Raw genomic sequence first — 57671 nt, 5'->3', positions numbered from 1 at the left:
AATTAATCGGGCGATTAGTCGGCTGGAGACACTGCGAGCCAGGTGAGGTTTAGGTGACCCGTCGCAACCTGTCGTCTGAAATTATTCACACAAAAAACTGGCCCCGTAAAATCACGCAGATTTTACGAAGCCAGTTTTTTAGGTGAACAAGCTGCGAAACTACAACACCCGCAGATTAGGTTGATTACTGCCCAGCATTAATGAAGTCGCCTGTTCATTAGTTTGATAATTAGGTTCAGCCATTAACATTTCTTTCGTGGCAACGCCTTGGCTTTCACAGACGTCGCAGAGGGCATCATAAGTCACGTCGTTTAAGAGTAACCCACAGTCGGAAACATCACAGTTAAAAATCACAGCGGATGAGGATTGTTCGATCTTCATTTCAGCCGCTAACTTTTGATCCGTCTTGAAGGCTTGTTTCGCCAGATCGGATTGACAGTCTTCCGTGAACATGTCGAGGTCCAGGTGGCACTTCTTGGCCATTTCTAAAGTCAGTTCTTCCGTAAAACTTTGGTGCTGACTGACAACGGCATCCTGCATGTTGAGCAGGAACTTGCGCCCCTTACGCTTACCTTGAAAAAGGGCGGCCTTATAAGCCAAAATTGCTTGGTAGGTGACGTTGAAGCGCGCATTTCTCTCAGCGAGCGTTGGCCGCGAAGAGAGGGATTGCGCGATGATCTGTTGGTTAAGCAACGGAACAAACTGGAACGACACCTTGCTATTAAGATGATCGGCCAACCGCATGATATTTCGTTCAGAACGCATACAACGCGCACCGAGCGGGTTGACGAACAAATAGACTTCTAACACATTGCTTCCTCCTATACCTGTCCTAGTTGGCAATCAGCAAGGGTCGCCAAACAAAAAGTAACAATACCACTACATTACCAAAATTTCAAAAAATAGCAATTGGAACGTTTGTTTGAGGTGGAGACCGTTCGTTTAAAACGCAACCCTATCATGCAACATTTTTAAGCGGACGTAAAGCTAAACGCCTCGTAAAAGGGAGTCAGTCCATTCATCGAACGATAAGTGAAATGCTTAACAAATTAAAGAGGTAATTACTCTCAGTTGCTGAGAAAATATGGTAAAATCGAGAGATGAGTCATGTTTTACGTCGGAATTACTTCCGGGGTAAACGTGGAATTAAGGTTGGGGGATAGTCATTATGGTAACGAACTGGGATCAATTTTTATTGCCCTATCAACAGGCCGTGAGCGAGCTCAAGGTGAAGCTCCGCGGTATCCGCAAGCAATTTGAAAATAAAAATGAGCGGCCGCCGATCGAGTTCGTGACGGGTCGGGTCAAGCCAGTCCCCAGCATCAAGGAAAAGATGTCCCGGCGTCACGTGGCCGAGGAACGACTGGAACAGGATATGCAAGACATTGCGGGCTTGCGGATCATGTGTCAGTTTGTGGAAGACATTTATCAAGTCGTCGACCTGTTACGGCGGCGGACCGACCTGACGATTCTGGAGGAACGGGATTACATCCATAACGAGAAGCCGAGTGGTTATCGGTCTTACCATATTGTGGTGGAATATCCGGTTCAGCTGGTTTCCGGCGAGAAGAAAATTCTGGCCGAGATTCAGGTGCGGACGCTGGCCATGAACTTTTGGGCCACCATCGAGCATTCATTAAATTACAAATACCAGGGCGCCTTTCCTGAGGAACTCAGCGACCGCTTACAACGGGCAGCCGAGGCCGCCTTTAAGTTGGACACGGAAATGTCCGAGATTCGTGAAGAAATTCAAGAGGCCCAGCAATATACGCCGAAGCATGAGAGCGATGTGGATGGAACGCCTCATCAGAATAAGGAAGATTAGTTATGAAGGTTTCCATTTTTAGTAATAACGGCCCGTCCTCACAGAAGGTGGCGACGGCGCTGCACCGCGGCTTAGAGGCTGCGGGGGTGACCATCGATAGTCTGAATCCAGACATCGTGGTCACGGTCGGCGGGGATGGCACGCTGCTATCCGCGTTTCACCATTACAATGACCGGCTCGACAAGGTCCGCTTTGTCGGGATCCATACCGGTCACCTGGGTTTCTACACCGACTGGCGGGACTATGAGGTCCAGGAGCTGGTCGATAGTTTAGCCGACGACAACGGCCAAAGTGTGAGCTATCCACTGCTGTCGATTCAGGTCGACTACGCGGATGGTACGCACTCGGACCAGGCCCTGGCGTTAAATGAATCCACCATTAAGAAGGTGTCTGGGACCATGGTCGCGGACGTGTACATCAAGGACGAACTCTTCGAAAGCTTTCGGGGGGATGGCCTGTGTATCTCGACGCCGACGGGTTCCACGGCCTACAACAAGTCAGTGGGTGGGGCGGTCATCAACCCGCGGTTCAACGCGATTCAAATGGCAGAGATTGCGTCCATTAACAATTTAGTCTTCCGGACATTGGGTTCGCCCCTGATTATCCCGGCGGACGAATGGATTCGTATCGAGCCGACGGACCCGACCGATAACGTCTTGATGTGTGACCAACTCGGCATCGAGGGCCGGCCCATCAAGGCCATTTCGTACCGCATCGCACGGCAACGGATCGCCTTCGCTGAGTACCGCCATACTCATTTCTGGCAACGGGTCGAGGCTTCCTTCATCGGAAGGGAGAATGCATGATCGATTTTAAATGGACAGTGACCGGTGAGAGTCCGGTCCACGTACGCACGGTGCTGATGGCCCACGGGGTCACCCGCACCTTTTTGAAGCGCGTGAAATTTCACGGCGGCATCATCACCTTGGATGGGGAAGAGGTCCGCGTGATTGCAATGGCCCAGCCAGGGCAAACGGTGGGATTACAGCTGCCACCGGAACAGGCCAACGACCACGTGGCAACGTCATTTAAGCCGCTGGACATCCTGTATGAGGACCCGCACTTCTTAGTCGTCAATAAACCGGCTGAGATGGCCTCTGTGCCGTCACACCTGTATCCAGTTGATACGTTAGCTAATCGGGTCAAAGGGCATCTGACAGCCATCCACGCGCCTAGCACGGTGACCCACATTGTGACGCGCTTGGACCGGGAGACCAGTGGGGCGGTGCTGTTTGCCAAACATCACTTTGCCCATTCCATTCTGGATAAGCAGCTGAAGGATCACGCGCTGGACAAGCGCTACATTGCGCTGGCGACTGGCCGAATTCCTGTGGATCACCAGCTGATCGACCAGCCGATTGGGCGATCAGCGGATTCCTTTATCAAACGAACCGTTCGGCCAGATGGGCGCGCGGCCCAGACAGAGTTCTGGGTCCGGGGTCGTTCTCGTTCGGCCACCTTACTAGCCCTCAAGCTCCATACCGGCCGGACCCATCAAATTCGGGTCCATTGTCAGTCGATTGGGCATCCGCTAGTGGGAGATTGGTTGTACGGCAAACAAACCAACCCCTGGATTCACCGCCAAGCCCTGCACTGCGCGCGTTTGCGCTTCTATCAGCCCTTCCTGGGAAAATGGATCACCTGCTACGCACCACTGCCGGATGACATGGCAGCGGTTATCACTAACGAGCTTATAAACTGAACAATCTAGGTAAAAGGTCCCGTCAACGCAGTCTGTTGGCGGGATTTTTGTGTCGATAAATATCCAATTATTGTTGGTTTATACGGGGGTGACTGGTCGTAATTCGACAAGTTAGCAATGAAAACGGTTTCTGAAAGCTGATGACCTGAGGTGATGTCGGCCGAGTTGAAATATAAATGGATTAATAGACCGGTGAATAAAATAGTTAAAATCACGAAGAATATTAATGTTACACATTTACAAATATGTGTGGATGGTAAAATGATTTACGTTAAAAGTTAAGGATTTCTAAACTAAATGCTTGATTTTTGATCGTAAAAATGGCCAATAATCATTTGCGCATAAATCGTCATATGGACAATATTTTCATCAAAATATAATTTTTCAAAACCATGAATATGTTTTGACGGCTTTAGAACAGTTAATGGTATAACCCCTGTATTTATCGCACGATAGAATGATAACAATTAGTTAACACACATAAAATGCCTATTTATCGCGATTTGTAAACTGAACTAATCAGGAAAAAGTCTGATTAATCGGATAAAAACTCGATATTTACAGGCAAAATGTTGATGAAAAGTTTGATGTGATTGTTTTAACACTTTACTTAGATTTAGCAAAATCTTAGAAATATTGTCAATAAATTTACTTTTAAAACAGTGCGTAGAGTAAATCTATGCTAGAATAGCAATTGTTAGGGGATGGTTTATAGGGGAGACCCTTTATTAGGGAAATGTGTATAGACCATTCAATGTAAGTTCACTAATTTTTGGGAAACTCAATCACTAGGAGTAGCGATTGTCACTCATCTATTGCAAGTCAACTTTTAAGGAGGACATTAAAAGTGAAATTCATGCGGAATAAGGCTTTTAACGGCGACCCTAAATTACGGTACAAGATGTACAAGGTAGGGAAGACCTGGGTCTTCGCTGCATTGGCATCCTTTTCGTTATTAGGTGCAGGAACGCTGTCAGCCAGTGCGGATGCAACGAGCACGGATGACGCAACCAACAGTACTAAAGTCGCCACATCAGCTGCCAGTTCAACGAGTTCGGCGGCGGATCAGCAGGAACAGAAGAGCGAATCAACAGTCAACAGTGCGGGTGCGAACAGCGAGACTAGCGCTGCCAGTTCATCAGCCTCAAGTGCTTCATCTAAGGTGGTAGTTGAATCTGCACCGGTTTCCGACGCCAGCAGTTCAGCCGCTTCATCTTCAAGCAACAATAGTAGTACGACGGCAACCGCCATTAGTGCTGACGCGACTAGCACAGCGACGTCAACATCAGACGCTGCGAGCATCGCGTCCAGTGCCGCTGCCAACGTTAAGACAGATGTGACGCTGAGTGCCAACGTGACCAAGACGGTTGCGAAGGTCGCAACGACTAAGAAGGCCGTTGTCACGCCCGTAGCTGAAAGCGATACTGTGACGGTGGGAACATCTGACGAGACGAAGGTCGCCACGGATGCTGACAACGATGCTAGTGCCGCTGCCAGTGCCGCCGCTGCTGCCAAGGCCAGTGCCACGACCGCTAGTAGTTATGCAGCGCTGGTACCAACGAGTGACGTGAATAACGCCTACACAGCAACCAGTAGCTACGCAGCCAAGACGGATACCGCTTCTGAGTTAACGCATTACTACAGCAGTTTAGCTTCTGGTTACAAACAAGCGGTTGCTGACGGCATGGGTGATTCAGACAGCTTAATGAACAATTATGTGTCAGCTCTGACGGCAGCTAAATCAGCCGCAAGTAACGCAACGTCATACGCCAACCTGGCTTCCAGTACCGCAGCGATTGCCAAATCAGCCGCCGCTGTTGGTCTGAAAGACATGGTAAGCAGCGCTAATTTGCCAACGTTCTCAGCCGCTGCCGCAGCTAGTGAAGCAGCCATTGCCGCTGCTACGGCAGCAAGTAGTGCTTACAACGCCACGCAATACGATACCAGTAACGCGGCGGCGGTTGCTGCCTACGCAACGGCTAACAGCGCCGCTTCCGACGCAGCCAACGCTTCATCGTTAGCAACGTCCTTGGCTGGTGACGCCCAAGCCCAATACAGTGTGGCCACTAGTGCCGCCCTGAGTGGGGACTACGAAGCAGCTAGCGACGCGTTGATCTCAGCCAACGGGATTTCTAGCCAAGCTCTGGATGCGTACAATGCAACCAGCACGGCCAACTCAACTGCCCAATCCGCTGCACTGACGGCAACGTCTCTGGCAGTTAGTGATTCAGCAGTGAAGGCGTCTTCAAGCGCAGTCTTAGCCGCTGGTTACGCCAGTTCAGCCAACTCGTTTGCGTCAGAAGCTGGGGGTTACAAAGGGGACCAATCCGCACAATACGCGGAAAGCGCTGCGTCATTCGCCGCTGCCGTCACCTCTTCCGCTAACCTGGCCAATTCAGCTGCTTCAACGGCTGCTGCCGCAACCAGTGCCGCCGATGCTGCCTCATTAGCTCGGGTGGCTAGTTCGGCTGCGTCCGATGCGGCTTTGAACCTAGAAGGCGCTTCTAGTGCCGCTTCCTTGGCCGCAGCTTATGAAACGGATGCGCAAGGCATTGATGAAAATGAAGAAGACGATACGAGTGCCATTGGTGGAACGACCAACACGCTGACGAGTTCATCGACAGCGGTGGGCGTTGGCCAGAGCGTTACGTTGACTAACGCCATGACTTTAGGCTCATATGAGTTCCCACTTCAAATTGGGTCATCTTCATATAAAATCACTTCAGCCACTTATACTTGGTATGAATCGACCGATGGCAAGAACTGGACAGTCGCTTCGACTAGTTCATCCACGTCGACCTCGCAGAAATTTACGCCAACTTATACTTCAGCAGGGACGTACTACTACTACTTGAAGGTTAGTGGGACAAAAAAGGCAACTTACCTCGCTATGAATAATCATTCAGCCAACTTCTCAACGTCTTCCAACGTTATCACGGTTGTCGTTTCTGACGTCAACGGTAATTACACAGATCAAGCTGCGAGTGCTGCCGCTGCTGCAGATGCAACCGCTGCGTTAGCTTCCTCAATGGCTAGCTCAGCCAATGCGGCTTATGACCTGTTGGCTAGCACGACGGATCTTGTGACCGACGTTACGGTCCAAGATCACGCTAGAAGTGCTGCCGCTTATACAAAGGACACGGCTAGTTATGCAGCGTTAGCCGTGAAGGCCGCTACTGCCGCAAGTAGTGCAAGTAATTTGGCAACCTCATATGAAGCAGAAAATAATTACTCCGCTGCCCAATCCGCCGCACTCGATGCGATTGCTGCGCAGGCAGATGCCGATTCATACGGTGTCTTGACGACTTCAGCCGCTGCTGATGCGACACTGGCAGTTGCTGATACCTACACGGCCGCTCAAAAGCAAGAAGCAGCTGGTAATTACTTGGCTTCCAGTTATGCTGCCGCTGCCGCTGGTGCAGCCAGTCAGGCACTTGATCAGGCCAACATTGCAAACTCCAATGCCGCCGATGCAGCCAACGCATTTGCTTCAGCACCACTGTATCAAGAAGCAGCTTCTGCAGCGAATGCCGCTGCTATCGCTGCCAATACGGATGCTGCAAGCAACGCGTCAATGGCTGCTGTCAGGGCAAGTGACGCAGCCTCCTATGCGGCATCCGGGAGCTTGGCCGAAGCCTCAACCGCCGCAGCTAACGCCAAAACGTATCTCAAATGGGCGACCGAAGCCGCTAGTTCCGGTGCGTCTGCCGCAGCTGAAGCAACCAAGATCATTGTGGATGGCCAATCCTCAGCAGTTAGTGTCACTGCAGCTTCAACGGCCGCAATTGATGCCGCCGCTGCGACCAGTGCTCAAGCAGCGGGCTCAATTGCCGCTTCGTTAGCTGCTTTGATGACACAGAATACGAGTTTGGGAGCTTCCTACACGGCCGCCGCCGCTGCATATGCACAAGATGCGCAGTACGCTGCTGCCACTGCTGATGCCGCTAACAACGACGCCAACAGTTACATGGCAGCAGCCTCATCAGCAGTTGCCGCAGGGAGTTTCGCCGCAGCCAGTGAATACTCTACTGCTGCTGATGCAGAATTGGTTTCTGCCAGTCGGTTAGCCTCTGAAGCCACGGTAGCCGCCGCTGCTGCGACTGAAGCAGCGAGTTACGCGGTGCTTTACTCCAATAACCTGGGTAAGTATAAGGGTAAGCCATCAGGGGATGCCTTTGTCCTGTTAGGAATGGTTGTCTCTGGCGGGTTTACGCAACAGCCAACCGCCACTACCTCAACAACTTCTGGCAAGACGATTAGCTTAACTTCGACTGCTAAAACAGGTCTGGGTGCCATTAACGTCAGCCACTCGACGACTTGGTACACGCAGATCAACGGTAAATGGGTAACGCTGAAGGGTACATCAGGTAGTATCAACGATGCCAGCGGAAAAGAAATTGCCACTTATACGACTAAAGACAACACACCGTGGTACGCTGGGCTAGCAACCGCTTCCAGTACGCTGACGGTAACAACAAGTGAAGACTTTACCGGTTCGTTGCTGTTCCAGTCAGGCGCTGGCTTCCTTGGAACCAACACGGCAACGGGGGACTTTTACAGTAACTTGGCCCAGGTCGACGTTTATGACAGTGAAATTGCTGCCACGGGTATCACGATTGCCGGGGATGATTACATCCTGAACGGATCAGATACGCAAACTGAAGGGGTCTTCACGGCGACAACCAATCCTGGGAACGCTACTGGAGATATCACTTGGACTAGTAGTGACGAATCAATTGCGACAATTAGTAGTGATGGGACGGTAACACCAACGTCTTCAACCTCTGCTGGGAAGATTACGATTACAGCAACAATTACCAATGCTGATGGGACTTCATTCTCATCTAGCAAAGATGTGACTATCGGTAATGGTTTAGCTGATCATGCGGTTAACGCCGGCGACGATTTGACTTGGTCACCGGAAATGGATACGACAAGTGATGGCACAAAAGTTTCATACCAGTGGTACTACTCCGCAACGGCTGGTAGCCAAGGTCAAAAGCTGGATGGACAAACTAGCGAAACCTTGAACTTAACGGGTGCGACGGCTGGTAACCAAGGGTACTACACGCTGGTCGTAACTAGTGGTAGCACGTCCATGTCTCTGGGTCAGGCTTACCTGACAGTTAACACGACGCAAACTGATGCGGCTTCATCATCAGCTAGCTTAGCCGCTGATGCTGCAAACGAAGCTGGTCAATACGCAAGTGTGGCTAACTCCTACGCAGATCTGTCCACGGATTACGCAGTGAAGGGTTCAACGGCTTCTAGTTACGCTGCTGAAGCTGCAACGGCCGCTTCAACGGCCGCGTCTGCTGCAACCGAGGCTTCATCGGCCGCCGCCGCTGCTTCAACGGCTCACGCAAATGCTTCATCAGCCGAAGCAGCTAGCGATAACGCCGCAGCATCAAGTTATGCCGCAGAAGCTTCATCAGCCGCCGCTGCAGCTCAGACTGCCAAGGATCACGCTTCTAGCGCCGCTTCTGACGCACAGTCATACGCAAACATGGCTATTGCAGTGGATACGGATTCAGATAGTGATTCAGATAGTGAAAGTGACTCGGACTCCGATTCCGACAGCGACTCTGATTCCGATAGCGATTCCGACTCCGACAGTGACTCAGACTCTGACAGTGATTCGGACAGCGACAGTGACTCCGATTCCGACAGTGATTCCGATTCTGACAGTGATTCGGACAGCGACAGTGACTCAGATTCCGATAGCGATTCAGACTCGGATAGCGATTCTGATTCCGACAGTGACTCCGACAGCGACTCGGACTCCGATAGCGATTCGGACTCTGACAGCGACAGCGATTCTGATTCCGACAGTGACTCAGATAGCGACAGCGACTCCGACTCTGACAGTGACTCAGACTCCGATAGTGACTCAGACTCCGATAGTGACTCAGACTCCGACAGTGACTCAGACTCCGACAGTGACTCAGATAGCGACAGTGACTCAGACTCCGATAGTGACTCTGATTCCGACAGTGATTCAGACTCTGACAGCGATTCGGACAGCGACAGCGATTCCGATAGTGATTCGGACTCCGACAGTGACTCAGATTCCGACAGTGATTCAGACTCCGACAGTGACTCCGATTCCGATAGCGACAGTGATTCCGATTCTGACAGCGATTCGGACTCCGATAGTGACTCTGACAGCGACAGCGACTCCGATTCTGATAGCGATTCAGACTCCGATAGCGATTCCGATTCTGACAGCGACTCAGACTCCGACAGTGATTCTGATTCCGATAGCGACAGCGACTCAGACTCTGACAGTGACTCCGATTCCGATAGCGATTCCGACTCCGACAGTGACTCAGATAGCGACAGCGACTCAGACTCTGACAGTGACTCAGATTCCGATAGCGATTCCGACTCTGACAGCGACTCAGATTCCGATAGTGACTCAGACAGCGACAGCGATTCCGATTCCGACAGTGACTCGGACTCAGATTCCGATTCCGACAGTGATTCGGACTCTGACAGTGATTCCGACTCCGACAGCGATTCTGACAGCGACAGTGATTCCGACTCCGACAGCGATTCAGATTCCGATAGCGACTCAGACTCCGACAGTGATTCCGACTCTGACAGTGATTCCGACTCCGATAGTGACTCAGACAGCGACAGCGATTCAGACTCTGACAGTGACTCAGACTCCGATAGCGATTCTGATTCTGACAGCGACAGTGATTCCGACAGTGACTCAGATAGCGACAGTGACTCGGACTCCGACAGTGATTCAGACTCCGACAGCGACTCTGATTCAGACAGTGATTCAGACTCCGACAGCGATTCTGATTCCGACAGCGACTCAGACTCTGACAGCGATTCTGATTCCGATAGCGATTCAGACTCCGACAGTGACTCAGATTCTGACGGCGACTCAGATTCCGACAGTGACTCAGACTCTGACAGCGACTCAGACTCTGACAGTGACTCCGATTCCGACAGTGACTCCGATTCCGACAGCGATTCAGACTCCGACAGTGATTCTGACAGCGACAGTGATTCCGATTCCGACAGTGACTCAGACTCTGACAGTGATTCTGACTCCGATAGTGACTCCGACTCCGACAGTGACTCGGACTCCGATAGCGATTCTGATTCTGACAGCGACAGTGACTCGGATTCCGACAGTGACTCCGACTCCGACAGTGACTCAGATAGCGACAGTGACTCGGACTCCGACAGTGATTCAGACTCCGACAGTGATTCGGACAGCGACAGCGACTCTGATTCAGACAGTGATTCAGACTCCGACAGCGATTCTGATTCCGACAGCGACTCAGACTCTGACAGCGATTCTGATTCCGATAGCGATTCAGACTCTGACAGCGATTCTGATTCCGATAGCGATTCAGACTCCGACAGTGACTCAGATTCTGACAGCGACTCAGACTCTGACAGTGACTCAGATTCTGACAGCGACTCAGACTCTGACAGTGATTCAGACTCTGACAGTGACTCCGATAGCGATTCTGATTCCGATAGCGATAGCGATTCTGATTCCGACAGTGACTCAGACTCCGATAGTGACTCTGATTCCGACAGCGACTCAGATTCGGACAGTGATTCAGACTCCGACAGCGACTCAGACTCTGACAGCGATTCGGATTCCGATTCTGACAGTGACTCAGACTCCGACAGTGATTCTGATAGCGACAGTGACTCTGACTCCGATAGTGACTCAGATTCCGACAGTGACTCAGACTCCGATAGCGATTCAGACTCCGACAGCGACTCCGACTCAGACAGCGACAGCGATTCGGACTCCGACAGTGACTCAGACAGCGACAGTGATTCCGATTCTGACAGTGACTCGGATTCCGACAGCGACTCAGACAGCGACAGTGATTCCGATTCTGACAGCGACAGTGATTCAGACTCCGACAGTGATTCTGATAGCGACAGTGATTCCGATTCCGACAGTGACTCAGATAGCGACAGTGACTCAGACTCCGATAGCGATTCTGATTCCGACAGCGACTCAGACTCTGACAGTGACTCCGATTCCGATAGCGATTCAGACTCTGACAGTGATTCGGACTCCGACAGTGATTCCGACAGCGACAGCGATTCAGACTCCGACAGTGACTCGGACAGCGATTCCGATTCCGATAGCGATTCTGATTCCGACAGCGACTCCGATTCCGATAGTGACTCAGACAGCGACAGCGATTCAGACTCCGACAGTGACTCAGATAGCGACAGTGACTCTGACTCCGATAGCGATTCTGATTCCGACAGCGACTCAGACTCTGACAGTGATTCAGACTCTGACAGCGACTCAGATAGCGATTCTGACAGCGACAGCGACTCAGGTTCTGCTGGAGGTGATGGATCCGGTAACGGTGGCGACTCCGATTCCGATAACGGTTCAGACTCCGACAGTGACTCCGACTCCGATAGCGATTCTGATTCAGAAGCTGGTAACGAGGGCGATGCTGGAAATGGTTCAGGTTCCGGTAACGGCTCAGGCTCTGGCAATGGATCGGGTTCAGGTTCCGGAAGTGGTTCTGGCTCAGGTTCCGGTAGCAATACTGGCACTGGTTCAGGTTCTGGTTCAGGTTCTGGTTCTGGCAATGGTGCAACTGGCTCAACGACCAACGCTGGTTCAGGCACGACACCGGCTGCAGCGACTACCTTAAATTATGGTGGGGCTGCGAACACGGCTGCTGGCACTGCGCCAATGGCTGATCTGACTGCCAGCTCACCAGCTACGGTAGCTGATACGGCAGCAAGTCCAGCGGACAGTAGCGACAAGTCCGCCAGTGACAAGTCTGCTACTGACAAATCAGCTAGCGACAAGACGGGTGATAAGTCCGGCACCGCAAGTGGTAGCGCCGCAGACTCAGCGACTGATGGGGACTCCGCAGTTAAATCAGCGGATAGCAACCACACCACGCTCTGGGGAGCAATTGTCGCCGCCATCGCCGCAGTAACAGGTGGTTCATGGTGGTACTTCGGCAAACGTGGTAAGCACGACAATTAACAAAAAGTAGGGTGACTGATTTAAAAATGAATCTGCCACACTACTGATCAGCAAAGAGCACGCCTAGAAAATTGGGCGCGCTCTTTTGCTGTCTAAAAATGTTTGAATCTGCCAATAAAATAGTTCTCACACAAATTAAAATGTGGACAGTTAAGCACAAATTAAGCTTCACAATAAATGTTGCGGTATAATAAAACTTATCATCGCAGTTTGTTCGTAAAGTGAGCAATAAATGCCACTGAAAATGTTGCTATGAATCCAGAGAAATGCTGATATATCGGCGCTTTCCTTGCCGGGCTATCAGTTGATTAATAAATGATGATAAGATAATGTAATTTGAATGAAAAATGTAAAAAAACAATAGTCCGTATGGTGAAATTGTGTTAACATGAACTTGTACAGAGAATAAACCAAACAAGCTATAATCCAATGATAATTATCTAACTAGGTAATGGTTATCGCCTTGATCGATTAACCCATTTATACCCAAAGTAAGTGTTGAAGAAGGGGGCTTCCTTGCCAATGAAAAAAGCATTGATCAAAGACTTCAAAGAGGCCGTGCAGGATCTAGGGAATTTGCAGGACCACGGGACAGGGTTGACGACGTTAGCCGTGTCAATTTCAGATCGACGGCATCGTGCCGACGTTCAATTCATTCGGGCATCCAGCTTTAATCGTGCTTGGGCCGACGCGGAGAAACTACTAGCGGGGGCACCGCAAGATGGTTGGATTCGGATTGAAGTGGTGCATGCCATCCAGCAGTTAACATTAGTGACCGTTCAACAGGAGCTGGCCGAGATGTCACGCATGAACTACTGGCGCCGGGGCATTAGCTTCGATGAGAATTTCCAGACGGCACTCTTGGAGATGGAAATCAACGGCCATGAATTCTTTAAGCCCGGGAAGGATCACAAGATTGGGAAGAACCCTTCAGCCACTTGGATCGACTACCCCCACATCAGTAAGTATTTGAAACGGCGAAATGGTTCGCTGGAGATAGACATCGCGCAGGCCCAGCAAGTCTGGGTATTTACCACGTCTGGTATTTTCAGCGATGGCCAACGTATCTGGCAATTGAATGACAGCGAAACTGGTGAAAAAGGACTTCGCCAATTAGTTAATCCGCGACAAGAGTTACGTGATTATTTGGTTCAAGGAGAAACCTTCCTGGCTCGGCAAATCAAAGATAGTGGTCAGTTCATTTACGGTTACTACCCGGGGCTCCAGCGAATCCTAAGTAGTTACAACAGCGTGCGGCATTTCTCATCGATCTACGCACTATTGGAAGCGGTTGAGTTTACCGGCAACGTTGCCGATTTGGCCAAAGTGAAGGATGCTTTACAGTGGGGACTGCAAGAATTAACGTTAACGAAGGACGATGCCTTGTTCGCGGTGGAACACCGGAAGCAGGGATCAGCCGAAATCAAGCTGGGAGCGCAAGCCATGCTGATTCTGGCCCTTTGCAAGTACCAAGAGGTAGCGCATGACGAAACCTTCTTCCGCCAAGCTCAGCAAGCATTCAACGGGGTCGTGGCCTTTCGGCAAGCATCCGGCCGGTTCAATCACGTTTTAAATACGGATTTAACCGTTAAAGAGGCCTTTCGTATCATCTATTATGAAGGGGAGATCACCTTCGCCCTGGCACGATTATACGAGCTGACCGATGATGAGCAGGTGCTGGACGCCGTAAAACAATCTTTAGACTTCATGGTGGCCAACGACTATGGTAGGTACCATGATCACTGGATCTCATACGCGGTGAACGAAGCGCTACAGATTTTGCCTGACAATCGGGATTACATGCAGCTGGGATTGAAGAACGTGTACAGCCACTTGGCCTTTATTGAGGCCCGAGACACTGCTTACCCAACGTTGTTAGAGCTACTGAATGCCGCCGTTAAAATGACTGACATGATCAGGAAGACGGGAAATGCCGACTTGCTAGAGCCCTATGATCTGATTCGGTTACGGCGAGCCCGGAAAATGCGTGCGGAACACGAATTAGCAACGGGGGCGTTTCAACCCGAGCTGGCGATGTACTTCTACGCACCGGCTAAATTTGTGGGGGGCTTCTTCGCCCGACACGACCATTTTCGTACCCGAATCGATGACTGCGAGCATTTCTTATCGGGACTAATTAACTACTATAATGACACTTACTGAGAGGAGCTGACACGATGGCAGTATTAACCACGGTCTTTGCGTATAAGAAAGTCCAATTTGCAATCCGGATGATGATCTACGTGGTGGTGGGCGTACTCGTGCTGGTGTTCCGGTGGCGGAACCGCAAGAAGACGCGCAAACGCATGGATGAGCGAACTGAGCATATGATGAAGCACACCAAGAAAAACGCTGATGGCAAGTACCCCTGGGAAGAGTAAGCAAAAACAGATTGGAGTGGAATGATGTTCTATTTTATTAATGAATACATCTTACAAAAGAATTCAAGTGTGGAGCACACGGCAATGAACCGCGTGAAGCTGTTTAACCATTACAAACGGCCCGCTAAGATTGTGACCAAGACCTACGACCGGTTGATCCATCAAACCATCAAGACGTTTGATGTGGCTGATAATGAAATCGTTAACATGTTTGATTTCTTCCAGGAAGCCACGGATTTAACTGCCGAAAAGGTCCTACACACCGATGATTTGAACCTGCCACTGGCGTCCGAGGTGATTGTTGGGGCGAACTTCAGTCAGGTGTTGGAAGGCGACACGCCCACCAGCAACGTCGGCTTTATTCCCGGCACCGTGGGTCGCGTCTTCTACCAAGAGTTCTTCGATGGCCAGGGAAACGTGATTGAAACCAACCTCTGGGACTGGCGGGGCTTCAAGTCGGCGACGCAATACTTCGGGCAGAATGGCAAATTGATTCTCCAACGCTACTACACGCCCACTGGCAAGACGACGTTGGAACAATTCTTTGTGCCCGACACCAACGGGAACCCGTTGACCTCTCGGATGATTCTGAAAGATTACCGTGGCCGTGGCGACCTGTTCTTCCAGAACATCGATGACCTCTTTGTCTTCTTCCTGGCCGAACTCAGCAACCAAGACAGTGAGACGACCACCTTTATCAGCGACCGTCCCGGGACCGGGGTGCAACCCTTACTGGCACTCAACGACAGCTCCCATAAGTACGTCTACATTCCCATCAACCACGCCGTTGACCCGAATGATCCGATTCATGGCAAGCTGGATGGCTTCCTGGAACCAGCCTTTGAGCATTTCAGCCATTTCGATGGGTTCATTACCCCAACGGAGCAACAGGCAGAACACCTGCGGCAGCGGTATGCCCAGGCTCAGGTCACAGCGATTCCAGCCGTGACGACGGTGCCCCTTTCCAAGGAACGCGAGGCAGCCGTGGCCCAGATTCAACGGCGGCCACACAGCCTGCTCTACGTCGGGCGGATTGCACCGGACAAGCAGATCGAACAACTTTTACGGATGTTTGCGCTGGTGAAGAACCAAATCAAGGATGCGACCTTTGATCTGTACGGCTACGGCGCCCCAGAGTTCATGCAACAGATGGCCGGGGTCGTCGCTGAGCTGAAACTCAACGACAGCGTGTCCTTTAAGGATTACGACCCCCGGATGGCAGACCACTACGACCAGTACCAACTGTTGGTCAACATGTCCTATGCCGATGGGGCCCCAATGGCGATGCAAGAAGCCATGGATCACGCGATTCCCGTGATCAGTTACCCATTCAACTATGGGCCAAGCGCGTTCATCAAGGATGGCGTTAACGGCTGTCTGATTGACCGAGGAAACTCATTGGCCATGGCCGACAAGATTCGAGAACTCTTCACGGACGACACCAAGCTAGCGGACTTGAGCCAAGCAGCCTATGACAGTGCCCATCAGAACTGGACGCAACGGAAAGTTTGGAACCGCTGGCAACGCTTATTACAGGCGTAGGAGGGAGCAGCTATGTATTACTTTTTAAACGACAATATGCAGTACTCAAAATCAGGGATCGAACACGCTGAGATCAACCGGCTTCACCTCTTTGAGAAGAATGGGGTACCCGCCAAAATCGTGACGCGGGTCTTCTCTATGGAACTCTCCAAGATCATCGACCAAGCCGGGATTGATCCGGCTGGATTTGTGAACCTCTTCCAATACTTCTGTGGCAGTTCAGACGTACCAACGCAGCGGTTTTCCTTGAATGAATTTTCACTACCAAGCAACACGACCCAGACGCGTAAGGACAACCAGATTCAGGTGTTTGCCCAAGGAAAAATGTTAATGATCATTTACCTGCGGCAAGGGTCCGATGACATCAGTAACATCCAGTACTTTGACGTGAATGGGCGGACGCTCAAGATGGTCTGGTGGGATGTCCGGGGCTTCAAGTGTCTCGAACAGCTCTTTGACTGGGACGGCAAAATTGTTCAGGAACAGTACTATGGACCGGATGGTCTGGTACACATCGAAAAGTGTCACCTGTTGAACCGGGCTGGCAAGGAACACCTCAGCTGGCGGGTCCTGAACTACCGGAACCGCGACTGGGTCTTCAACGGGATGAACGCCTTGACGCGTTTCTTCTACGACGAGTTGAACGCTAACGGCGAGCAGAACGTGTACATCTGTGACCGGACCGTGGAATGTGACTGGGCGCTCTTCAATATGCAGACGCCGGCGTTCCGGGTCCTGCACCTGCACAACGACCACGTGGCGGATCCTAGCGACATGCTACATTCACCACTGAATAACAACTATCAGAATGCCCTGATGAACTGGGACAAGTGGGATGCCGTGATTTCCTCGACACCGGAACAGTCACAGGACATCGAGGATCGGTTCGGCAAGGCAATTCCCGCCTTTACAATTCCCGTAGGCTTCGTGACCGACGAGCAGTTGGCAGAGACCCATCAAGCCTTTGACCAACGTCAAAAGCATTTAGTCGTTCACGTGGCGCGGTTGGCCCCCGAAAAGCAGCAAAACCATTCGATTCAGGCGTTTGCTCAGGTCCACCAGAAGTTCTCAGATGCTCGGTTGGAACTCTGGGGGTACGCCAACGGTGACATTGGCAAGACCTTCAAGCAGGAGGCAGCGGACCTCGGCTTGACCAACGTGGTGAGCTTCAAGGGCTACACCCACGACATTGCGGCCGTTTATGATCGAGCGCAGTTAGGGTTATTGCCAAGTCGGGCAGAAGGGTTCTCCCTGATGCTGCTGGAAGCCCAGTCACACGGGTTACCAATGGTGGCCAACGACGTGAAGTACGGACCCAGCGACATCATCGACAATAACGTCAGTGGCCGCTTAACGACCGATGGCAACGTGCAGGGCCTGGCAGACGCCATGCTGGATCTGTTGGGCAATCAGGATGAATTGGCGGCTTACAGTGAGGCCGCCTATGAAAATGCCAAGCGTTACTCTGAGGAGGCGGTGTTTAAGCAGTGGCAAGCGTTGTTGACTTACTTTAAGGAGAAGACTCAGGCGCAAGTAACCGTTTAACTTTTTTAGGGGGAGATTGTGATGGATAAAACAACGAGTTTAGTCGTTGATATCGATGGCACCTTGTGTGATTTGAAGACGGCGGAACAGACCTATTTAGACGTGACACCCAAGGCTAGCATGATTGAGAAAATGCGGGAGTATCAAGCAGCTGGCTATCACATCATCTTGTTCACCTCGCGACAAATGCGGACGTACGCGGGGAACCTCGGTAAGATCAACAAGTACACGGCGCCCATGACCCAAGAGTGGCTCGCCAAGTACGACGTGCCTTACGACGAAATTATTTTCGGTAAGCCGTGGGCGGGCCGTGGCGGCTACTACATTGATGACCGGGCCTTTCGTCCCAGCGAATTGTTAAAGCATTCACCAGAAGAGCTGGCAGATTTGGTTGAAAAGGAGCGTGACATCCATTGACTAAAACTTTGTTAATGCTTTCCGCAGCTGAAATCGCGGATGATATGCAGACGACGTTCGGGACGATTTATCCAGCCATGATTCCGGTGACGGATGGTCAACGGATCATTGACCGGACCGTGGCCCAGTATCAGGCAGACTATGACTTGTACGTGGCGGTCAGTGCCAGTGATGACTCGGTCGCAGCTTACATCGCGCAGAAAAATTTGCCAGTTACACCCATCAAGGTGGCCAGTGGACTGAACCTGAGTGAAGCCGTGGCCCAGGCCTTCCACAGCCTGCAAGCTCAAACAACGGTGGACGAGCTGACCATCATCTTCGGTGACACGGTAGTCAAGACCCAGAACCGTTCGCGGCCAGATACGATCTTCACGCATCCGGTCAGTGATGCCGGACGGTGGACGACGGTGACTTACGATGACCAGCAGCACGTGGTCTTCGCGGACAAGGTGGTTCAGGATTCAACTCAGGCGAACTTTGACGCGGCCGTTGGGGTGTTCAACTTTAGTGCCGGTCAGGAACTGGTTGACCAGTGGCAGGGCGCCAAGTCCTTCTACGAAAACTTACGAATTTATGACGAGCAGTATCCGTTAACGGTGGCTGAGACCGACCAGTGGCTGGACTTCGGCCACAGTGATAAGTATGTCGAGGCCAAACAGGTCGAGGCACGGTTCTTTAACAAGACCAACATTGACTTCAAACGGGGAATCATTCGTAAGGAAAGTACCGACGTGGATAAGTTCTTGGGCGAGGTCAAATGGTACCTGAAGCTGCCCAAGCGGCTCTCCTACATTGCGCCGCGAATCTTCGACTACTCGTTGAACTACAACGCACCGTTCGTGGAGATGGAATACTTCTCCTACGAAAGCCTACACAACCTCTTCCTCTACGGGAATTTTGAACTAGGCTTCTGGCGGGAAATTATCGACGAGCTCTTCTTCCTGCGGTCAGAAATGAACGACTATCAGGTCGAGGTCAACCAGGATGAATATCAGGCGACGGTCAGCGACATGTACCTGGACAAGACGGTCAACCGCCTTCACCGCCTGATCGATGAGGACGACTTCTATGCCACGATTGCGGATAAGCCGCTGGTCATCAATGGCGAGGCCTATCCCAGCATCAATGAGATCATTGCGGCATTACCAACAGTTCTCGACCAGAGTGGCGTGCTGCAGGGCAACACGTTTGCCGTGATTCACGGCGACTTCTGCATGACCAATATTTTGTACGACAACACCAAGCACGTGATGCGGTTGATTGATCCGCGGGGCAAGTTTGGCAAGTTCGACATCTACGGGGATGCTAAGTACGACTACGCCAAGCTGATGCACAGCTTCTCCGGCAAGTACGACTGCATCATTTCGGATATGTTTAACGTGGATGCCGATGAGAGCGGGCGACTGGACTACGGTTTGAACGTTACCGGAAATGAAGAGGCCATTGGTCACTTATTTGAGGAAAAACTACAGGAGCACCTGGGGGATACCCGCGCTTACCAACAGATTCAATTGATTGAATCCCTGCTATTCCTGAGCATGATTCCGTTGCACAAGGATAAGCCGGAACGGCAGAAGGCCATGTTGGCGGTGGGAGTCACCAAGTTTGCCCCATTTATGGCAAAAGTAATGGAGGGATGAAGTTGCAGGTTGTAATTACGATGGCGGGACAGGGCTCACGCTTTAGAAAGGTGGGGTACACCGTTCCCAAGCATGAAATCGAGGTCCGGGGCAAGAGCCTCTTCGAATGGGCCATGCTCTCCTTAAAGGATTTCGTGAATGAAAAATTTGTTTTCGTTGTGCGGGAAGGCCAGTATCAGCCGGATACTCTTCGTAAGCTGATACAAAAGGCCGGCATTCACCGTTACAAAATCGTGACGGTCGCCGAAGTGACTCGTGGGCAGGCTGCGACCGTGATGGCCGCAGCGTCTGTCTTGAATCCCAAGGATAGCCTGGCGGTCTACAACATCGACACTTACGTTTTGCCCGGCCACATTTTGCGGGAAGACTTACGGGACTGTGACGGCAACCTAACGACCTTCACGGCCCCCGGTGACCACTGGTCCTTTGTGAAACTGGACGATGCGGGTAAGGTCACGGACGTGGTGGAAAAGCGGCGCGTCTCAGAGCACGCGTCGGTGGGCTTCTACTACTTCAATACCTTTGGCGACTTCGTAGAGGTTTATCGACACTACGGGGATGCCATTCAGGCGGAGTACGGCGAGGTCTACGTGGCACCGATGTATCACTACCTGCTCAAGCAACAGGCGAAGATCACCTACACGGACATTCCGTTTAACACGGTGCATGTCCTGGGGACGCCAGAGGAACTGGCGGTGTTTAAGGAGGCAGCAACAGAATGAAACCAGCTGTGTGGGCTGCCGTTTGTGGAGCAGTCAGAGATGAGTTAGATGTGCGGTTGATTTTGGATTACTTGCTTCGTTGTCGGCAATTGGGAACAATTCAGGGTATCGTCTTCTCTACCTGGGAGGGTGAACTTGAGAAGGAGCCCGGCGTTGCACAGCTGTTAGCCGATAATGGCGTGACCGTGGTCAAGACCCGGCCAATCGACCGCGTGGTGGGGGACATTAAGACGAATGCCGTGAATTATTGGCGACAGGCCACCCAGCTACAGCGTGCTTTGGATGTGATTCCGGCTGACGCCATTGTTTTGAAGACGCGAACAGATCGGGCCATGCCCGTTACGCGGAAGCTGATTGAGATGCTGGCGGACGAGGATCCGTTGCCGCGGGTAGAAGAAACCAAACAACGGCTGAATTTACCAGCTTTTCCGGCGGTGTTCACGCATCAAGTTGCTGCGTTTCGCCCACGGACTAACCGGGCGTTTCAGTTCACTGATTTTGCCTTTATGGGGTACAGTCAGGATCTACGGAAAATGTTGCACTTTGAGGTCCCAGAATTTTATTTCTCGCGGTATTTAAACGCAAATATGTTGTTCTTTATCGTCACGTTTGTCCGAGACTATCCCATCGTTAAGGACTACGAGCGGCGAATCAAATACGAAGCACTGATTCCTGAATTGGACCGGTATACGGCTGCGGGTGGTGACCAGTTTCCTGAGTTTCTAAAGCGGTTTTATGCCGTTTATCTGGGCATCTTGGCGACACATTTCCGGTTAGGAAGTTTGTGGCCGGAGGGGTTGGGCCCTGTTGACCTACCGGTTGAGTTTACGGACTTTTTCCATGGCACACACAATCGACACTTAAAGCATTCTAACTTAGGCACTTTGATTAATAGCGCTGAGATTGTCAACGAGTTTATCGCACAGTCGAGTTTGAACGTGTCAGCGACAACACGGGATGTCTTGCAAGTAATGCATGGAGCAAGTGCCGTAACGTTTGAACGGGCAACACCAACCGAGATTGCGGAGCTGAAGACTTATGCACAGAATACGGAATTTTCTAAGCAAGCTTGGCTCTTGAATACAAAGTCTGTTCAGGAACAGCAGGTCAGCCAATATGCGACTTCGATGGCCTACCATTTTCCAGGGATTTCTGATCAAGATCAAGCTGAATTATGGACGGCATGTGCAAGCGTTGGTACGACTGATCGAATACTTTTGAAATTTTGGCTAGCCCACAATATTGCCCCAGAGGATTCAGCAGCTTTTCTTTCCAGCGGTGCCAAGAATGGTGCGGTATTAAGTATTTTGATGATGATGAGATTGCTTCGGGCTAATTATCTGGATGAGAATGATGTGGCTGAAACTTTACGCGTCAATAATACACAAGGGAAGCTTAATCGACAGCACCGTGGCGGGAATATTCAAATTACTTGCTACGTGCTAAATCGGGTATTGTATCAGCAGCAGATTAAGGAACCGATTTCACGAGAATTGGATTTACAAGTTGATTATTATCTCCGGCGTTACATGACAGGTGAAACTGCAGATGAGGTTAAACTGGCGTTATATCAGCACCCTGACCAATTGCCGCAAATATTTGACACCCAAATTGCACGATCAATTGAGCTGAACAAGCCGATTGTTCACCGACGGCTGATTGAACTGGCTTTAGAGTTAACGGGAAAGCAAAAGTATTGGGACTTGCTGAAACCGTTATTTACTGATAAAGAGGATGACGTAAAAGGGGTTTATGAATACGCAGTTGCGCACGGGTTATTGATTCAAGAGCCATAAAATTATTTTGGGGAGTGAAGAACATGCGGTCTGTATGGGCAATGGTTTGCGGAACGATTCGCGATCAAGTTGACTTTAGTTTGATGATGGATTATCTACTACATTGTCGAGAGCAAGGAATTATTCAAGGAATTGTTGTGAGCACATGGGAAAATGAGTTTGAGCAGTTAGGTGATTTGCAGCTGAAGCTGGCCTTGAATAATGTCGCAATTGTGATGTCACCAACTAATGATGCGATGGTCGCTGATATGCATGCCAATTCGGTAAATTATTGGCGTCAAGCAAAGCAGATGCAAGCGGCGTTGGATTTAATTCCAACGGATGCCATTGTCATTAAGACGAGGACAGACCGAGCCTTACCCTCAACGAAAAGACTCATTGCCATGTTGGATGAAGCTGACCCATTGCCATTAGTTGCTGAGCAGGCTGAGGCCAAGCACCTCACTAAGATTCCACGGGTGTTTGATCATCAAATTGCTATTTTTAGAGCAAGGACGGGAAGAATCCTACAATTCTCCGATTTTGCCTTTATGGGTTATAGCAAAGATATTCGTAAACTCACCAATTTTGATATTGCTGACTTTACTTTCACACGGGGACTTGTGGCCAACATCCAATTCTTTATTTACCCATTCATTCGTGAATATCCCATTATTCGGGATTACTATCGGGTTATTAATTTCTATCCGTTGTTGAAAGACTTAGCTATTTACACAGAACAAGGTGGGACCCAATTTCCTAAGTTTTTGGAACGCTTTTATGCTGTGTACTTTGGTTTGTTAGCCATTCATTTCCGGATTGGAAGTTTTAAAAGTATTGAAGAACTTGGCGAAATCAAATTGCCAATTGAATTTTCTGATTTGTTTCATTCAGGACAGGGAAAGCACCTCTATCATGACAGTCTAGGTGTAACCTTCAATTCACAAGCAGTTTTGGATGACTTCATGGGGCAGTCAATGGCGGTTAAGCCGGAGAGAACAGTCAGTCAACATTGGTGGCAAAAAAAGAAGTCAGCACCAAATAAACAACCGTTAGTACAACAGACAGCTACGAAACAAGTTTTGACTAATATCCGGCAATTATCATCCGCGATGCTTGACCGTGTGACCAATGAAGAATTACTAGACCTTAAAGGATTTGCGGATAATAAGGAATTCTCACCTCACCGTTGGCTACGAATTCAGCGGCCAATACTTGTTGAACAACCAACGGCATACAAGTCCTCGATTCGGTATAATCTACCGGGCATTAGTGAAGCGGAGCAGGATAGCCTGTGGCGTGAGTGCGAGGAAAGCACGAGTGCGAACCAGGTGCTTTACCGGTACTGGTTACATCACGACATTCAACCAAAGGATTCACCAGCCTACTTGATGAGTACGGCTCGAACTGATAATCGGTTTAGCATTTTGACCGTAACACGATTGTTGCGTCAGGGATTAGTAAATGCAGATATACGTGCAGAAATATTACGAATCAATAATTTCTTTGGGAGCTTTCACGTGAGACATGGGCAGATGAATGCCGAAATTGCTTGTTACGTATTAGCACGGTATATGTACTTGGTCGAAAGTAATCTTCGAATTCCGGATATGGCAAACGAACAGGTTCAGTACGTATTTAAACGGTTCCTGCCAGATAAATTTGAAGAATTTAAGGGAATTGTCAAACAGCCTGATAAATTAGTAGCCTTCTTCGATCAGGCAATTGCAGAACACCATGGGGCCGGTCGTCAGCGAGTTACCGAGATGGCTTTAGAGGTGACACATCAAAAAAAATATTGGGCATTATTGGAAAAGCAATTTAATGGTCGGTATGAGGGGTATGAGTACGCCTATCGTTATGGCATTGAATGGCAGTTGATTTAGGAAGATAAGGACCCTTTCAGGGTAAGGTGTGAATTAGTTGGAGGGATTTTTGTGAAAGCGCTTAGTATGCAAAGAATTAGTGAGATTGTAGGTGGTAAGTGGATTGTTGCCCCCAAAGATACGTCTGAGACTATTCAGCATTATGGACTTTACGCCTCTGAAATTCGTCGCGATATCGGTAAGAAAAATTTATTTTTTGCTGTCTCACTTGAGAATTGGCAGAAGGGGACCATTAATACCGGGATTTATGCGCATACTTTTCAGGACAATCACTTTAGAGTGAAAAAGTTGGCAGATTATTTAGCCATGGCAATTGTCGAACGTCCGGTTACTGACAGTGATGTGCCTCAGCTTCAGGTTGAAGATTCTTATCAGGCGATGGAGAAGCTTTTACATGTAATTGTACCTGAATATTCGGGAAAAATAATTGGTGTTACTGGGTCGGTAGGTAAGAGTACTACCAAGACATTACTCGCTCATTTGTTAAAGAATATGGGGCCAACAGCAAGCTCAGTTGGCAACAATAACTCGCGAACGAGTGCTAAGATCCAGGCACTTAATCATGAGCAAGGAGATTACAATGTCCTTGAACTGGCGGCCATGGCGTTTGAATATAATGAGCCTGATTCTCCCAGAATTGGTGTAGCAGCAGTTATTCCCTTTGATTTGGCCGTGTTAACACAGATAAATGCCGGTCAAAAGGGCTGGGATGCTCGCAAAACTGCTAAAGTTAAGACACGAATGGGAGCCGGTTTGAAGTCGGGCGGTGCCTTTCTGGTGAACTCAGCAATTAAAAATTTTGTCGAGACGGCAGAATTTATTCATCAGTATACGAATAATTTGATCACTTACGGATTTAGTGAAGGTAGTGATTACCAGGGTGCCCTGACATCTGATGGGCAATTAATAGTGCATAAACAAGGAGAAAAGTTGGCTCAAGTGGATGCACAAGGCTTAGACGATGGGATGGTATCGGATATGATTGGTGCCTTGGCTGCTTATCACATTTTAGGTGGACAAATGACGCCAGCTATTCTGCAGGATTTCGGCGAAAAATGTGCAAAGACAAGTACGCGAATTGTCAGTCACTTTAAAGCAAATGGGTACAAGGTCACAGTTATTGATGACACGCACAACGCCGAATTGCTTTCTGTTCAGAATTTCATCAAATATGCTCAGCAGTACCGTGTTTCTGAGCACACTAAAAAGATTTTTATTGAAGGTCGTGTGATTAACTTAAGAGGGCTTTCGGTTAAAGTACATTCAGATATCATGCACATGTTAAATCAAACTGACTTTGACAGCTTCTATACTTATGGGCCTGAGCTAGATTGGGTGGTACAGGAAGCTGATTCTTCAAAATTTGCAGGTTACTACACGTCGCCAAGAGAGATTACACGGGCAATCGCGAAAGAAGCTAATCAAAATTTAGTGATATTTATCAAGGGCTCCAGCCGGAATAGTTCCATTGATCAGATTGCAATCAGATTAGTTGATAATTTAGATTATTATGCGAGTGGGGCGGGGTCTTTTGTGACGAGCATTAATCAATCCCAGCCAGAAGCCTACATTCGTAATGGTGTTGGTCGCTTACTAATTATTCGGGATATTTTATGGCGGATAGCTAAGGGAAAACTACGATTAACTGATTCCATAAAAATTACGAATGAGATGCCAAAAGATCACAGCCGGCTAAAAATTGGCTTGACTAAAGGCCAAGGTATTTCTGTTTTAGACTTGTTAAGTTTAGCCATAGTTGCCTCCGCACCGGATGTTGTCACGAATTTAGCCGAGTACCTCTACGGTGGTAGTTCCAAGGTGATTTTACAGAAATTAAAGCAGCAGGCCACGGACCTAGGATTGTCCGACCAAACAGTTACCAACATTACGGGGCGGCCATGGAAACAACCGCAACGGACGACCCTAAGTGATTTGGAAAAAATTGGGGCCGCCTTTACGGAACTTCCTAATGGCGTCTTTAGCTTGCTAAGCACCCAACAGGTGATGTTTAACGGCAAATTTTACCACAAACGTTCACAGCTCTTTAAGACGGGAAAAATCGCGGGGTCTGTCTTTAATGATTGGCGCGAACGGTCGGGACTTTACTTCACGCAAGATGCACGGGGAAAGCAGGCGATTGCCTTTGTCAATAGTCCACACCAGAGCTACATTGACGCGGTCGTGGAAGATTGGGTCGATTCGCAAACGGATAGTCGAGCTGAAGTTCCAGTGATTGAACCGATTAATCTGACATCACCCGTGGTGAATGTTTTGGCGGACACTTACTTTGGTGAAGACTATACGCGGCGACGAGAAAATCACGGTCAAGAGGATGCCTTACAGAAATATGGGTATAGTCATTCTCTGGCTAAGATTGGCAAATTCTTTAGTCCGGATGCTTATAACGTTTTGAACTTTGAAGCTGTCTTTGCTGAGGGTGCAAGTCCATTAGATAGCGTGAAACCCTTTGTCTTGGATGCGAAGGCTGAACCTACGTTGGCAGAATTTAAACAGCGACATTTTAACTTAGCCATGCTAGGGAACAATCACGCTAATGATTACGGTCCACAAGCTTTGACCCGGACATTAGCTGCCTTCAATGAGGTTGGTATATCAACGGTTGGGGCCGGAAATAATCGGTTGGATAGTCGTAAATTTATGGTGTTTAACTATGATGGCCACAAGGTTGCCCTCTTCAATGGTTATTGGTATCGGAATCCGGCTTACAATCTATTTGATTTTTATGCTAAGGATCAGCAGGCTGGGGTGAACTGCCTGGATACACTGATGATTAACGATATCCAACGGTATAAGCAGGCTAATCCCGATGCTAAGGTGATTGTTAGTGCCCATTGGGGAACTGATTACGGTGAGATTAAAGCGGCCCAGCAGGAAACAGCTCATCGATTGGTCTTGGCGGGTGCCGACCTGATTATTGGCCACGGGCCACATCGGTTGCAACCGATTACCTATGTTGGAGCAGCACCGGTTCTCTACAGTATTGGTAATGGGGCGTTTAACAATAATGGCGAGTTCAAGAAACGAGATGTACCACCTTACGCAGCCATTGCGCGCCTGAATATTACGAAGCAAGAACTGTATTGGTGCCCAATCTATGCGGATAATCGCGAAACCTTCTGGCAGCCAGACTTTGTGTCAGACGAAGACTTTGAAACGGTTCGGGCATTTAACGGTCCGAAGTTTAAGACGACAAAATTAGATGATGGTATTAATGCGGTGGTTGTGCCGTTTTAAGATAATTCATAAGAGAGGGGGGAACATCTGTTGAAAATAGTTAAACGGGTGACGCTACTCATCCTCCTAGCGGCCGTTGTCGGCACCGCCATGTGGGGGATGAACAGGATGTACCGGGCAATGTTCGGCAACAATCACTATTACCAGCGGTCGCGCGCGTACACGACGCAGGACAGTCTGTTGAACCAGAAAATGGTCTCGCGACCCAAGATGGTGCAGCTGACCAACCTGACGCACGGCACGCAGTACACCGGTAACACGAGCCTGGACCAAGCGGCGAAGACCTATCGTTACCAGGTAGGCAAGGAGAAAATTAGTAACTTTATGGGAACGGATGCGACTCTCCAGCTCTACACGGAGTCCAAGCTCATGACCAAGTCGATGGTGCAGGATGCGGCGACCTTTTGGAATACCTTAGCGGGTCAAAAAATTGTGACGGTGGTGACTAGTGCCAAGCAGAGCGACGAGGTCATCCACGACACGAAGACCGATGACAAATCGCTGGGAGGCCAAACCTATGACCGTCAGGGGATGGTCTTCCACCCGGCCAATTGGAAATCAGCGGGCCTGTCCACTGCCGAAGAACAGGATTGGCGCGAAGCCGTTTTGATTCGTGAAATCGGGCACGCGCTGGGGCTGCCAAGTTTGGGTGGTGGCAAGTTGGGGAATAATGCTTTTGTCCACGGAAAGATTGGCTCAGAGGTCATGAGCTACTGGTCCGTGGGCAGTGCGGCCCCGGCTGTCAATAAGCAAGGTGTCAAGAGCACAGCCATGGATGGTGCGGCCCTGGCGTTAGCCGGATTGAGTTGGAAGCGTCCTCAACGTCTAGCACAATGGGTATACGCGGATCAAACACCTTCCGTGCTGTACCATGATGGCAAGATCAGTTCCACGTTTAAGTAAGATAGTTTGGGAAAGCGGACGAAGCGGGTCGAGCAGCGACTATGAAGATAAACTCCCGAGGAAATGCGGTTCCTCGGCTGAGATGAATGCATGCGGCAACTCATGGTCGAAGGGCGTTCGTGCAAGTGAAAACGGCTTTACTGTTTGAAAAATCTCGACAGTAGAGTCGTTTTTGCTAGTCACGGGGTTAGTAAAGTGACTTTGAATTTCGCGACAAAAGGTCCGGCAGTTCTTAGTTAGGAGGGAGCCTGATATGAAGACGATGAAAAAGGTCCTGATTGGATTGGGGATTGTTTGTGGGGTAGCATTACTGCTAGTCGTGCAATTACAGCCTAAACGTGCGACGGCTCCACAATCGGCAGCCAGCAACACGCTAACCATTAAGCACTACCGCTTTTCAATCAAGGATAGTGGGGCCGACTATGAAACGGCGATTCCCTTAGCAAATGCCCGAGTTAATATTTATGGCATCAACCGGACGACCGGTAAGCGGGTGTTTTTAAAAACAACAACGACGAATGCTACTGGAGCGATTAATCACTTGAAATTAAAAGCTGATCGGCGATTTGATCAAGTCAAGTTGACATATTTCTTCGGCAACGGAACTCGTGGCTATGCCATTACCTTGAAGGATGCTCGCTATCAGGTGAGTCACACACTTACGATTCCTAAGAATCGGACACTCAACTCTCAGCGAATTGCGGTGTATCAGACGCCGGCTATCTCTGCGGCCATGTACTATCGGCTTGCTCGGCTAAACAAAACCTACGCGGACGTCTATCGGAATCAAGCAGCTGCCATTAGGGCGGCGTCACCCTATATTGATACGCATCGGGCGACCCTTAAGCCAATTGATTTGATTTATGACTCAACCTTGACCGATAGTCAAAGCTCCTTTCACAGTCGCGGCAAGCAGGACAACGATGGTGGGGTGATTCGACGGTCGGTCATCTGCATCAATACTAGCAATCAGACGCCGGAAACCATGAATTCGGCGGTCAGTCATGAGTGGGCGCATTGGAACATGTGGCGGGTCAATCATAGATTGGCGGCGGGGAGCTATGCCAGTCATTCTGCTTATAACACCGACCCGGGTGTTAGTTACAAGGAGGGCTGGGCAATCTTCCAGCGATACCGGTACATGTTTGGGTTAACCCGCGGCTTCCCGTACGACACTATTGTTCAAAAGAACCCCGCACTGTATGGCAAATCGACCAACAATACAGTCTGGGGCGCGCTGAATGATTTATTTGATATCAATTATGGCCAGTACGCAGCACTCGAGGATGATCCGTTTGATGTTTACCAGTTATTTGTGCATGGGGACGATAGCTTAGCCAACAAGGAACTGATCAACGAAGGGTTAATGTATGCCACGCTAGTGAACAGTCGGGCAACGAATTTCAAAGAATTCTATCAGTATTTGGCGGCCTATGCGGATAAATCCAAGGATAAGAGTATCAAGGGTAAATTGGTTCGGGCCATGGCTGTAAATGGCATTGATAAGAATGGGGACTTTATGGTGAAAGGGTAAGCTAACGAAAAAAAGAGACGGTAGCGGTGGACACTGAGTCCACAACTACCGTCTCTTTGAATATCACAAGCTAAAATTTCAAAATTTGTTGGCCATAAACCAGGTTCACGTGTAAGTCATCCGCAACCTGTTGGGCATCCGCGGCGGTGACGTCGGCCGGAACCAACGTTAGGCCATCAGCGTCGGCCAAACGCTTGCTGGCAACCCAGTCGGCTTGGCGGTCATCACTGGCTGTGCCAGCACTCAGGACGCGGTCGACACCCTGACTGGCTAACCAGTCTAGTGCCGTGCCCCGGTCTTGGGGCCGAATCTCGTCAAAGGCTTGGCCAAACGTTAGCGTCATCCCACCAGCGGCGGCAACCAACGTGCTGAGCACCTCAACGTCCAGCTGGTGTTGGTCGGTGAGGGCCCCAAAGATGGCGCCATCCACACCCAATTGTTGGGCTTCCAGCAGATCGGCTTCCATCATCTTAATTTCCACGCCGTTGTAAGGGGTGTTGCCACCACGAGGGGCGATGATCAGGTCTAAGGATACCTGGTGTTCGTGGGCGTAACGCACGGCCTCGGCCATGACCCCCTTGCTAACGGTGGTGCCACCCACGGCCAAGTTGTCGGCCAGTGCCACGTGTTTGGCACCGGCACGAATGGCAGCGGGGAGGTCAGTATAATTTTCTAGTAACGGTTCAACTAAGAGCAAAATCGTCATCCTTTCTCTGCTTGCTCTGCGCAAGCGGCTAACAGTATGGTACAATATATCCACTCTGGTTAAGCTTATGGGCCGTTCCCGGCGGCGGGTTCAAAACGCCCTACTATGGGGCCGGTTCCAGCCTGAGAGGCGGGCTTCCACCTCGACTTTGAGCCACAAAGCGGTCTCAAAGGTCGTCCCGTGGGCTAGGTCGGACAAAAACTCCGACCAAGACCACCGACACAGCTGGGCATTTTGCCCCGCCTCTGGTCACTGATACTGGCACCTTGCGGCTGTTTTTACCATCCTTAAGGTGTGTCCTGCCAGTTGATTGGGCGTTTCCGGCGGCGGGTTCAAAACGCCCTGCTGTGGGTCGGTTCCAGCCTGGAAAGCGGGCTTCTACCTCGACTTTGAGCCAAAAGGCGGTCTCAAAGGTCGTCCCATGCTCTAAGCTGAAAAAATCGCTCAGCTAAGACCATCGACACAGCTGTCTGGCTTGATTCGCCTCTGGTCACTCAGACTGGCCACTCATTTTCCCGTCCTCGGAGCTGTTTAACAGTTGACCGGGAACGGCCAGTAACCAACAGAAACGTTAGTCAGCTGACTGGTTGTTGCCCTTAATGGATTTAACCAGCAAGGGCTGACCTAATCGGCATAGCTAACCAATGAATTACAGCTTAATCTCAAAGCTCATTTAATCTTTCAAGGAGTGACGCATTTGAAATCGGAATCCAAACAACACCGGTCGTGGTTTTGGAGCTGGGTCGTGAACAATCGGCTAGTTTCCATTCTAACAATCGCGCTCCTTATTTTACTCATTTTATTGGTCCTAAGTAAAGTCCCATGGCTCGCGACGCCGTTTATTTTAGTGGGACAGATTCTGGGATTGCCCATCATTTTGGCCGGCATCGGGTATTACCTGATGAATCCGGTGGTAGATCTGCTGGAAAAGCGGGGCGTGCATCGGAGCTGGTCGATCATTGGTCTCTTCATTATCGTGGCGCTTCTGCTGGCCTGGGGCGTCGTTAGTCTGATTCCCATGGTCCAACGGCAGACTACGACACTGATCACCGAGTGGCCGCATTACTGGAATCAGCTCACGCGGACCAGTATGCAGTGGCTCCAGGATGACCGACTCGACGGGGTGCGCAAGCAGTTGGATCAGTTTAACCAACAACTGTCGGACAGTTCGTCGTCCGCCTTGTCTAGTCTGGCCAAGAACACGGTCAGCTCGGTCGGCGGTATCGTCAGTCGCGTGGTATCCATTGTGGTCGCCATCGTGACGGCACCGTTCATTTTATTCTATCTCTTGCGCGACGGTCACCAATTGCCCGACTATCTGGCCCGCCTGTTACCGGTGAGCCGGCGCAAGTCCGTGGTCACGTTACTGCGGGAAATGAATCGCCAAGTTAGTAATTACGTGCGGGGCCAGCTGGTCGTGGCGTTTATCGTGGCCGTGCTGTTCTACATCGGTTTCCTGATTGTGGGGCTAAAATTTGCGCTGCTATTGGGCATCGTCGCTGGGGTGTTGAACCTGATCCCTTACCTGGGGTCGTTTCTCGCTATGGTTCCTGCGGTAGTGGTCGCGGCGTTTGTGTCCCCGTGGATGTTGGTGAAGGTCCTGATCGTCTTTATCATTGAACAAACGTTGGAGGGCCGAATTATCTCGCCATTAGTCCTGGGGAGCTCCCTGAAAATTCATCCGTTAACGATTATTTTTATCTTACTGATTGCCGGCAAGGCCTTTGGCGTGATCGGGGTGGTCCTGGGAATCCCGGGGTACGCCGTCATCCGGGTCGTGGCAACCGAATTTTTCCATTGGTATCAGACATTTGTCGGCGGCTACGAGGATCCGCAGCCCGTCGTGACAGAAACAGGAGAGAAGCCACATGAAGAAGATTGATCAAGCGGCAACATTTTTAGCCGCACACACCCAGCTCTTTCGCTGCCCAGTGTGTTTAGCACCCTACGCGACCGTTGAAGGCCACAGTTTAATTTGCCCCAACGGCCACAACGTTGACCTGTCCAAGAAGGGGACGCTGTACTTTATGCAGCGCGCCGTGGCCAGCGAATATGACAATGACATGTTAGCCGCTCGCCGGCGCATGCTCCAAGCCGGCCTCTTTGCGGGCATCACGGACGCCTTTGCGGCCAAATTACCCGCCGGCCCCCAGACGATTCTGGATGTCGGTTGTGGTGAGGGCACGCCGCTCGATGACGTGTTGAAACACCGAAACGGCCAGGATGCTGCGGTCGGCTTTGATTTATCCAAGCCCGGCATCAACCTGGCCACACAACTGGACAACGACGCCTTCTTCTGCGTGGCCGACCTGGCCCAGATGCCGTTTGCGGATCACCAGTTTACGGCGATTTTGGACCTGTTCTCACCATCGGCCTACAACGAGTTCAATCGGGTATTGGCGCCTGGTGGCAAATTGCTGAAGGTGATTCCCAATCCGGATTACCTGATTGAGCTGCGCCAGGCCATCTTCCCGGCCGGCAGTGCGCACGCCAGCTACGACAACAGTAACGTGCTGGACCTGTTCCAGAAGCACTATCCCAGCGCCACCGTGGAACGAATTCGCTACCAGGTGCCCGTTCCCGCCGAACTCTTTGCCGATTTGATGCTGATGACGCCAATGCACTGGGGTGCCGATGAGGCCCGCTTGGCTGAGGTCAAGGCCAATCCGTTCCCAGCTATCACCGTTGACGTGACCCTATTAACCGCTGAGGGCGTGAAGTAAAACGTTTAAAAAACCGATAAAAAATGCTTGTGAACCTGACAGGACAGTGTTATATTAATCGATGAGAAATCGTTTGGCAGTTAACATCAGTGAAAGCTGTTGGTGGCTGACAAGTAGCACTTCACTAAAGTAGTCCCTCGCCGTGCCCACACCGAGGAGCTGCTTTTTTCTTGCCCTAAAATAGTCAGCGAATGCCCCGAAGACGGTTGCCTTCGGGGCATTTGTGTCGTGACATGGGTTTGGTAAGGTTAAGGCTAGTCGGTAGAGCGAGCTAATGGACGGCTGACGTCATTGATGCTGACGATTTCGTAGGCTGAGGACACCACCGGTCAAGCTGGTCAACAAGAGGGCGAGTCCGGCAACGAGGCTGCCAGCGGATTGGTGATCGCCAGTCTGTGGTAAGGTCGTGGCTGGATAGGTCGCTGCGGCGTGACCGGCTGCGGGGGTCATAGTTGGCGATTGACCTGTTGCGTGGTGATTGCTGGCCGTGTTGGTTGCGGGAGGGTTAGCGTTGCTACTGCCATGACCAGACGTGATGGTTGCGGTTTGACCACCGGTTTGCGTTCCCCCGGTTGGTTTGAGAATCGGCTTCCCAGGCTGGTTGAACGTTGGCTTCGTTGGCTTGCCGGGGACAGTTACACCAGGGTAGCCGGGGTCATCAGGCGTAACGGCTGGGCTTTCGGGTTCTGGCACGATTGGCTCAGGCTTAACGGGTGGGTAGGTGACGCCAGGCGTGGAAGGCCCGGGCTTTTCGCCACCAGGTTTTTCAGTCCCCGGTTCTTCAACACCGGGTGCTTCAGGCCCACCAGGTTCTTGGGTCCCGGGTTTTTCACCACCAGGTTCTTCGGTCCCCGGTTCTTCGACACCAGGTGCTTCAGGCTCACCGGGTTCTTCAATGCCAGGAACTTCAGGCCCGGGTTCCTCAGGGCCTGGTTCACCGGTTCCGGGTTCTTCGGGGTTGGTTGGTGGGACAACTTCTTCGGACTGACCAGCGCCATAGACTTCAACGGAAATATAACCACTCTTCAGGTAATCGTGCGTCGCAAAGAAATTAGTGAAGGTACAGACGCCGACGTGACTGCCGATGGTAACGTCCCATTTGCCAATGATGGCCTTGCCGTCGTAACTGCTCATGTCAAAGGAGCGGGTCCGAGTAATGTTGACGTTCTTGGGAATATAGAAATCCATGGTGTCACCAGCATTGACCTTTTCGGCTTGGCTGATGGACCAACTGTACTTAACGTTGTAGACCTTGTCTGCAGGTAAGACCGCGGTGTGTGACATGACTTTCCCACCGGGGACACTGACAATCTTAGCGTCAGGCTCGCTAGTCCCCTTAGCCGGAATGACCCGTGCGTACGCTTGAGTAGGTGAGTCAACTAAAAAGATGAGTGCTAGGCTGGAGGTAACCAGTAGCGCAAATTTTGTTCTTCGTCGCATGTTTTCTCCTCCTATCAGACTGAAATATTGCTCCTCTCCGATACCCATAAGTTAACACGTTTATACGCTGAACATTAGTATCTTGATTGGTTCGTTAAGTGACTCTTAGTTGTTAAATTGTTGATTTGACGGGGATCATGTAGAGCGGTGGAGAAGCGTAATCACGTTTTAGTTGACAAATATGTTTCTGCCATAAAACTATTAGACGCCTGGTGAGATGGGTGTGAGTGGCCCGTTTCTAAACGCCAACGACGTGCAAAACAGGTGAAACAGTTTGGCCGATAATAGGCCGGTTAAGTTGGCTGGCTGAAACTATCAAAAGATGGTGAATTAGTCTGACAAATGCCCCGAAGGCAAAGGTCTTCGGGGCATTTGTGTGGTGACATGGGTTTGGTAAGGTCAAGGCCAATCAGCAGAGCGAGCTAATGGTCGGCTGATTGACCTTGACCTTAGGGGGGAGTGGGGGTCATTACTGCTTACGATCCCGTAAGCTGAGGAAACCACCGGTCAAGCTAGCTAACAAGAGGGCGAGTCCAGCGACGATGATGCCCGCAGACTGGTGATCACCCGTCTGTGGTAAGGTCGAGGATGGCTGGGTCGCTGCGGCGTGACCGGTAGCGGGGGTCGTCGTGGTTGGCGATTGTCCCGTTGCGTGGTGATTGATGGCCGCGCTGGTTGCGGGGTGACTAGCGGTGCCACTGCCTTGGCCGCTAGGGGTGATGGCAGCGGTTTGCCCACCGGTTTGGGTCGACCCAGTTGGTTTAGACCCGGTTGGTTTGTGAACAGGCTTGCCGGGCTTGTTGAACGTCGGCTTCGTTGGTTTGCCAGGAACGGTCACGCTAGGATAGCCGGGATCTTCAGGCGTAACAACGGGCGTTTCGGGCTCTGGCACGATTGGTTCAGGCTTAACGGGTGGGTAGGTGACGCCAGGCGTGGAAGGCCCGGGCTTTTCGCCAGCAGGTTCCTCTGGTGCTGGATCTTCTGGGTTAGGTTCCTCAACGCCAGGCTCTTCGACACCAGGTGCTTCGGGTTCGCCAGGTTCTTCAGTCCCGGGTTCTTCAGTTCCGGGCTCTTCAGTTCCGGGCTCTTCAACCCCAGGTTCTTCAGTTCCAGGCTCTTCAGGGTAAGGTTCCTCGCCGGGCTCCTCAACACCGGGTTCCTCAACCCCAGGAACTTCGGGTTCAGGTTCTTCGGGATTAGGCTCCTCGGTCCCAGGCTCTTCTGGGGTGGTCACGGGTGGTGTCACTTCTTCGGGCTCGCCGGCACCACGGACTTCAAAGGAAATGTAACCTTCCTTACGGTACTTGTGCGTCGCAAAGAAATTGTTGAAGGTACAGACGCCGATGTGACTGCCGATGGTGACGGTCGTTTTACCAACGCTAGCCCTGCCGTCGTAACTGGCCATGTTAAAGGAACGGGTCCGGGTAACGTTGACGTTCTTGGGAATATAGAAATTCATGGTGTCACCGGCATTGACCTTGACGGTGTTGTCGATGGACCAAAAATATTTAACGTCATAGACGCCGTCCTCGGGTAAGACCGCGGTATGCGACATCTCTTCTTGACCAGGGTCAGTGAGGATAGTAGCCTCAGGTTCACTGGTTCCCTTAGACGGAACAACACGAGCATAGGCTTTGGTGGGTGATTCAAATAGAAAGATGAGTGCCAGGCTGGAGGTAACCAGTAGCGCAAATTTTGTTATTCTTCGCATGTTTTTTCCTCCTAACAGGCTGAAATATTGCCCCCTCCGACACCCATAAGTTAACACGTTTATACGCTAAACATTAGTATTTTGGTTTGTTCGTTAAGTGACCCTCGGTTGTGTAATTGTTGATTTGATAGGGATTACGTAGAACGTTAGGAAAGGACCGTTATGTTTTGGTTGACAAATATGTTTCTAGAGGAAAATTATTACACGTATGTTTGAATGATTGTAAGTTGCTTGTCTCTAACTGTAGCCGGCGTATGAAACGGGTGGAATAGATTGGCGGATAATATGCTGGTTTAAGGTAACGGTTGGTTAAAATCGTCTAGACATTGATGGTGGTACGGAGAGTAAGTCTGACAGGGAGCAAATCTGGTAACCGTAAAATTCAAGATCAATGTGAGTGACCAGAGGCGGATCAAGGTGACCAGCTGTGTCGATGGTCTTAGCTGAGTGATTTTCTCAGGTTAGACCATGGGACAAACTTTGAGACCGCACTTTGGCTCAAAGTTGAGGTGGAAGCCCCTCAGGCTGGAACCGGCCCCACAGCAGGGCACCTTGAATCCGCCGCCGGGAACGGAAAGTGATACATAATTCAACGTAGAGCCAAAAATTTGATAAGAAGAGAATGTTGACTGCTAATGAATGGCCTGAAAAATTAAGTCTAGCCGCAGGAAGCCAGGGATGTAGCCAGCTGTGTCGATGGCGTTAGCTGACGCTTTTGTCAGCTTACGGCATGGGACGACTTTGGAGACGTGGGGGCTTCACGGCTCCAAAGCGAGCTGGAAGACCGCTCCTCAGGCTGGAAGCGCTCCCCACAGCAGGTGGAATCCCTGGAAGCCGGAGGCGAATGTCAGCGCACAATTTTTCTGGTCAAATTCATGAGTTGTCTGGCGTTCAGCCCTTGTCAAAGACCCTGGGGAATGGCTATAATAATGGGACAGAACGAATGTTTGACAACAGAACGGAGAAGAGAATTTATGAGTAATCACATCGCGTTATTTGAACCCCTGTTTCCCGCCAACACGGGGAATATCGCCCGGACCTGTGCCGGGACCGACACCGTCTTAGATTTGATCAAGCCCCTCGGTTTTTCCGTTGACGATGCCCACTTAAAACGGGCTGGCTTGGACTACTGGGACAAGGTCGACGTCCGCTACCATGAGAATCTGCCAGCGTTTTTAGAGACGATTCCAGACCCCACCCAACTGTATTTGGTTTCCAAATTTGCGGACCAAGACTACACGGAACCCGACTACAGCGTTAACGAGAATGATCACTACTTCTTATTTGGCAAGGAAACGACGGGCCTGCCCGAACCCTTCATGCGCAAGCACGCTGAAAAGTGCATCCGGATTCCGCAAGATGACACCCATATTCGCGCCCTGAACCTGTCCAACAGTGCGGCTATCGTCATCTACGAAGTCCTGCGCCAACAGGCTTTTCCTAATCTGGAACGCGTTCACACGTATCCGCACGACAAATTAAAGTAAGCGAAAGGAGGCAGTCGGTTGGCTACCAAACGAAAAACGACCCGGCGTCGCCCAACTACTAAACGCAAGCCGGCTCGCCGCAAATCAACCAAGCAACAACCGTTTCCCTATACCGCAAACGTTATTGGCCTGGTCCTGATTGCTTTAGCGGGGCTGGGTCTCTTTAACCTCGGGCTCCTCGGCACGCTGGCCGCCAATCTGGTGCGGCTGGTGGTGGGGGACACCTACGAATTCGGCCTGGTTCTGGTGGCTGCGGTGGGGGTCGCGTTGACCATCACCGGCACGCTGCCCCGGATTGCCCGTCACTATTTAATCGGTGGCGGGTTGATCTATGGCGGCTGGCTGCTCTGGATGAGCGCCAACTACTTTATTGCCGCTGACATTCACAGTCAGTTTTTACCCACGATTTGGCACGCCGGTTTGGCGGACCTGGTCACGGGTGGTCTGACGGCGCAACTGGGCGGTGGCCTGGTCGGGACGTTACTCCTGAGTGTGATTGCCTGGTTGATTGCGTTGGTCGGGTCGCAGATTGCGGCTTGGCTGATCATGCTGGGCGGGGTCATCGTCTTCTTCCAGATTCCCCTGGCCAGCATCGAACACTGGCTCCAGACGGTGTGGTCCACGCTGCGGCACGGCCTACAAGCCAGCGGCACGGCCCTGAAAAATGGGGGCGAACGCGTCAAGGAGCGGCAGACCAAACGTAGTGAGCAAAAGCCGACGGTTACCGTCACAACACCTATGGATCCGGACAAGAAGGATTTGCCCGAACCGAAGCCACAGCCAACGCCTAAGTCACAACCGGAACCCAGCTATCACATCACGGTGGCTGCGGATGCAACCAGCAAGAAGCCTGACAAATCGACAACCGACGCGCCGGAAGATACGGCCGTGGCCGATGCCTTAGCTAGCAGCACGCCGGTCGACCCGAACTATCAGTTGCCGACGGCGGACCTGTTGAAGCAAGTGCCACCCACTGATCAGACCGAAGAAGTTAATGCCATTGATGCCAACACGAAAATTTTAAAGCAAACGCTCGACAGTTTTGGCGTCGATGCCGAGGTGAAAAACGTCAGCCTGGGGCCGTCCGTGACCGAGTATGAATTACACCCGGCCATCGGGGTCAAGGTTTCACGCATTGTGAACCTGGCCGACGACCTGGCCTTAGCGCTGGCCGCCAAGGGAATTCGGATTCAAGCGCCGATTCCTGGGAAGTCCTTGATTGGGATTGAAGTGCCGAATAAGGAAGTGTCCACCGTGGCCTTCCGCGACGTGGTCGAGGCCCAGCCGCCGCACCCCAACAAGCCGTTGGAGGTGCCACTAGGTCGGAACGTGACCGGGGAAGTCGTAACCATGGACCTCACCAAGATGCCGCACCTGCTGATTGCGGGGGCGACTGGGAGTGGGAAGTCCGTGGCCATCAACGGCATTATTACGAGCATGTTGATGAATGCCCGGCCCGACCAGCTGAAATTGATGCTAATCGACCCGAAGAAAGTGGAACTCAGTGTATACAATGGGATTCCCCATTTGTTAACGCCCGTGGTTTCCGAACCGAAAAAGGCGGCGCGAGCCCTACACAAGGTCGTGGCCGAAATGGAACGCCGCTACGAACTGTTCTCACAGTTTGGGCAACGGAAAATTTCTGGTTACAACGCCTTCGTCCAAAAGGCCAACGCCGAGGACGACCAAGCACGGCCAATGTTGCCGTACATCGTGGTCGTCGTCGATGAATTGGCCGACTTGATGATGACGGTCTCCAGCGAAGTTGAAGACGCCATCATCCGGTTAGCCCAAATGGGACGGGCCGCCGGGGTCCACATGATTCTGGCCACGCAACGGCCATCCGTGGATGTCATTACCGGCCTGATCAAGGCCAACGTGCCGTCGCGGATTGCCTTTGCCGTGTCCAGTGGGATTGATTCCCGGACGATTTTGGACACGAACGGGGCCGAAAAGTTGTTGGGCCGTGGGGATATGCTGTATCAACCCGTCGACGCCAACTCGCCGGTCCGGGTCCAGGGGGCCTTTATCCCGGATGAAGACGTATCTAGCGTGGTTGAATTCATCAAGCAACAACAGTCCGCGGACTACGATGAAGACATGATGGTCAGCGACGAGGAGATTAAGCAGGAAGAGGCCGGCGACAGCGACGATGAGCTGTTCGATGAAGCATTGAGTTTCGTGGTCGACCAACAAAAGGCCAGCACCTCACTGCTACAACGGCGCTTCCGAATTGGCTACAACCGAGCCGCCCGCATCATGGATGACTTGGAGCAGCGTGGTTACATTGGGCCACAGGAGGGGAGCAAGCCCCGCCAGGTCTACAAGCAACCGGACATTCCGGACCAACCCAACGACCAATAGGTTTTCGCCTTTGGTTTCGCCTTGCCGGGCGGTCAAAAATAGGCCGGAACGCGGTGGGCAGGACCGGCCAGAGCCAAAAGGCGGTCTCTGGCCTCGCTTTGAACCGCCAAGAGCGCGTTTCAAAGACGCCATTTAGGACCTGACCTGTGTCAGGCCAGGGCCTAAATCCCACGGCTGAGCCTATTTTTGACCGCCCTATCGGCTGACACTGGTTTAAACCAGTTGGCCAGTGTTGGTCGGGTGGTTGTCGCAGCTATTTAGTAAGTTGAATGTTGCTCCCTACGGTGATTTACCAGGATTCCTGGTTGATTGGGTAGGGAGCTTTTTGCTGTTAGGATATGGTTAGCTGTTATCAGGTCGGTGATGGAAAATCAAAAGGAGGCACCCGCACACCAGAGTGGTTGTGTGGGCGCCTCCTTTTTGATTTGTGAACAAAGGAATAAGTTAAGTTTCTGACCCAACTTAGGCCGAAAGAATCCCGGCGTCAAGGGATACACAGAATGATTAAAAAATTAATTAATATTCGTTGCGGGTGCCGATGTTTAGATTTAAAAGAGGTCATCAAGCGCAGAAAAAAAGCCGCCAACATTCGACAGAATGTGACGACGACCCATGCTAGCCCATTAATCCTAATGAAGAAATGGCACCAAAGACCAGAGATCCAATGGTTGCGATGATCATGATCCAAACGAAAACGTTCGTGATTTTTTGAAATGTTGATTTTTTCTTTTTTTCCATGCGGAAGTAGCCACCTCTTTGCGTCTAGATTACTCAATTAGTTTACCGTGGCAACGTCAGAATTGCAACCGCCACGCAAAAGTTGTCGCGAAAACGTAAAGCTGGGCCGTTGCGACGGGGAAGACGACCGGTTTTCACGACAACTTGTCGCGGATGACAGTCCATTTTTTTGCGGAGTGGGGGTTGCGCGACCAAGCCACTCGTTTGTGAACGGCGGGCGGGTGTTCGGCAAACAAAGTTTAAGAAGCGTTAACGTTCTGCCCAGTGATTGCAACGTTCGCTAGAAATCTTTATAATTAAACGGAAGTATTCAAGCACGACACGACCGGCTTCATGTTGGCACGTTCCCGGGATGGTGAAAATGAACCGGCAAGTGATTGCCGTTCCCGGCGGCAGATTCAAGATACTTCTGGTCGCTCAGACTTGCGAATCATTTTTTATGGTGGGTGTTCCACCTTTCAGAATGATACTAGTGAAATGAGTTGGAACGTGATCGTGAGCCATTGCCGGAAGGGTACCAGAAAATATTGCAACGTACATAATGAAACTGTCGTGGACACGGGTTGCGATGGTTTAAACGAGTGTCAGCCGGAGGGCCGGTGAAAATAGGCTTAGCAAGGTGGGAGACCGCTCTTTGGCTCCCACCGTCCGCCCACAGCGTTCCGGCCAATTTTCACCGACCTGGAGGCGCGGGCTAAGACGAGTTAAAACAAGCAAACAAAAAATAAGGGGGAAGTCGCATGACGTTTTGGACCTCGCCGGCGGGAACGCTGGGCATCCTAGTCATCGGCTGGCTGTTGATTCGGGGCGTTAAGCGCCTGCTGAAGAAACACTGGCCAGCACAATTGAACACGTGGGACCTGATGGCGCCGATCTTTATCGGCACGTCACTCCTTTTGATTCCAGCGGGAGCGGGGCAGATTTTGCCGTGGCTGATCATCGGCTGGATGGCCATTGGTATCGTTGTGACGCTTTTACAAGCGATTCACAACAAAGAGTTACTTTACTCGACCTTTTTCCGAACATTCTGGCGGCTGACGGACCTGTATTGGGTCGTTGGATTTGCCGCTTGTTTTTTAGTGGTTATTGGCTAAATTAATGCATAAATATTAATTTTTTTGGTTATCGACTCATTTTTAGTAAGCGTTGTAAAACGCGCTAGGCCACGGTGAACACTTGTTCGCCGTGGCCTTTTTAAGATTTGTGGGGAAATTTATAAAAATTCGGAAACGTTGTGGTAGAAAGTGGGGGGGTGTGGTAAACTTGGTGATAGTTACAAATGGGAGTGATTGGCTATGTTTATGGGGGAGTTTGAACATTCTATCGACACCAAAGGCCGGCTGATCATTCCCGCCAAGTTTCGGGAACAATTGGGCGACCAATTTGTTGTCACCCGCGGCATGGATGGCTGTTTATTCGGTTATCCCATGCCGGAGTGGGGAGCCCTGCAAGAGAAATTGAAAGCCTTGCCAGTTAATCGCAAGGATGCCCGGGCCTTTGTCCGGTTCTTCTACTCTGCAGCAACGGAATGCGAGCTCGATAAGCAGGGCCGCATCAACCTCCCCAAATCCCTCCGCGACCACGCAGCGTTAACTAAACAGTGTGTGATTGTCGGGGTAGCGAATCGCTTTGAAATTTGGAGCGCCGACCGGTGGCAAGACTTTTCCACCACGGCAGAAGAAGACTTCGACGATATTGCTGAAAATCTCATTGATTTTGGCATGTAACGTTTAAGAAAGGAGAGTGTTTATGGAAGACTTTCATCACGTAACGGTATTACTTAAAGAAGCGGTGGCTGGGTTAGCCATTAAGCCAACTGGCATCTACGTTGACTGCACTCTCGGTGGCGGCGGCCATAGCCAGCGCATCCTTGAGCAGTTGACGACCGGTCATCTGTACGCGTTTGACCAAGATCAAACGGCGATTACCTACAACGAAGAACACTTAAAAAAATACCTCGATGAGGGTAAATTAACCTTCATCAAGAGCAATTTCCGGGACATCCAAGCCCAACTCAATCAGCGGGGAATCACCGCGGTTGACGGCATCTTGTATGACCTGGGGGTTTCCTCTCCTCAATTTGACGAGGCGGACCGTGGTTTTAGTTATCAACACGACGCACCGTTAGATATGCGAATGGATCAGAGCCAGAAACTCACGGCCTGGATTGTGGTCAACGAATGGGAATTTAATGATCTCATGCGGATCTTCCACCGGTACGGCGAAGAAAAATTTGCCAAACCGATTGCCAGAGCCATTGAACGGCACCGGGCAACCGCCCCAATCGATACGACTGGCCAGCTGGTTGAAATCATCAAGGAAGGGATTCCTGCCGCGGCACGTCGTCACGGCGGTCATCCTGCCAAGAAGGTGTTCCAAGCCATCCGTATCGCCGTTAACGACGAACTGGGGGCCCTGGAAGACTCCTTGGAACAAGCTGTTTCACTCCTGGATCTGAACGGCCGGATCAGCGTCATTACCTTCCAATCCCTGGAAGACCGGCTAGTCAAGACCATGTTCCGGGAAAACTCCTCGTTGCCTGATTTACCACAGGGCTTACCCGTGATTCCGGACAACCTGCAACCTGATTTCAAACTAGTCAATCGCAAACCTATTTTGCCGTCTGAAGAAGAACTAGCGGCGAACCACCGCGCACATAGCGCAAAGCTCAGAATTTTAGAAAAAATTAAGTAGTCTTACCAAATCTATTAATTCGACATAGGAAGATGATTATTTATGGCGCAGAACAATTTAGCTGAAGCGGTTCCCCTTTCGCCGGAACCCCAACAACGCCCAAACATAGAACAGCCGCAACGTCAGGCCCAGCCCCGGGTCGCCCCTCAAGGCAATCCGAGCAGCCAAAAGTTGCCGATTTCTAAATTCGAAAAATGCTTGTTAACCGCCTGCGGCTTGGTTTTAGCCGTCATGATGGTTTGTGTTGTGTCATCCAAAATTACCATGACCAACGCGCAACATAACCTGCAAAGCATCAATAACCGCATCACGACCGTGCAGAACCACAACACGAATGCGCAACAACAGATCAATGAGTTGCAGAGTCGTAGTCGGCTTGATAAAATTGCTAAGAAACAAGGCTTGATTTTAGAAAATGCCAGAATAAGGAATGTAAACAAATAATGAAAGATTCCCACGAGCGTCAAACGACAAATCAGCAACCCGGCAGAAACCGCAAGCATTTTGGGCAGTTTCTGTTTTACGCTATCTGCGTGTTGTTTATTTTTGTTGTTTGCCGCTTTTCGTATATCGCGATCGGTAAGAACGTCCAGAACGTCAATCTGAGTTCCCAGGCGCAAAAGCTCTACACCGCCAATGAAACGCTGAAAGCCAAGCGGGGCACGATTTATGATGCCAACGGTCAGGCTATTGCCGAGGATACCAGCGTCTACTCACTCTACGTGGTGCTGGACAAGCGGCAAAGGGGCGTGGACGGGCAGAAACTTTATGCCACGAATAAGCCCAAAATTGCGCGCGTTTTGGCAAAGTACTTACCCATCAGCGAGAAGAAGGCCCTAAAGGCGTTGAACCCCAGCAATCGCAACACGTTCCAAGTTGAATTTGGCACGGCGGGGCAAAACATTTCGTTGACCACTAAGCAGAAGATTCAACAGGCCCATCTTAACGGGGTCAATTTTATTCAACAGGAAGCCCGGCTGTATCCCAATGGGATTTTCGCTTCCCATCTAGTGGGATTGGCCGAGTCGAAGACCAACAAGGCGGGGGAGACCACGCTGACAGGAACCATGGGCCTCGAGCAGGCGTTTAACAAGGAACTGACCGGGACCAATGGTTCGCAAAAGATCAAGAAGGATATGTACGGCTACCAATTACCGGGAACCAAGCAGAAATCCAAGAAGGCCAAGAACGGCGACAACGTCTACACTACGCTCGATACCCGGCTCCAGACGCTGTTGGAAACGGAAATGAGCAGCGTCCAAGACCAAGTCAAGGCCAACTCGATGAACGCGGTCCTGATGAATGCTAAGACCGGTGCGATTCTCGCCGCCACCCAGCGACCGACCTTCAACGCCTCTACCAAGGCGGGACTCAGCCAAATTTGGCGGGATACGCTGGTTCAGGATGCCTATGAACCCGGCTCAACCATGAAGATCTTCACCATGGCGGCCTCCATTGACAGCGGTAATTACAACGGGAACGCGACTTATCAATCCGGGAAATATGCCATTGGTAATCAAATTGTGCCTGACTGGAATACGTCCGGCTGGGGAACCATTACCTATGACAAAGGATTCGCCCTGTCTAGTAACGTGGCTATGGCGCACCTGGAACAACAGATGGGCGCCAAGACCTGGAAGAAGTACATTGACCGCTTCCGGTTCCTGAAGAGCACCCATTCCGGCTTGCCGGGTGAATTGTCCGGGAGCATTGCCTTCCAGCGGCCGATTGAACAGGCCGACACGTCCTTTGGTCAAGGGATTCAGGTTACGTTCTTCCAGATGCTACAGGGACTGACGGCCGTCAGCAACAACGGGAAGATGATGAAGCCTTACGTCATCAGTAAGGTCACCGACCCGAACACCAACAAGACCGTCGCCAAGTACTCGCCGAAGACCGTGGGTAACCCCATTTCAGCCAAAACGGCTAAAGCGGTTCGGAAACACATGGAAGATGTCGTCTATAAGAGTTATGGTATTGGGGGCGACTATAAAATGAGTGGCGAGCGGGTCGCCGTCAAGACCGGTACCGCGCAGGTCAGCAATGGGAGCGGGTACTTGTCGGGTGACGACAGCTACCTGTACTCCGTCGCCGCCATGGTGCCCGCTAGCAATCCCAAGTACGTGATGTACATCACCATGAAACAACCGCACTTGGGTGGCAAGACCGCTAGCCAGTTATTGGCGTCGATCATGAAGCCAGTCATGGCCCGGGCCCTTCAAGAGGATGCCCAAACGACCAAATCAGCCAGCAACAAGATGCCCGCCGTGACAGGGAAGTCGACCACCAGTGCCTCAAGCGCACTGACTAAGGCCGGCGCCACGGTGACCGTTTTGGGAACTGGGAGCAAAGTGTTGAGCCAATCCGTTAAGACGGGGACCACACTCTATAATGGTCAACGGGTCTTCCTGAAGACCGGTGGCGTAGTTGCGCTGCCAAGTTTAACCGGCTGGTCCAAGGGTGATGTGGTAAAATTAGCACAGATAGAAGGATTGAAACTGACCGTGTCCGGTGACGGGTACGTCACGAAACAAAGCGTCAAGGCTGGCACTAGTGTCGGCTCCGGCGCGGGGCTCACGGTCACGTTGAAACAAAACAAATAAAAGAGAATGAGGATTGAGTCGAACAATGATGAATGTGATTTTACCCCTGTTGGGTGGATTTGTAATAACGGCGGCGTTTATGCCGTCATTGATCCGGTACTTCCGGGCGCGGCACGAAGGCCAAATGATTCGTGAAGAGGGCCCCACGTGGCACGAAAAGAAATCAGGGACCCCAACCATGGGTGGCCTGTTATTCATTGTTGCGATTGCGGTAATGACGCTCGCGACGAGCTGGATCGTCGGCCCACACCATGTGCTGTCTACCACCTGGATCTTACTGTTCATCCTGGTTTTATACGGCGCCTTAGGGGCGTGGGATGACAGCATCAAGCTGTTCCATCGGCAAAATGAAGGTTTAAAGGCCTGGCAAAAACTGCTGGGACAAATCGTTGGGGCGTTGATTTTATTCTGGGTCTACACCCAAGAACAACTCCCAATGGCCCTGCACGTTCCGGGGATGGGCAACTGGCACATGAGTGGCTGGTACGCCGTCTTCGTGATTATTTGGTTAGTTGGCTTCAGTAACGCGGTGAACCTGTCCGATGGCCTCGATGGCCTGGTGAGTGGGTTAGCTAGCATTGCTTTTGCGGCTTACGGAATCGTTGCCTGGGACCAGCACCAACTCAACATCGTTATTTTCTGTTTTGCCGTAGTCGGCAGTCTTCTCGGTTTTCTCATCTTTAATCACAAGCCAGCCAAGATTTTCATGGGTGACACCGGGTCATTGGCCTTAGGTGGCGCCTTAGCGGCCGTGTCAATTCTGTTGCATCATGAATTGTCCCTGCTGTGGATCGGCCTGATTTTTGTGATTGAGACGGCGAGTGTTATTTTGCAAGTTGCCTCATTTAAGCTAACGGGTAAGCGAATTTTCCTGATGAGTCCGATTCACCATCACTTCGAAATGAAGGGGTGGAGTGAATGGAAGATTGATTTGACTTTCTGGGGAATTGGGTTGATTACCGCGGTTACTGGCTTGTGGGTCATCTTACCAAAGTAGAGCTGCGACTGTGGTGGGGGCTAACCCGCACGCCGCAGGTTAGCCCTTTTTTAGGTTCTCTGGCTGGGCGGGCGGTGTTAGGTTGCCGCTGCGCTGGCCAGGTGCTCTCACCCTATGGGGACCGGGCCAAGCCGAAAGGCGGTCTTGGCCCTCGCTTTGAGCCATTGGAAAGCACAATGGCTCAAAGTCGTTCCAGTTTGTAAGGCCGGCAGAAATCGCCGACCAACAGCCTCGACACAGGGTTTCGCACCTGTCCAGCTCCGCGGAAATGGCGGTGGCCAGAGAATCTAAAAATGGGCTGGCTGCTTGTTTGGTGTGGTGGGTGGCTGGTTAGACTGGTTTAGCCCGTAGAACCTAGACAGGATGGTTTTGCCAACAGGATTGGTTCGCTGCGCCGTATCATTTGCTGGTTAATCCATTTATAGCGGGTAACCAGTCTGGCGTTCATTAGAGAGTTACTGGCATTGATTGGGCTAAACGACTAGTTTGGTCAACGCGCAATCAAGAGCCGGAGGAGGACAGGACGGAGACGGCTGTGTCGAGGGTGTTAGTCGGCGTTTCTTGCCGGCTTACAGCCTGGGACAACCTTTGAGACGTGGCACTTTCACGGCTTAAAGTTGAGGTGGGAGCCCGCTTCTCAGGCGGGAACCGGCCCCACAGCAGGCGTAGTCCTGGCAGCCGCAGGCGGCAAATTCACCGCAATCCGGTCCGAAACAAATCCGGTCCGAAACGAATCTGGTTTAACACAATTAAACAAAATTAAAAACATAAGCATAAGAATGGAGAGCGAACGGTTATTATGAAACAAATCACGACGTATCAAAATAAAAAAGTGTTGGTCCTGGGACTAGCCAAGAGTGGGGTCAATGCAGCGCGCCTATTGAAGCGGCTGGGTGCGCAGGTCACCGTCAGTGATGTCAAACCGTTGGCTGAGAATCAGGATGCCCAGGATCTCCAAGCGGATGGGTTTACCGTGATTACCGGTGAACAAACCGCTGACCTGTTGGATCCGGGTTACGATTACATTGTCAAGAACCCCGGAATCTTCTACGACGTTCCCGTTGTGCAACGGGCGTTGGCTGAAAAGATTCCTGTGATTGGTGAAATGGAATTGGTTGGCGAGGTTGCTGACGCCGAGTTGGTGGCCGTGACCGGGAGCAACGGGAAGACCACGACGACCACGATGATCCAAAAGATGTTGGACCGCGACCGGCAAACGGGCAAGGCCGTTTACGCCGGGAACATTGGGATTCCTGCCAGCAAGGTCGTCCAGGAAGTCACGCCGGACGACACCTTGGTGCTGGAAGTCTCCAGTTTCATGTTAGCCGAAACGACTGAATTTCATCCCCACATCGCCGTGCTGACCAACATCTTCTCCAACCATTTGGACTACCACAAGACGCGGGCCAACTATGTGGCTGCCAAGATGAAAATCACCGCGAACCAAACGGACAAGGATTACTTCGTCGTGAACTTTGACAACGCAGAGTGGCGTGACCTGAGCCGCAACACCAAGGCGCAAGTCGTCCCATTCTCCCGGACCAACCAGTCCGAGGATGGGGCCTACGAAAAGGATGGCGTGCTGTACTTTAAGGAAGAAGCCATCATGCCTGCCAGCGAAATCAAGGTTCCTGGCGACCACAACGTAGAAAACGCGCTGGCTGCCATCGCCGTGGCCAAAATCAAGGGTGTCAGCACCAGTGCCATCGTGGCCGTACTGCGGACCTTTGGTGGCGTGCGTCACCGGACTCAGTACGTGTTAGAGGCCGAGGGTCGGCAATACTACAACGACTCCAAGGCGACCGACATGGAAGCCACTGAGATGGCCTTAAAGGGCTTCACCGCCCCCGTTGTCTTACTGGCAGGGGGTCTGGACCGGGGCTACACCTTTGAAAAGATGCTGCCAGCCTTCAAGGCCCACGTCAAAGCCATCGTCTTGTTTGGCCAGACGGCTGATTTGTTAGCTGAAACGGCTAAGCAAGCGGGAATTTCTGCCATTAAAATGACCGAAAACGTTGAAACCGCGGTTCCCGTGGCGTACGATTTAAGTGAACCCGGCGACATCATCCTCTTGTCGCCCGCCAATGCCAGTTGGGATCAATACCCGAACTTCGAGGTCAGAGGTGACCGGTTTATCAAGGCCGTTGAGCAGTTAACTGGCAAACAGGAGGAAAAATAATGCGATTAATGGTATCGGGTGGCGGTACCGGGGGCCACATTTACCCGGCGCTGGCGCTTATCAAGGCGTTAAAGAAACGCGAACCAGATTCAGAGGTCATGTACGTGGGCTCTGAACGGGGCCTGGAAAGCACGATTGTGCCAGCCAAAGGCATTCCGTTTCAGGCAACGCGCATCCAAGGCTTCAAGCGTTCCCTGTCCCTAGAAAATTTCAAAACGATCTACTTATTCTTAAAAAGTGTGCACGCCGCTAAGAAGATGATTCGGCAATTCAAGCCGGACGTGGTGGTCGGCACGGGGGGCTACGTCTCCGGTGCCGTGGTTTACGCCGCCGCACGGTTGCACGTCCCCACGATGATCCACGAACAAAACAGTGTCGTTGGGATCACCAACCGATTCTTGAGCCGCTACGTGGACCGCATCGCCTACGTGTTTGACGCGGCCCTCGACCAGTTACCCGCTAGCAAAATGGTGAAGACCGGGAATCCCCGGGCCCAGGAAGCTGCGGAGGTGGTCAGCCACTTCAGCTGGTCCGAGTACAAGTTGCAAGACGACGTGCCCACGCTGCTGATTTTCGGGGGCTCCCAAGGGGCGCTCAAGATCAACGCCGCCACGGTCGCTGCGATTCCAACGTTTAACCAGCGCAAGTACCAGGTGGTCTTCGTGACCGGGCAAAAGCGTTACGACGGCGTCATGGAACAGCTAAAAAACGTTGACGTGGCCGCTAACGTGGTCGTCAAGCCGTACATCAGTAACATGCCAGAGGTCCTGCCCAAGGTCGCCGCAATCGTCGGCCGGGCCGGCGCAACCAGCCTGGCAGAAATCACGGCTGACGGCATTCCGTCAATCCTGATTCCCAGTCCCTACGTCACGGCAAACCACCAAACCAAGAACGCGCAATCCCTGGCGTCCGTGGGGGCGGCGGAAATCATCACCGAAGAGAATCTAACCGGCGAGACCTTAATCAAAAAGGCCGACCAGTTAATGACCGACGATGGCCTACGCCAAGACATGGCCGCGGCGTCCAAGCAATTAGGCGTCCCAGACGCCGCCGACCGGGTCTTAGACGTTGTGGAAACCCTGAAGCAGGGCTAAACAACGCGGACTTAGGAAATAGTCGGTTGGGTATCGTTCCCGCCGGTGGGATCAAACAGGCCCGCTATGGGGAACGGCGCCAGCCAAAGGGCGGTGTGCCGCCTCGACTTGAAGCCTGAAAAACAGCAGTCTTCAAGGTCGTCCCGTGTTCTAAGCTGAGAAAAGTGCTCAGCTTAGAACGTCGACACAGCGGGCCAACTTGGCCACCTCTGGTCACCTCTGGTCACTAAGACGGACGATAATTTTTCTGGTAACAGCGTGTTAGCCTGAAACAATTCTCCAGGATGTCTGCACCAGTGTTCGACAATCGTCAGTCGGATGACTGAAAAAGAAGAAGAACGACTAACGACACAACAGGTTAGTCCAGTGCGACATGGACGAACGCAACTGCGGGTTAAACTTGTGTTAGCCGCAGGGATGGTGAAAATGAGCTCAGCCGTGGGAGTTGCCTTAGCGGTTTACCGCTTAGGCAACTGATATCTTTGAAACGCGTTCCTTAGCGGTTCAAAGTAAGCCTGGAGACCGCTCCTTGGCTCCAGGCGTTCGCCCACAGCGTCACGGCTCAGTTTTCACCATCCCGGAGGCGATGACAAAAACAAGATTATAAGTAATTTTAGTGAGTGGATGGGAGGTGGACGGTCGTGAAGTTTCGGCTGAACCGCAACGAGTCAAAACAACAGCGGGCCATGACGCCATGGGAAGAGTACCAAGCCCAGGCGGCGGCCAAGCGCAAGCAAGCCAAGACCCCCAAGTGGGTGCACAAGGCCAAGCGCATCGGGGACAAGTTGCCCCGACTCAAGCATCAACGTAACCGAAAACTGATTCGGCGGCTGAGCATCCTACTGACGAGCTTTACCGTGGTGATCCTGGCGATGGTGTACCTGCTGTCGCCCCTGAGCCACTTTCAAACGGTGCGGGTCACCGGGGCGTCAGCGCTCTCGGCCAAACAGGTTCAGCAAGCGACCCGGGTACGTCCGGGCGATTCAATCTTTCAGGTTGTCGGGCACGAACACCGCCTGCAACAAAAAGCAGTGGCGCGTAATTCACGACTTAAGGCCGTTGACATTACCTTCCGTCAGCCCAACCGGGTCACGGTTCACGTCACTGAGTTTGCTACGGCGGGCTACGTCATGAAGCAAAATCGTTACTATGAGGTCTTGGAAAATGGTATTGTGAGTCAACAATCGGTTGATCAACCCAAGAGTGGCACGCCGGTCTACGGCCATTTCAAAAAAGCCAAATCACTTCACCAAATGATCTTGCAGTACGCCAAGCTCGATAGTGAAATCAAACGCAGCATCAGTGAGATTCAAGCATCACCGACCAAGGATAACCCCGACCGGGTTCATTTATTCATGAACGACGGCAACGAGGTGTATGCTAGCATCCCTAGTTTCGCCAAGAAAATGGCCTATTATCCAGGCATTGCGGCCAAGCTGAAACAAAAGGGTGTGGTCAATTTGGAAGTCGGGGCGTACTCGTACCCGTTCAAAAAATAATTTCATTTTGATTGCATTGTATAAAAAGCGTCAATAAGGCTTTTTCAACCCCTAGTAAATGTGGTAAACTGAAAAATAATTAGGAGAAAAAGCGAATTCATGCAGTGTTGATCGATAATTAACTTAGGAGGTTCCTTTTTCTATGGATAATTCAGGGATGTACGTTGGTCTCGATATAGGAACCACCTCAATAAAAGTCATTGTTGCTGAGAATGTTAAAGGGCAAATGAACGTTATTGGTGTGGGAAATGAACGTTCGAATGGGGTCAGCCGCGGTGTCATCGTGGATATTGACAAAGCAGCTGAAGCCATTCAGCGCGCCGTTCGACAAGCCGAAGAGAAGGCCAGCATCGAGATTCATGATGTGATTGTGGGGATTCCCGCAAACTTATTAAAAATTGAACCATGTAGTGGCATGATCGCCATTGACGACCAGTCACGTGAAATCACGGGTCGTGACGTCCGGAGTGTCTCCGCCGCTGCGCTGATCCAGAGCCTACCGCCAGAACGAGAAGTCGTCGACATTTTAGCCGATGAATTCGTGGTTGACGGGTTTGATGGCATCAAGGATCCCCGTGGGATGGTCGGGGTCCGCCTCGAACTTCATGGGACCATCTTTACCGGCCCTAAGACCATTATGCATAATACCCGTAAGGCCGTTGAACAAGCCGGCTTGAACCTGCGGGGAACGGTCATCAATCCGATGGCCCAAGGCATGATGGTCATGAACGACGGTGAACAAGACTTTGGGACCATCTTGATCGATTTGGGGGGTGGCCAAGCCACTGCTGCGGTCATTCATGATCACCAATTGAAGTACATCGACGTGGACCAAGAGGGTGGCCAATTCATCACCAAGGATATTTCCGTGGTCCTGAACACCTCCCTGGATAGTGCGGAGAAGTTGAAGCGCGACTATGGTTACGCTGATTCGACGCAGGCCAGCGACGAAGACGAATTTCCCGTTGACGTGGTCGGCCAAAGCCAACCCACGCCAATTTCAGAAAAATACTTAGCGGAGATCATTGAGGCCCGGTTGGACCAGATCTTCAAGCGCCTCCGCGGTAATTTGGATAAGGTGCAAGCCCTTGAATTACCCGGTGGTATCGTGTTAACCGGTGGGGTTGCGGCCTTGCCAGGCATTACGGATTTGGCCACGGACGAATTTAACACTAACGTTCGGGTTTACGTGCCAGATCAAATGGGACTGCGTCATCCTTCCTTTACGTTGGCGCTGGCTCTTGTGAAATACTTTGGGGGGCTGAGTGAGATTGATCTGCTCATCAAGAGTGCTTTGACGGGCTCCACCCAACTAGCCGATGAAACCGACGAGATTCGTCAACGTGAACAGGATGCTGAGAACCAACAACAGCAGTCTGCTGCGCCACAATCAACTCAGGGTAAGCAAGCGAAACCGAAAAAGAAGAAAAATCGCTCTGAAGGCATTCGAAAGTTCTTCAGCGACTTCTTCGACTAACGCGAGATGGAGGAATACACAAATGGAATACTCACTAGATTCAGCACAAAATAATGGGGCCATCATTAAGGTGATTGGTGTCGGCGGTGGTGGTAACAACGCCGTTAACCGGATGATTGCCGAAGACGTTAAGGGTGTCGAATTTATCGTGGCCAACACGGATGTGCAGGCCCTCGAAGCCTCAAAGGCCGAAACGAAAATTCAACTCGGGCCGAAACTCACCAAGGGTCTTGGTGCCGGAGCTAACCCAGAAGTTGGGGCCAAAGCTGCCGAAGAAAGCGAAGAACAGATCACCGAAGCCTTACAAGGGGCCGACATGGTCTTCGTCACTGCCGGAATGGGCGGTGGTACTGGTAACGGTGCTGCGCCTATCGTGGCTAAAATCGCCAAAGAGGGCGGTGCACTGACGGTTGGGGTTGTTACCCGGCCATTCAGTTTTGAAGGCCCACGGCGGGGTCGTTTCGCCGCTGAAGGGGTTGCCGCAATGAAGGAGAACGTGGACACGTTGATCGTCATTGCCAACAACCGCTTGTTAGAAATCGTTGACAAGAAGACGCCAATGATGGAAGCCTTCCAAGAAGCCGACAATGTCTTACGTCAAGGGGTTCAAGGCATCTCTGACTTGATCACGAGCCCTGGCTATGTCAACTTGGACTTTGCCGACGTGAAGACGGTCATGAAGGACCAAGGGGCAGCCTTAATGGGTATCGGGTCCGCTAACGGTGAAAACCGCACGGAAGACGCTACCAAGAAGGCAATCTCCTCACCACTGCTGGAAGTTTCTATCGATGGGGCCGAACAAGTTCTGTTGAACATCACCGGTGGCCCAGACCTGTCCTTGTTTGAAGCCCAAGCTGCTTCACAAATCGTGTCCGATGCCGCTACTAGCGACGTTAACATTATCTTCGGGACTTCTATTGACGAAGACCTCGGCGATGAGGTTCGGGTCACGGTTATCGCAACGGGGATCGACAAGAAGAAGGAAGAACGCGAAGCTGCCCAACACAGCCGCGTTGCCCGTCGTGCTGAAACTCAACAACCACGGAACACTGATTCCCGCAACGATGCTCCCAGCCAGGAGACTGAAAAGGATCCATTTGGCAACTGGGATATCCGCGAACCAGCGCACCGGCCAGAACCTAAGAGCAGCAACAACACTAGCAGTTCCAACAGTGAATTTGCTGGCGTTGACAAGCCCGATTTCAACATCTTTAACCCGAGTGAAAATGACGCCTCGGTAGCAGATGACAACAAGGGCGAAGACACGCCACCTTTCTTCAAGCGGCGGCGGAAGTAACGTCAATCAGATAGAATTCGTGTTGAGAGGAGTGGCGCACCATGGCGGAGAAGTTTAGTCTCAGCAAATTTTTTGGCATGAACGATGAATATGACGAAGACTACGAGGACGACCCAACAACGGCTCCGGTAGCCCAGTCGAAGCCAACGCCAACCCCCAGTCGACCGGCCGACAGTCGAAAGGTGGTTGCCATGCGATCTGCAAATACTAGTCATATCGCGATCTGCGAACCGCGAATCTATTCCGATGCGAAGTCGATTGCGAAACAGATTACTAGTGGGGATGCGGTCATCGTTAATTTTGCCCGGGTGGATGAATCCCAAGCCCAACGCATCGTGGATTTCCTAAATGGAACCGCGTTTGCCGTGGGTGGCGAAATCAAACGGATCGGTGAACAGATTTTTCTGTGCACCCCCCACAACTTCGAGGTCAGCGGCGATGTTGCCGCCAACCTCGGGACTCAAGTCGCACAATAAAGGAGCAACGCCGTGATACAATTTGTCCTTTTGCTATTTAAAGTCTTGAACTGGGCCGTTAGCGCGTACATCCTGTTGATTGTGGTGTATGCCTTGCTCAGTTGGCTCCCTGGTGGCTATCAGTCAAAATTTGGTCAAATCATTGGCCGACTCGTGGAACCGTTCCTTCACTACTTTGATTTTGTGTCGGTCGGACCACTCGGGTTTGGGCCAGTAGTGGCCATCATCGTCCTCACGTTGGTCCAATACGGACTGTCAGGATTAGAGTCGATGATTCTTAGATTATTATTTACATGAAAATAGGAGGCGAAGAAGTTGGATGAGAATGTGCTACAGCATTTTCGGCCGGACGAAGCCCCGCTGATTGACGCAATTGGCGGCTGGATTCAACAAGTCCAAGACGAATATCGCCCCGTTCTCACGCACTTCTTGAACCCCCGGCAAGTGTACATCGCGTCCACGTTGGCCCGGCGAGCAGACATGCACGTCCGGTTCAATGGGGGCCACGAACACGCTGAAATGCGGCGGGCACTGTTTTATCCGGATTACTACGAACCAGAACCGAAGGACTTTGAGCTGACGGTCCTGCGTGTCGACTATCCCGTGAAATTTGCCACGCTTCATCACAGTCAGATTCTAGGCACGTTGCTGGGTTCAGGCATTGAGCGTGAAATCCTCGGGGATATTCTCACCGATGGCCTGAACTGGCAGGTAATCACGGAAAGCAGCATGGCGGATTACCTGTCGGGCCAGGTCGATCACATCGGCCGGGTCAAGGCACGGTTGCAGACAGAGTCTTGGAACAACTTACTGGTTCCCATGAATGAGTGGGAGACCGAGGGGGCGACACTGTCGTCACTGCGGTTAGATAACATCGTGGGGACGGGCTTTCATTTGTCCCGGCACCGCGCCAAGGAACTGATCGAAGGGGGCAAGGTCCGGTTGAACTGGGCCGAGACCCTGAAACCAGATTTCGAACTAGACGTGGCGGACATCGTGTCCGTGCGTGGCTTTGGCCGGATTCGGCTGGATGAAGTCGTTGGTCGAACGAAGAAGGAAAAGATTCGGGTCACCCTAGCGGTGCTGCAGAAATAGATGCGGAGGGAACAGTGCAATGGTATTAAGTCCATTAGATATTCACAATAAAGAGTTTGGCACAAAGATGCGCGGTTACAACGTTGACGAGGTCAATGATTTCTTGGATCAAGTCATCAAGGATTACCAAATCACGTTGAACCACAACAAAGAATTAGAGGAACAACTGGATGCAGCGAACGAGAAGCTCAAGTACTTTAACGACTTGAAGGATTCCCTGAACCAATCCATCTTGGTTGCGCAAGAGGCCGCCGATAAGGTCAAGGCCAACTCCCAAAAGGAATCTGAGATTATCATTCGCGAAGCCCAGAAGCAAAGCTCTGACATCGTTTCTGAAGCCACGAACAAGGGTAACCAGATCATGAACGAAGCTTCCAAGCGTGCCAAGAAGCTGGCCGTTGAAACCGACGACTTGAAGAAGAGCACGCGGGTCTTCCGGCAACGGCTCCAAGTCATGCTGGAAAGTCAGTTGGAAGTGGTTAAGTCTAACGACTGGGACAGCCTGTTAAAGGAAGGGTCCATGTCCAGCTACGAAGAAATCAAGAAGGTCGTTGGTGACCGGCTTGACAACGACGGGCCTCAGGGCGTACACTCAGAAGCATCCCAACCGGTTGAAGAGACGCCGGTAACGGAAGCCCCTGTGACCGATAGTGGGGACGACAATGGCGAAACCGTTGTGATTTTCCCAGACAACGACCAACCACAGTTTGACAAAGATAATAATTAGGCACTGAGAAAAGAACTGTTCAAAAAGAAGGTACTAGCGAGTTAGCGATGGTGGAAGGCTAACGCCCGCTCTTTTTGTCCGGTATCATTCCCAAAGCTCCACGGCTGAACTCTTAGTAAGCGGTGGCGGGTACGGCACGTTACGTCGTTTGAGGGTGGGTTGCGTTTGCCGTTTCGGCTGCGCGGCCTGCTAAATTTGGGTGGTACCACGAAAACGACTTCGTCCCTAGC

39 protein-coding genes and 1 pseudogene are annotated in these 57671 nt (G+C 51.3%); 35 read left to right on the top strand and 5 right to left on the bottom strand.

Annotated features, from left to right (window positions below; translation table 11 throughout):
• Window positions 1-159: 159 nt before the first annotated feature.
• A complete protein-coding gene (locus tag EKM84_RS02060) occupies window positions 160-810 on the bottom strand; it encodes a DsbA family protein (protein WP_125763149.1) in 651 nt (216 codons plus the stop codon).
• 358 nt (window positions 811-1168) lie between these two features.
• Between EKM84_RS02060 and EKM84_RS02055 the strand changes: the two genes are divergently transcribed.
• The 16 genes from EKM84_RS02055 to EKM84_RS01980 all read left to right on the top strand — a co-directional run bounded on the left by EKM84_RS02055 (window position 1169) and on the right by EKM84_RS01980 (window position 30134).
• Window positions 1169-1825, top strand: coding sequence for a GTP pyrophosphokinase (locus EKM84_RS02055; RefSeq protein ID WP_125763147.1), 657 nt, complete (start codon window positions 1169-1171; stop codon window positions 1823-1825).
• Window positions 1826-1827: 2 nt separating this feature from the next.
• Window positions 1828-2631, top strand: coding sequence for an NAD kinase (locus EKM84_RS02050; RefSeq protein WP_125763145.1), 804 nt, complete (start codon window positions 1828-1830; stop codon window positions 2629-2631).
• Window positions 2628-3527, top strand: a complete 900-nt coding sequence (locus EKM84_RS02045) for an RluA family pseudouridine synthase (RefSeq protein ID WP_125763143.1) — start codon at window positions 2628-2630, stop codon at window positions 3525-3527. Before EKM84_RS02050 ends, EKM84_RS02045 begins: the two co-directional genes overlap by 4 nt.
• Before the next feature lie 856 nt (window positions 3528-4383).
• The gene (locus EKM84_RS02040; protein WP_318531070.1) at window positions 4384-12534 is read left to right on the top strand and encodes a KxYKxGKxW signal peptide domain-containing protein; all 8151 of its coding nucleotides are present in this window, start codon (window positions 4384-4386) and stop codon (window positions 12532-12534) included.
• Window positions 12535-13056: 522 nt separating this feature from the next.
• Window positions 13057-14697 carry an FHA domain-containing protein gene (locus EKM84_RS02035; RefSeq protein WP_125763139.1) on the top strand — a complete coding sequence of 547 codons (1641 nt, stop codon included), beginning with the start codon at window positions 13057-13059 and terminating at the stop codon, window positions 14695-14697.
• Window positions 14698-14711: 14 nt separating this feature from the next.
• On the top strand, window positions 14712-14915 hold the full coding sequence (locus EKM84_RS02030; RefSeq protein ID WP_125763137.1) for a hypothetical protein: 204 nt from the start codon (window positions 14712-14714) through the stop codon (window positions 14913-14915).
• Window positions 14916-14939: 24 nt separating this feature from the next.
• Window positions 14940-16457: an accessory Sec system glycosyltransferase Asp1 gene (gene asp1 / locus EKM84_RS02025; RefSeq protein ID WP_125763135.1), complete on the top strand. Its 1518-nt coding sequence runs from the start codon at window positions 14940-14942 to the stop codon at window positions 16455-16457.
• 12 nt (window positions 16458-16469) lie between these two features.
• Complete coding sequence (locus EKM84_RS02020) at window positions 16470-18002, top strand: glycosyltransferase family 4 protein (protein ID WP_125763133.1); 1533 nt, start codon at window positions 16470-16472, stop codon at window positions 18000-18002.
• Window positions 18003-18023: 21 nt separating this feature from the next.
• Window positions 18024-18419: an HAD family hydrolase gene (locus EKM84_RS02015; RefSeq protein WP_125763131.1), complete on the top strand. Its 396-nt coding sequence runs from the start codon at window positions 18024-18026 to the stop codon at window positions 18417-18419.
• The gene (locus EKM84_RS02010) at window positions 18416-20059 is read left to right on the top strand and encodes a hypothetical protein (protein ID WP_125763129.1); all 1644 of its coding nucleotides are present in this window, start codon (window positions 18416-18418) and stop codon (window positions 20057-20059) included. The genes EKM84_RS02015 and EKM84_RS02010 overlap by 4 nt, the downstream gene beginning before the upstream one ends.
• 2 nt (window positions 20060-20061) lie before the next feature.
• Window positions 20062-20781: a glycosyltransferase family 2 protein gene (locus tag EKM84_RS02005; protein ID WP_164511271.1), complete on the top strand. Its 720-nt coding sequence runs from the start codon at window positions 20062-20064 to the stop codon at window positions 20779-20781.
• Window positions 20778-22577, top strand: a complete 1800-nt coding sequence (locus tag EKM84_RS02000) for a hypothetical protein (RefSeq protein ID WP_125763125.1) — start codon at window positions 20778-20780, stop codon at window positions 22575-22577. Before EKM84_RS02005 ends, EKM84_RS02000 begins: the two co-directional genes overlap by 4 nt.
• Before the next feature lie 23 nt (window positions 22578-22600).
• Window positions 22601-24442, top strand: coding sequence for a hypothetical protein (locus EKM84_RS01995; protein WP_125763123.1), 1842 nt, complete (start codon window positions 22601-22603; stop codon window positions 24440-24442).
• A 51-nt stretch (window positions 24443-24493) separates the two neighbouring features.
• On the top strand, window positions 24494-27697 hold the full coding sequence (locus EKM84_RS01990) for a CapA family protein (RefSeq protein ID WP_125763122.1): 3204 nt from the start codon (window positions 24494-24496) through the stop codon (window positions 27695-27697).
• A 30-nt stretch (window positions 27698-27727) separates the two neighbouring features.
• Window positions 27728-28600: a zinc metalloprotease gene (locus tag EKM84_RS01985; RefSeq protein WP_225418111.1), complete on the top strand. Its 873-nt coding sequence runs from the start codon at window positions 27728-27730 to the stop codon at window positions 28598-28600.
• 253 nt (window positions 28601-28853) lie between these two features.
• Complete coding sequence (locus tag EKM84_RS01980) at window positions 28854-30134, top strand: hypothetical protein (RefSeq protein ID WP_125763118.1); 1281 nt, start codon at window positions 28854-28856, stop codon at window positions 30132-30134.
• Between the two features lie 70 nt (window positions 30135-30204).
• Here the strand turns inward: EKM84_RS01980 and EKM84_RS01975 are convergent, their stop codons facing one another.
• Window positions 30205-30840, bottom strand: a complete 636-nt coding sequence (locus EKM84_RS01975) for a copper homeostasis protein CutC (RefSeq protein WP_225418110.1) — start codon at window positions 30838-30840, stop codon at window positions 30205-30207.
• Between the two features lie 697 nt (window positions 30841-31537).
• On the opposite strand from EKM84_RS01975, the gene EKM84_RS01970 reads away from it, so the two are divergent.
• Both EKM84_RS01970 and EKM84_RS01965 read left to right on the top strand, forming a co-directional pair.
• On the top strand, window positions 31538-32722 hold the full coding sequence (locus tag EKM84_RS01970) for an AI-2E family transporter (RefSeq protein WP_125763114.1): 1185 nt from the start codon (window positions 31538-31540) through the stop codon (window positions 32720-32722).
• Complete coding sequence (locus EKM84_RS01965; RefSeq protein ID WP_125763112.1) at window positions 32709-33563, top strand: methyltransferase domain-containing protein; 855 nt, start codon at window positions 32709-32711, stop codon at window positions 33561-33563. The genes EKM84_RS01970 and EKM84_RS01965 overlap by 14 nt, the downstream gene beginning before the upstream one ends.
• 288 nt (window positions 33564-33851) lie before the next feature.
• Here the strand turns inward: EKM84_RS01965 and EKM84_RS01960 are convergent, their stop codons facing one another.
• Window positions 33852-35003: an Ig-like domain-containing protein gene (locus EKM84_RS01960; RefSeq protein WP_125763110.1), complete on the bottom strand. Its 1152-nt coding sequence runs from the start codon at window positions 35001-35003 to the stop codon at window positions 33852-33854.
• Window positions 35004-35472: 469 nt separating this feature from the next.
• Window positions 35473-36714, bottom strand: a complete 1242-nt coding sequence (locus EKM84_RS01955; RefSeq protein WP_125763108.1) for an Ig-like domain-containing protein — start codon at window positions 36712-36714, stop codon at window positions 35473-35475.
• A gap of 974 nt (window positions 36715-37688) precedes the next feature.
• On the opposite strand from EKM84_RS01955, the gene EKM84_RS01950 reads away from it, so the two are divergent.
• Complete coding sequence (locus EKM84_RS01950; RefSeq protein WP_125763106.1) at window positions 37689-38201, top strand: tRNA (cytidine(34)-2'-O)-methyltransferase; 513 nt, start codon at window positions 37689-37691, stop codon at window positions 38199-38201.
• Window positions 38202-38219: 18 nt separating this feature from the next.
• Window positions 38220-40565 (top strand): DNA translocase FtsK, encoded by a 2346-nt coding sequence (locus EKM84_RS01945; RefSeq protein ID WP_125763104.1) that lies wholly within the window; start codon window positions 38220-38222, stop codon window positions 40563-40565.
• 615 nt (window positions 40566-41180) lie between these two features.
• Here EKM84_RS01945 and EKM84_RS01940 read toward each other — a convergent pair.
• Entirely contained in the window at window positions 41181-41303 is a 123-nt protein-coding gene (locus tag EKM84_RS01940) for a DUF4044 domain-containing protein (protein ID WP_125577081.1), read from the bottom strand.
• Between the two features lie 740 nt (window positions 41304-42043).
• Here EKM84_RS01940 and EKM84_RS01935 point away from each other — a divergent pair.
• The 15 genes and pseudogenes from EKM84_RS01935 (at window position 42044) to EKM84_RS01865 (ending at window position 57441) form a co-directional block, all read left to right on the top strand.
• On the top strand, window positions 42044-42397 hold the full coding sequence (locus tag EKM84_RS01935; RefSeq protein WP_125763102.1) for a DUF3397 family protein: 354 nt from the start codon (window positions 42044-42046) through the stop codon (window positions 42395-42397).
• A gap of 201 nt (window positions 42398-42598) precedes the next feature.
• A complete protein-coding gene (gene mraZ, locus EKM84_RS01930) occupies window positions 42599-43030 on the top strand; it encodes a division/cell wall cluster transcriptional repressor MraZ (protein ID WP_125763100.1) in 432 nt (143 codons plus the stop codon).
• A gap of 22 nt (window positions 43031-43052) precedes the next feature.
• Window positions 43053-43997, top strand: a complete 945-nt coding sequence (gene rsmH, locus EKM84_RS01925; RefSeq protein WP_125763098.1) for a 16S rRNA (cytosine(1402)-N(4))-methyltransferase RsmH — start codon at window positions 43053-43055, stop codon at window positions 43995-43997.
• A gap of 42 nt (window positions 43998-44039) precedes the next feature.
• The gene (ftsL, locus tag EKM84_RS01920) at window positions 44040-44441 is read left to right on the top strand and encodes a cell division protein FtsL (RefSeq protein WP_125763096.1); all 402 of its coding nucleotides are present in this window, start codon (window positions 44040-44042) and stop codon (window positions 44439-44441) included.
• A complete protein-coding gene (locus tag EKM84_RS01915; protein WP_125763094.1) occupies window positions 44441-46600 on the top strand; it encodes a penicillin-binding transpeptidase domain-containing protein in 2160 nt (719 codons plus the stop codon). Before ftsL ends, EKM84_RS01915 begins: the two co-directional genes overlap by 1 nt.
• Window positions 46601-46625: 25 nt before the next feature.
• Window positions 46626-47597 (top strand): phospho-N-acetylmuramoyl-pentapeptide-transferase, encoded by a 972-nt coding sequence (mraY, locus tag EKM84_RS01910; protein ID WP_164511270.1) that lies wholly within the window; start codon window positions 46626-46628, stop codon window positions 47595-47597.
• Between the two features lie 784 nt (window positions 47598-48381).
• A pseudogene (murD, locus tag EKM84_RS01905) lies at window positions 48382-49776 on the top strand (UDP-N-acetylmuramoyl-L-alanine--D-glutamate ligase); the annotation flags it as partial.
• Entirely contained in the window at window positions 49776-50870 is a 1095-nt protein-coding gene (gene murG / locus EKM84_RS01900; RefSeq protein WP_125763090.1) for an undecaprenyldiphospho-muramoylpentapeptide beta-N-acetylglucosaminyltransferase, read from the top strand. The pseudogene murD and the gene murG, both read left to right, overlap by 1 nt.
• A gap of 641 nt (window positions 50871-51511) precedes the next feature.
• Window positions 51512-52369: a cell division protein FtsQ/DivIB gene (locus tag EKM84_RS01895; RefSeq protein ID WP_125763088.1), complete on the top strand. Its 858-nt coding sequence runs from the start codon at window positions 51512-51514 to the stop codon at window positions 52367-52369.
• A 142-nt stretch (window positions 52370-52511) separates the two neighbouring features.
• The gene (ftsA, locus tag EKM84_RS01890) at window positions 52512-53846 is read left to right on the top strand and encodes a cell division protein FtsA (RefSeq protein WP_125763086.1); all 1335 of its coding nucleotides are present in this window, start codon (window positions 52512-52514) and stop codon (window positions 53844-53846) included.
• 22 nt (window positions 53847-53868) lie between these two features.
• Window positions 53869-55143, top strand: coding sequence for a cell division protein FtsZ (gene ftsZ, locus EKM84_RS01885; protein WP_125763084.1), 1275 nt, complete (start codon window positions 53869-53871; stop codon window positions 55141-55143).
• Window positions 55144-55184: 41 nt separating this feature from the next.
• A complete protein-coding gene (locus tag EKM84_RS01880; RefSeq protein ID WP_125763082.1) occupies window positions 55185-55619 on the top strand; it encodes a cell division protein SepF in 435 nt (144 codons plus the stop codon).
• 12 nt (window positions 55620-55631) lie between these two features.
• Window positions 55632-55916 carry a YggT family protein gene (locus EKM84_RS01875; protein WP_125763080.1) on the top strand — a complete coding sequence of 95 codons (285 nt, stop codon included), beginning with the start codon at window positions 55632-55634 and terminating at the stop codon, window positions 55914-55916.
• Window positions 55917-55934: 18 nt separating this feature from the next.
• The gene (locus EKM84_RS01870) at window positions 55935-56714 is read left to right on the top strand and encodes a YlmH family RNA-binding protein (RefSeq protein WP_125763078.1); all 780 of its coding nucleotides are present in this window, start codon (window positions 55935-55937) and stop codon (window positions 56712-56714) included.
• A 19-nt stretch (window positions 56715-56733) separates the two neighbouring features.
• Window positions 56734-57441 carry a DivIVA domain-containing protein gene (locus EKM84_RS01865; protein WP_125763076.1) on the top strand — a complete coding sequence of 236 codons (708 nt, stop codon included), beginning with the start codon at window positions 56734-56736 and terminating at the stop codon, window positions 57439-57441.
• Window positions 57442-57671: the final 230 nt, after the last annotated feature.

Origin of the sequence: Levilactobacillus mulengensis (assembly GCF_003946045.1) — a bacterium.
In the GTDB taxonomy this organism is placed as follows: domain Bacteria; phylum Bacillota; class Bacilli; order Lactobacillales; family Lactobacillaceae; genus Levilactobacillus; species Levilactobacillus mulengensis.
The sequence above is the reverse complement of the archived record's forward strand: the minus strand, read 5'-3'. Positions and strand labels throughout refer to the sequence as shown.

Excerpts from the sequence above, each read along its gene's own strand:
- EKM84_RS02055 (WP_125763147.1), top strand. The coding sequence starts at position 1,169 with ATGGTAACGAACTGGGATCAATTTTTATTGCCCTATCAACAGGCCGTG.
- EKM84_RS02050 (WP_125763145.1), top strand. The coding sequence starts at position 1,828 with ATGAAGGTTTCCATTTTTAGTAATAACGGCCCGTCCTCACAGAAGGTG.
- EKM84_RS02045 (WP_125763143.1), top strand. The coding sequence starts at position 2,628 with ATGATCGATTTTAAATGGACAGTGACCGGTGAGAGTCCGGTCCACGTA.
- EKM84_RS02040 (WP_318531070.1), top strand. The coding sequence starts at position 4,384 with ATGCGGAATAAGGCTTTTAACGGCGACCCTAAATTACGGTACAAGATG.
- EKM84_RS02035 (WP_125763139.1), top strand. The coding sequence starts at position 13,057 with ATGAAAAAAGCATTGATCAAAGACTTCAAAGAGGCCGTGCAGGATCTA.
- EKM84_RS02030 (WP_125763137.1), top strand. The coding sequence starts at position 14,712 with ATGGCAGTATTAACCACGGTCTTTGCGTATAAGAAAGTCCAATTTGCA.
- asp1 (WP_125763135.1), top strand. The coding sequence starts at position 14,940 with ATGTTCTATTTTATTAATGAATACATCTTACAAAAGAATTCAAGTGTG.
- EKM84_RS02020 (WP_125763133.1), top strand. The coding sequence starts at position 16,470 with ATGTATTACTTTTTAAACGACAATATGCAGTACTCAAAATCAGGGATC.
- EKM84_RS02015 (WP_125763131.1), top strand. The coding sequence starts at position 18,024 with ATGGATAAAACAACGAGTTTAGTCGTTGATATCGATGGCACCTTGTGT.
- EKM84_RS02000 (WP_125763125.1), top strand. The coding sequence starts at position 20,778 with ATGAAACCAGCTGTGTGGGCTGCCGTTTGTGGAGCAGTCAGAGATGAG.
- EKM84_RS01995 (WP_125763123.1), top strand. The coding sequence starts at position 22,601 with ATGCGGTCTGTATGGGCAATGGTTTGCGGAACGATTCGCGATCAAGTT.
- EKM84_RS01980 (WP_125763118.1), top strand. The coding sequence starts at position 28,854 with ATGAAGACGATGAAAAAGGTCCTGATTGGATTGGGGATTGTTTGTGGG.
- EKM84_RS01975 (WP_225418110.1), bottom strand. The coding sequence starts at position 30,840 with ATGACGATTTTGCTCTTAGTTGAACCGTTACTAGAAAATTATACTGAC.
- EKM84_RS01965 (WP_125763112.1), top strand. The coding sequence starts at position 32,709 with ATGAAGAAGATTGATCAAGCGGCAACATTTTTAGCCGCACACACCCAG.
- EKM84_RS01960 (WP_125763110.1), bottom strand. The coding sequence starts at position 35,003 with ATGCGACGAAGAACAAAATTTGCGCTACTGGTTACCTCCAGCCTAGCA.
- EKM84_RS01955 (WP_125763108.1), bottom strand. The coding sequence starts at position 36,714 with ATGCGAAGAATAACAAAATTTGCGCTACTGGTTACCTCCAGCCTGGCA.
- EKM84_RS01950 (WP_125763106.1), top strand. The coding sequence starts at position 37,689 with ATGAGTAATCACATCGCGTTATTTGAACCCCTGTTTCCCGCCAACACG.
- EKM84_RS01940 (WP_125577081.1), bottom strand. The coding sequence starts at position 41,303 with ATGGAAAAAAAGAAAAAATCAACATTTCAAAAAATCACGAACGTTTTC.
- EKM84_RS01935 (WP_125763102.1), top strand. The coding sequence starts at position 42,044 with ATGACGTTTTGGACCTCGCCGGCGGGAACGCTGGGCATCCTAGTCATC.
- mraZ (WP_125763100.1), top strand. The coding sequence starts at position 42,599 with ATGTTTATGGGGGAGTTTGAACATTCTATCGACACCAAAGGCCGGCTG.
- rsmH (WP_125763098.1), top strand. The coding sequence starts at position 43,053 with ATGGAAGACTTTCATCACGTAACGGTATTACTTAAAGAAGCGGTGGCT.
- ftsL (WP_125763096.1), top strand. The coding sequence starts at position 44,040 with ATGGCGCAGAACAATTTAGCTGAAGCGGTTCCCCTTTCGCCGGAACCC.
- EKM84_RS01915 (WP_125763094.1), top strand. The coding sequence starts at position 44,441 with ATGAAAGATTCCCACGAGCGTCAAACGACAAATCAGCAACCCGGCAGA.
- mraY (WP_164511270.1), top strand. The coding sequence starts at position 46,626 with ATGATGAATGTGATTTTACCCCTGTTGGGTGGATTTGTAATAACGGCG.
- murG (WP_125763090.1), top strand. The coding sequence starts at position 49,776 with ATGCGATTAATGGTATCGGGTGGCGGTACCGGGGGCCACATTTACCCG.
- ftsA (WP_125763086.1), top strand. The coding sequence starts at position 52,512 with ATGGATAATTCAGGGATGTACGTTGGTCTCGATATAGGAACCACCTCA.
- ftsZ (WP_125763084.1), top strand. The coding sequence starts at position 53,869 with ATGGAATACTCACTAGATTCAGCACAAAATAATGGGGCCATCATTAAG.
- EKM84_RS01880 (WP_125763082.1), top strand. The coding sequence starts at position 55,185 with ATGGCGGAGAAGTTTAGTCTCAGCAAATTTTTTGGCATGAACGATGAA.
- EKM84_RS01865 (WP_125763076.1), top strand. The coding sequence starts at position 56,734 with ATGGTATTAAGTCCATTAGATATTCACAATAAAGAGTTTGGCACAAAG.